General features: G+C 68.0%; 42 protein-coding genes and 3 tRNA genes (1 of these 45 only partly in view). 21 read left to right on the top strand and 24 right to left on the bottom strand.

What is annotated here, in order from left to right; translation table 11 throughout:
* Positions 1-64: 64 nt before the first annotated feature.
* Positions 65-1498 (bottom strand): DUF2252 domain-containing protein, encoded by a 1434-nt coding sequence (locus CG723_RS33540; RefSeq protein ID WP_100597262.1) that lies wholly within the window; start codon positions 1496-1498, stop codon positions 65-67.
* Positions 1499-1665: 167 nt separating this feature from the next.
* The gene (locus tag CG723_RS33535; protein ID WP_100597261.1) at positions 1666-2043 is read right to left on the bottom strand and encodes a winged helix-turn-helix transcriptional regulator; all 378 of its coding nucleotides are present in this window, start codon (positions 2041-2043) and stop codon (positions 1666-1668) included.
* 133 nt (positions 2044-2176) lie between these two features.
* Here CG723_RS33535 and CG723_RS33530 point away from each other — a divergent pair, with 133 nt between their 5' ends.
* Entirely contained in the window at positions 2177-2836 is a 660-nt protein-coding gene (locus tag CG723_RS33530; protein WP_100597260.1) for an FMN-dependent NADH-azoreductase, read from the top strand.
* 607 nt (positions 2837-3443) lie between these two features.
* Here the strand turns inward: CG723_RS33530 and CG723_RS33520 are convergent.
* Positions 3444-3908, bottom strand: coding sequence for a hypothetical protein (locus tag CG723_RS33520; RefSeq protein WP_100597258.1), 465 nt, complete (start codon positions 3906-3908; stop codon positions 3444-3446).
* 1229 nt (positions 3909-5137) lie between these two features.
* Positions 5138-5221 (bottom strand) — tRNA-Leu (locus tag CG723_RS33510).
* A gap of 488 nt (positions 5222-5709) precedes the next feature.
* Between CG723_RS33510 and CG723_RS33505 the strand changes: the two genes are divergently transcribed.
* From CG723_RS33505 to pknB, 6 genes are all read left to right on the top strand, one after another.
* A complete protein-coding gene (locus CG723_RS33505) occupies positions 5710-6606 on the top strand; it encodes an FhaA domain-containing protein (protein ID WP_100597257.1) in 897 nt (298 codons plus the stop codon).
* Between the two features lie 10 nt (positions 6607-6616).
* On the top strand, positions 6617-7147 hold the full coding sequence (locus tag CG723_RS33500) for an FHA domain-containing protein FhaB/FipA (protein WP_100597256.1): 531 nt from the start codon (positions 6617-6619) through the stop codon (positions 7145-7147).
* A 117-nt stretch (positions 7148-7264) separates the two neighbouring features.
* Positions 7265-8827 (top strand): Stp1/IreP family PP2C-type Ser/Thr phosphatase, encoded by a 1563-nt coding sequence (locus tag CG723_RS33495; RefSeq protein WP_234374652.1) that lies wholly within the window; start codon positions 7265-7267, stop codon positions 8825-8827.
* Positions 8828-8853: 26 nt separating this feature from the next.
* Positions 8854-10293 (top strand): FtsW/RodA/SpoVE family cell cycle protein, encoded by a 1440-nt coding sequence (locus CG723_RS33490; RefSeq protein WP_100597254.1) that lies wholly within the window; start codon positions 8854-8856, stop codon positions 10291-10293.
* Positions 10290-11753, top strand: a complete 1464-nt coding sequence (locus CG723_RS33485) for a peptidoglycan D,D-transpeptidase FtsI family protein (RefSeq protein ID WP_100597253.1) — start codon at positions 10290-10292, stop codon at positions 11751-11753. The genes CG723_RS33490 and CG723_RS33485 overlap by 4 nt, the downstream gene beginning before the upstream one ends.
* Positions 11754-11924: 171 nt before the next feature.
* Complete coding sequence (pknB, locus tag CG723_RS33475; protein ID WP_100597252.1) at positions 11925-13919, top strand: Stk1 family PASTA domain-containing Ser/Thr kinase; 1995 nt, start codon at positions 11925-11927, stop codon at positions 13917-13919.
* A gap of 114 nt (positions 13920-14033) precedes the next feature.
* On the opposite strand, the gene CG723_RS33470 is transcribed toward pknB, so the two are convergent.
* Genes CG723_RS33470 through CG723_RS33445 form a run of 6 tightly spaced genes read right to left on the bottom strand, consistent with a single transcriptional unit; the run spans position 14034 to position 18535 of the window.
* The gene (locus CG723_RS33470) at positions 14034-14762 is read right to left on the bottom strand and encodes a class E sortase (protein WP_100597251.1); all 729 of its coding nucleotides are present in this window, start codon (positions 14760-14762) and stop codon (positions 14034-14036) included.
* A 50-nt stretch (positions 14763-14812) separates the two neighbouring features.
* Positions 14813-16171, bottom strand: a complete 1359-nt coding sequence (locus CG723_RS33465; protein WP_100597250.1) for a class E sortase — start codon at positions 16169-16171, stop codon at positions 14813-14815.
* A complete protein-coding gene (locus tag CG723_RS33460; protein WP_100597249.1) occupies positions 16168-16812 on the bottom strand; it encodes an aminodeoxychorismate/anthranilate synthase component II in 645 nt (214 codons plus the stop codon). Before CG723_RS33460 ends, CG723_RS33465 begins: the two co-directional genes overlap by 4 nt.
* Positions 16812-16970, bottom strand: a complete 159-nt coding sequence (locus CG723_RS33455; RefSeq protein WP_389487602.1) for a hypothetical protein — start codon at positions 16968-16970, stop codon at positions 16812-16814. Before CG723_RS33455 ends, CG723_RS33460 begins: the two co-directional genes overlap by 1 nt.
* A 31-nt stretch (positions 16971-17001) precedes the next feature.
* Entirely contained in the window at positions 17002-17736 is a 735-nt protein-coding gene (locus tag CG723_RS33450; protein WP_100597247.1) for a class E sortase, read from the bottom strand.
* Positions 17737-17752: 16 nt separating this feature from the next.
* On the bottom strand, positions 17753-18535 hold the full coding sequence (locus CG723_RS33445; RefSeq protein ID WP_100597246.1) for a DUF881 domain-containing protein: 783 nt from the start codon (positions 18533-18535) through the stop codon (positions 17753-17755).
* Between the two features lie 141 nt (positions 18536-18676).
* On the opposite strand from CG723_RS33445, the gene crgA reads away from it, so the two are divergent.
* Positions 18677-18934 carry a cell division protein CrgA gene (gene crgA / locus CG723_RS33440; protein WP_100597245.1) on the top strand — a complete coding sequence of 86 codons (258 nt, stop codon included), beginning with the start codon at positions 18677-18679 and terminating at the stop codon, positions 18932-18934.
* A 243-nt stretch (positions 18935-19177) separates the two neighbouring features.
* Here the strand turns inward: crgA and CG723_RS33435 are convergent, their stop codons facing one another.
* Positions 19178-20071 (bottom strand): rhomboid family intramembrane serine protease, encoded by an 894-nt coding sequence (locus CG723_RS33435; protein ID WP_100597274.1) that lies wholly within the window; start codon positions 20069-20071, stop codon positions 19178-19180.
* 97 nt (positions 20072-20168) lie between these two features.
* Entirely contained in the window at positions 20169-20696 is a 528-nt protein-coding gene (locus tag CG723_RS33430) for a peptidylprolyl isomerase (RefSeq protein ID WP_100597244.1), read from the bottom strand.
* A 313-nt stretch (positions 20697-21009) separates the two neighbouring features.
* Here CG723_RS33430 and CG723_RS33425 point away from each other — a divergent pair, with 313 nt between their 5' ends.
* Positions 21010-21714, top strand: coding sequence for a DUF5324 family protein (locus tag CG723_RS33425; protein WP_100597243.1), 705 nt, complete (start codon positions 21010-21012; stop codon positions 21712-21714).
* 82 nt (positions 21715-21796) lie between these two features.
* Here the strand turns inward: CG723_RS33425 and CG723_RS33420 are convergent.
* Positions 21797-21869, bottom strand: a tRNA-Ala gene (locus tag CG723_RS33420).
* Positions 21870-22051: 182 nt separating this feature from the next.
* On the opposite strand from CG723_RS33420, the gene CG723_RS33415 reads away from it, so the two are divergent.
* Together CG723_RS33415 and CG723_RS33410 are read left to right on the top strand one after the other, a co-directional pair.
* Complete coding sequence (locus CG723_RS33415; RefSeq protein WP_100597242.1) at positions 22052-22600, top strand: helix-turn-helix domain-containing protein; 549 nt, start codon at positions 22052-22054, stop codon at positions 22598-22600.
* A gap of 118 nt (positions 22601-22718) precedes the next feature.
* A complete protein-coding gene (locus CG723_RS33410) occupies positions 22719-24521 on the top strand; it encodes a serine/threonine-protein kinase (RefSeq protein ID WP_100597241.1) in 1803 nt (600 codons plus the stop codon).
* A 20-nt stretch (positions 24522-24541) separates the two neighbouring features.
* Here CG723_RS33410 and CG723_RS48755 read toward each other — a convergent pair whose 3' ends face one another.
* Entirely contained in the window at positions 24542-25798 is a 1257-nt protein-coding gene (locus CG723_RS48755) for a hypothetical protein (protein WP_267893751.1), read from the bottom strand.
* 405 nt (positions 25799-26203) lie between these two features.
* A complete protein-coding gene (locus CG723_RS48100) occupies positions 26204-26332 on the bottom strand; it encodes a DLW-39 family protein (RefSeq protein ID WP_003999697.1) in 129 nt (42 codons plus the stop codon).
* Positions 26333-26647: 315 nt separating this feature from the next.
* On the opposite strand from CG723_RS48100, the gene CG723_RS33395 reads away from it, so the two are divergent.
* Both CG723_RS33395 and CG723_RS33390 read left to right on the top strand, forming a co-directional pair.
* On the top strand, positions 26648-26986 hold the full coding sequence (locus CG723_RS33395) for a DUF6344 domain-containing protein (protein ID WP_100597240.1): 339 nt from the start codon (positions 26648-26650) through the stop codon (positions 26984-26986).
* 671 nt (positions 26987-27657) lie between these two features.
* A complete protein-coding gene (locus tag CG723_RS33390; protein ID WP_159032610.1) occupies positions 27658-27849 on the top strand; it encodes a hypothetical protein in 192 nt (63 codons plus the stop codon).
* 87 nt (positions 27850-27936) lie between these two features.
* Here CG723_RS33390 and CG723_RS33385 read toward each other — a convergent pair.
* The 9 genes from CG723_RS33385 to dnaA form a co-directional block, all read right to left on the bottom strand.
* Positions 27937-28010, bottom strand: a tRNA-Ile gene (locus CG723_RS33385).
* A 190-nt stretch (positions 28011-28200) separates the two neighbouring features.
* Positions 28201-28863, bottom strand: coding sequence for a DUF3566 domain-containing protein (locus tag CG723_RS33380; protein ID WP_100597238.1), 663 nt, complete (start codon positions 28861-28863; stop codon positions 28201-28203).
* Positions 28864-28881: 18 nt separating this feature from the next.
* On the bottom strand, positions 28882-31512 hold the full coding sequence (gyrA, locus tag CG723_RS33375; RefSeq protein ID WP_100597237.1) for a DNA gyrase subunit A: 2631 nt from the start codon (positions 31510-31512) through the stop codon (positions 28882-28884).
* A 42-nt stretch (positions 31513-31554) separates the two neighbouring features.
* Positions 31555-33651: a DNA topoisomerase (ATP-hydrolyzing) subunit B gene (gyrB, locus tag CG723_RS33370; RefSeq protein WP_100597236.1), complete on the bottom strand. Its 2097-nt coding sequence runs from the start codon at positions 33649-33651 to the stop codon at positions 31555-31557.
* A 274-nt stretch (positions 33652-33925) separates the two neighbouring features.
* Complete coding sequence (locus tag CG723_RS33365) at positions 33926-34468, bottom strand: DUF721 domain-containing protein (RefSeq protein ID WP_100597235.1); 543 nt, start codon at positions 34466-34468, stop codon at positions 33926-33928.
* Positions 34465-35589, bottom strand: coding sequence for a DNA replication/repair protein RecF (gene recF / locus CG723_RS33360; RefSeq protein ID WP_100597234.1), 1125 nt, complete (start codon positions 35587-35589; stop codon positions 34465-34467). Before recF ends, CG723_RS33365 begins: the two co-directional genes overlap by 4 nt.
* Before the next feature lie 91 nt (positions 35590-35680).
* Positions 35681-36556 (bottom strand): phosphogluconate dehydrogenase (NAD(+)-dependent, decarboxylating), encoded by an 876-nt coding sequence (gene gnd, locus CG723_RS33355; RefSeq protein ID WP_100597233.1) that lies wholly within the window; start codon positions 36554-36556, stop codon positions 35681-35683.
* 178 nt (positions 36557-36734) lie between these two features.
* On the bottom strand, positions 36735-37865 hold the full coding sequence (dnaN, locus tag CG723_RS33350) for a DNA polymerase III subunit beta (RefSeq protein WP_100597232.1): 1131 nt from the start codon (positions 37863-37865) through the stop codon (positions 36735-36737).
* 891 nt (positions 37866-38756) lie between these two features.
* Positions 38757-40793, bottom strand: a complete 2037-nt coding sequence (dnaA, locus tag CG723_RS33340; protein WP_100597230.1) for a chromosomal replication initiator protein DnaA — start codon at positions 40791-40793, stop codon at positions 38757-38759.
* Between the two features lie 375 nt (positions 40794-41168).
* On the opposite strand from dnaA, the gene rpmH reads away from it, so the two are divergent.
* From rpmH to CG723_RS33300, 8 genes are all read left to right on the top strand, one after another.
* A complete protein-coding gene (gene rpmH, locus CG723_RS33335) occupies positions 41169-41306 on the top strand; it encodes a 50S ribosomal protein L34 (protein WP_100597229.1) in 138 nt (45 codons plus the stop codon).
* Between the two features lie 18 nt (positions 41307-41324).
* On the top strand, positions 41325-41696 hold the full coding sequence (gene rnpA, locus CG723_RS33330) for a ribonuclease P protein component (RefSeq protein WP_100597228.1): 372 nt from the start codon (positions 41325-41327) through the stop codon (positions 41694-41696).
* Positions 41693-42052 (top strand): membrane protein insertion efficiency factor YidD, encoded by a 360-nt coding sequence (gene yidD / locus CG723_RS33325; RefSeq protein ID WP_100597227.1) that lies wholly within the window; start codon positions 41693-41695, stop codon positions 42050-42052. Before rnpA ends, yidD begins: the two co-directional genes overlap by 4 nt.
* Before the next feature lie 3 nt (positions 42053-42055).
* A complete protein-coding gene (gene yidC / locus CG723_RS33320; RefSeq protein ID WP_100597226.1) occupies positions 42056-43345 on the top strand; it encodes a membrane protein insertase YidC in 1290 nt (429 codons plus the stop codon).
* A gap of 15 nt (positions 43346-43360) precedes the next feature.
* The gene (locus tag CG723_RS33315; protein WP_100597225.1) at positions 43361-43876 is read left to right on the top strand and encodes a Jag family protein; all 516 of its coding nucleotides are present in this window, start codon (positions 43361-43363) and stop codon (positions 43874-43876) included.
* A gap of 106 nt (positions 43877-43982) precedes the next feature.
* Positions 43983-44699, top strand: a complete 717-nt coding sequence (gene rsmG / locus CG723_RS33310) for a 16S rRNA (guanine(527)-N(7))-methyltransferase RsmG (RefSeq protein WP_100597224.1) — start codon at positions 43983-43985, stop codon at positions 44697-44699.
* 517 nt (positions 44700-45216) lie between these two features.
* Positions 45217-46293: an AAA family ATPase gene (locus CG723_RS33305; protein WP_100597223.1), complete on the top strand. Its 1077-nt coding sequence runs from the start codon at positions 45217-45219 to the stop codon at positions 46291-46293.
* On the top strand, positions 46290-46973 hold the 5' portion of the coding sequence (locus CG723_RS33300; RefSeq protein WP_100597222.1) for a ParB/RepB/Spo0J family partition protein. 420 nt of this gene lie beyond the right edge of the window; the window shows 684 of its 1104 coding nt (coding positions 1-684); its start codon is at positions 46290-46292; the stop codon falls past the right edge of the window. Before CG723_RS33305 ends, CG723_RS33300 begins: the two co-directional genes overlap by 4 nt.

Below are 46973 nucleotides of genomic sequence, written 5' to 3'. Positions count from 1 at the left end.
CCCACACGTCCAACCCCAGCCCCAGCCCCAGCCCCCCGAAGGCCAGCCCCCTCACCGCCCCACCTCAAACCCCCACCTCAGCCCCCACCCTCCCCTCCCGCACAGCCCTGACCAGGGCTGCGTGGTCCTGTTCTGTGCGGTCCGCGTAGGTGACCGCGAACTGGGCGATGGCCTCGTCCAGTTCCTCGTTCTTGCCGCAGTAGCCGGCGATCAGTCGAGGGTCGGCGCTGTGTGCGTGTGCGCGGGCGAGGAGCGCGCCCGTCATGCGGCCGTAGTCGTCCATCTGGTCGGCGGCGAGAGCCGCGGGGTCGACACTTCCCTTGCGGTTTCTGAACTGCCTTACCTGGAAGGGCCGTCCGGCCACGGTCGTCCAGCCGAGCAGGATGTCGCTGACGACCTGCATCCGCTTCTGTCCGAGGACCACGCGCCGCCCCTCATGGGCGGCCGCCGGCGTATCGAATCCGACTGCGGGCAGGTGCGGCAGCAGCGCGGAGGGGCGGGCTTCCTTCACCTGGAGCACGAGCGCCTCTCCCCGGTGGTCGAGGAGCAGCACCACGTACGATCTCGTGCCCACACTTCCGGTGCCGACGACGCGGAAGGCGACGTCCTGGATCGCATAGCGGCCGAGCAGGGGCAGGCGGTCTTCGGAGAGTGTCTGCAGGTAGTCACCTAGGGAGGCAGCGACCTCGGACGCCTCCTCGTCGGGTACGCGGCGCAGTACGGGTGGTGCGTCGACGAAGCGGCGGGTGCCGTCGTCGGCGAGTTCGGTGGACTTGGCGGCGAATCTTCCGCTGGTGTTGTTCCGCGCTTTCTCGGAGACGCGTTCCAGCGTGCCGACGAGGTCGTGGGCGTCGGTGTGGGAGACGAGTTCCTCGTCGGCGATGGCGTTCCACGCGTCGAGGGCGGGCAGTCGGGCCAGCAGGCGCATGGTGCGGCGGTATGCGCCCACCGCGTAGTGCGCGGCTTCCCGGCACGTGTCCTCGTCGGCTCCGGCTACGCGGCCCGCGAGGACGAGCGAGGTGGCGAGCCGCTTCACGTCCCATTCCCAGGGGCCGTGCACCGTTTCGTCGAAGTCGTTGAGGTCGATGACGAGGCCGCCGCGGGCGTCGGCGTAGAGGCCGAAGTTCGCCGCGTGGGCGTCTCCGCAGATCTGGGCGCCGACGCCGGTGACGGGCGTCTGTGCGAGGTCGTGGGCCATGAGGCCGGCAGATCCGCGCAGGAATGCGAACGGGGTCGCCGCCATCCTGCCGACGCGTATGGGCGTGAGCTCTTCGATCCGGCCGAGGTTGGACTCCTCGACCGCCCTGACGGCGTCGGGGCGAGCGGGGTGCAGGGTGAGGGCCGCGTGCGCGGAGCGCGGTACGCGGTCGCGCAGGGCCTTGCCCTCTTGCTTGGGTGATCCGGAGGAGGGGAGCGCCGCGAACCCCTCGACGGCCGGCAGCCGTCGGGCCGCCGGTTCCTCACGCTGTGCCGGCACCGCAGTGTCGAGCTCGGTCACGCGGACCGCCTCCCCCGTCTCTGAACATCAACTGGCGACGACCGTACCGCCGTCGGCCGAAACCCGTCAGAGCCTGTGGACAACCCCGTGATTGTGGAAAACGAGCGCGGAACAGGAGCGGGGAACCGAGCGCGGAACCGGCACCCAGTCCTCCCTCGCCAGCCGCTCTACCCCTCAGGCAGATACGCCTCGGCCCACAGCCCGAGTTCCTTCAGCGCCGGTTCGAGGGCGGCGCCCGCTTCGGTCAGGCGGTACGCGACGCGGAGCGGGGGTCCTTCGTCGACCTCGCGTACGACGAGGCCGGCGGCGCCGAGTTCGGTGAGGCGGTCCGAGAGCATGCGCTCGCTGATGCCGGGGATGGCTCGGCGCAGGTCGGCGAAGTGAACGGGGTGCTGGAGGAGGACGGAGACCACGAGTCCCGTCCATCGCTTGCCGAGCAGGCCGAAGACGCGGGTGATGCCGCCGTCGACCCGCTTGCACGCGTCGGGGTTGTGGATCCCCGCCTCGCGTACGGAGCCGCTCTCGTGTTCCCCGTTGCCCGCCATGCCTTCAGAGTACTGCCCTCCCGTAGGGGACTAAATAAAAGTAAGTTACTGTTCATACGGTAGCTCCGAACGGAACTACACCTACTCAGCCACCCGCCTGCTTCCCGACCCCCCGCACCTTTGGAGACCTCCAATGCCCACCCTTCTTCACATCGACTCGTCCGTCTGGCCCGGCTCGGCCTCCGCTTCCCGCACCGTCGCCGACGCCTTCCGCAAGACCTGGGAGGAGCAGCACCCCGACGGCACCGTGATCTACCGCGACCTGGCCGTGAACCCGGTCCCGCACCTGGACACGGTCGGCGCCTCCGCCGGTTTCGCCGATCCCGCCACCCACAGCCCGGAGCAGGCCGCGGCCTTCGCCGGACGCCGGGAGCTCATCGAGGAGCTGGAGCAGGCGGACGCGGTGCTGATCGGCGCGCCTATGTACAACTTCTCGATCCCGTCGACCCTGAAGGCATGGCTGGACCAGGTGATCCTCATGGGGCGCACCGCCGGCGAGACGCCGTCCGCGAAGGGGACGCCGGTCACGGTCGTCGCCAGCCGTGGCGGCTCGTACGCGCCGGGCACCCCGCGCGAGCCCTTCGAGTACGTGCAGAACTACCTGCGTGACCTTCTCGGCACGATGCTCGGCCTGGACGTGGCCTTCATCGTTCCCGAGCTGACCCTGGCGCACACGACTCCGGCGATGAGCGAGCTCATCCCGCTCGCCGAGGCGTCCCGCGCCAAGGCCCTGGAGGAGGCTGACGCCCGGGCCAAGGAGCTCGCCGCGCGCTTCTCGGCCGACGCCGCCTGACGCTCCGCACCGTCACCAAGGCACCGAGGGTCCCCTGTCCCGTACGGCTCCCGTTCGGCCGTCCCGTACGACGCCGGGGACCCTTCAACAATCAGTGTGATTGCCCTCACCACAGGACCGCTCACATCCGGAAAACGCAGAAGCCCCGCAGATCTGAGATCTGCGGGGCTTCTGTCTTGTGGGGCACCGACGAAACGTAATGATCAGGCCTCATGAGCCAGGCGCATAGATCGATTCCCGGCCTGTTCGCACAGATTTCCCACGGTGCAGGCCAGGGGTGTCAAGGGCTTGAGCGTCCAGCACCCACAGTCCGCGCCCCGCACTCGATAACCGCAGAAGTCCCTCTGCCAGCCCTCGTCGCTATGCCCGAGCTCACCTGCTGTCTCTGCTCCTCTTTCCCACCCACGTCAGGCAGACCCATCGGGTAAGTGCTCCTACCAGAACGGCAACAACGATCGCCCCCCAATCGATGACGTGCGGAAGCCCAGGGAAGAAGGCGAAGAAGGCGAGTGTCACGACGAGACCCGCCACGAACGCGGCGATCCCAGCGGGCCGCCGCGCCTCCCAACTCTGGTCCCGCCCCTGCTGTCGATCAATCATGAACGGCTCACTTCGTGATGCGGTGACACTGGCTCACTCGGCGCACCCCGTTGACGTAGAGATGCGCACACGCCTTTCCATAACGAGGCAGCGTCTGGGGAGAGTTGTTCCGCATCGGATCGATCTTGCACTCGGGGTGCGTTCGCCCCCGGGAGGTCCTGTACGTCCTGTTGTTGGTGTTCGCGTACGTGAAGTCGATGCGCCAGTTGCAGAAGCCGGTGCCGAGCGCGGCGACAAAAGCACAGTCGACGCCGGCGTTCTGACAGGTGATCTTCTTCCCGCCGCCTCGGATGATGTGTGTGAACGCGCATCCGGTCGGAACTTTCATCGTCATGCCACCAACGCTGTACTCGAAGGTTCGGACAGGAGTCGATCCGACAGCGCCGGCCTGCGCTGCCGAAGAACTCGTCAGCACGACGGCGCATGCGGCGGAAAGGGCCACCAAAAGCCTGGATCGATAAAGCGCGACCATGAACTATCCCCTTTCGGCGGAGAATCTCTCCCGCCGAAAGAACTCCGACGCCGCGATCATGTTTCTGGCCGATGGGATGGTTCACCGACTTGAGTGATCAAGAGCTAGTGTGCTGACCAGCTGATTCCATTCTTCGATCCAGTCCATCGAACTGCCTGGCCCTCCTCCCATGGGCAGAGCCTCAACCGACAGCGACAGTCCCTACTGAGTGAGCCCATCAATGGCTACCGTGCAGATCCGCTCTCCGTCCGCGATGAGACTCACGACGCAATCGCGTCGCCGGGGCATCTGATACGCCCCCTGACGCAAGCCACTCAGCAACCTTGTACGCCGGGCTCAGGCGCGGCTCCACGGCCGAGGCACAACACTTCCCAGGCGAATCGGCGCAGCCGCGCCTGCTCGGCATGCGCTGCGGTGTTGCCGTACTTGATGGTGAGGTGGCATCCAAGGCCCAGAATGGGGCCGCATCGACCGCGAGATCTGGATCCGGCTCATCGAGGCCCGCAGAGCTCACCGCCTGGTGCCCGGTGATGTGTCCCGCAGAGGCGGGCAAGGTCCAGTGCCCGATCAAGAGCCGGTCCGTGAGGAGAGCCATCCAGCTGCCGCTCATTGACCCGGAGCCGAGCCCCGCGGGGCCGCTCAAGGTCTGCCGCCAGCGCAGCATCACACTGGCTCCCGCCGAAGGATCCAAGCACTGGCAGGCCCTCGAGTACGGGGGCGAGCAATGGCAGAAGGTCTACTTCCGGCTGCGCAACAGCGTCGAGGGGTACAACGGTTACGCAAAAAGTCCTCTCGCCGAAGCCATCGAGGCCGCCGGGGGCGACGGATCCGCGGCATCGCCGCTCAGACCGTGCTGCTCGTCTTCCAACTGGCTCACGCCAACCAACGGAAGATCAAAAACTGGGTCGAGATCCTGGCGCTGAGCGGAGAACGCCCGCGCAGGCGCACCCACCACCGCCGGACGACCAAGCCTCTCGGAGCCTGGACCCCGACCGGCCACCCATCACCGACAACGTAGGCATCCGGCGCTCATCCGAAGGACCCGACGGACAACATCAGAGCCCTCGCCCCGACCGACCGGTCACAGGCGAGGGCTCTGATGTGTTCAATGCCACTCTTGCAAGTTGGTACTGGCTACCGAGCCGTAGCCAGCGGCCCGATCAACGAGAAACGGGCCCCCACCAGGACTTTCGTCACTGGCGAAGACCCGTTTCGTCGGTTCTTCCTTGTGCGCGAGGGGGGAGTTGAACCCCCACGCCCTTTCGGGCACTGGAACCTGAATCCAGCGCGTCTGCCTATTCCGCCACCCGCGCATTGGGTGTGCCTTCCGGTCCCTCGCCCTTTTGGGGCGAGCGCCTTCCGACATGCAGAAGATTAGCACGCTGCCGAGGGTGGATTCACATCCGTTTTCGCGGGCACCTGCTGGGCAGGGCCACCCCCGCTGACCTCGCATCCGATGCAGTCGGCCGGCAGTCCGACAGCACTCCACCAGCAGTCCGAAGCCCCCGGAGAGATCCACTCCGCCCCAGGGCCACTCCCCGAAGCCCCGCCGCCGACGCAGCGAAAGGCACACATCCACACTCCCGCAGCCCCGGACCCGAGCGCCCCCTCCGTCTCACCTTCCCCGTCCCCTCCCGGCTCCACCGCCGCGTGCGGGACACTGTCCAGGGACCCCCTCTACGATCCAGCTGTGAGGGTCGACACTCATCGACCGGGCTGACAGGGGGAACCAGCCGATTTCCCGGCGCGTGGATACGATCAGTAAGCAGTACCAGGACGAAAACGAAGGAGGAGGTGCCCCATGGGAGTCCTGAAGAAGTTCGAGCAGCGTCTCGAGGGTCTGGTCAACGGCACCTTCGCCAAGGTGTTCAAGTCCGAGGTCCAGCCCGTCGAGATCGCCGGCGCCCTCCAGCGCGAGTGCGACAACAACGCGACGATCTGGAACCGCGAGCGGACCGTCGTCCCCAACGACTTCATCGTGGAGCTGAGCACGCCGGACTTCGAGCGCCTCAGTCCCTACTCGGGGCAGCTCGGCGACGAGCTGTCCGGCATGGTGCGCGACTACGCGAAGCAGCAGCGTTACACCTTCATGGGACCGATCAAGGTCCACCTGGAGAAGGCGGACGACCTGGACACGGGTCTGTACCGGGTACGCAGCCGCACGCTCGCGTCGAGCACCAACCAGCAGCAGTCCCAGCCCTCCCAGCAGCCGCCGCAGCCCGGCCGGGGTCCCGCTTCGGCGCCCCCGGCGGCGGGCGGAGGCTACGGCTATCCGCCGGCGGCGAACGCTGCCGGGGGGTACGGCCAGCCGCCGGCCAGCGCGCCGCCGATGCCCGCGGGGCCGCCTCCGGGCCGCCCTACGCAGGCCCCGGCGGGAGCCCGGCCGCGTAACCAGGCAGGACCGCTGCCCGGCGCACAGGTGCGTCACTGGATCGAGATCAATGGCACACGCCATCAGATCTCGCGCCCCACGCTGGTCCTCGGCCGCAGCACCGAAGCCGATGTGCGGATCGACGACCCCGGCGTCTCTCGCCGGCACTGTGAGATTCGGACCGGAACGCCCTCGACGATCCAGGATCTCGGGTCCACCAACGGCATCGTGGTGGACGGGCAGCACACCACCCGCGCTACGCTCCGCGACGGCTCGCGGATCGTCGTGGGCAGTACCACCATCATTTACCGGCAAGCCGAAGGGTGAAGCGGGGGCAATGTCAGAGCTGACCCTGACGGTCATGCGGTTGGGTTTCCTGGCCGTTCTGTGGCTGTTCGTGATCGTGGCCGTCCAGGTCATCCGCAGCGACCTGTTCGGCACGCGCGTCACCCAGCGCGGGTCGCGTCGTGACAGCGGGCGCCAGCAGCAGGCTGCGGCCCGCCAGGCCGCGCCGCCGCAGCAGCGCGCCCAGCAGCAGAACAGCGGTGGAGGCGGCGGGCGGCAGCGCCGCGGCGCCCCCACGAAACTCGTCGTCTCCGAGGGCACCCTCACGGGCACCACGGTGGCGCTGCAGGGCCAGACCATCACGCTGGGCCGTGCGCACGATTCGACGATCGTTCTCGACGACGACTACGCGTCGAGCAAGCATGCCAGGATCTACCCGGACCGGGACGGACAGTGGATCGTGGAGGACCTCGGGTCCACCAACGGCACCTATCTCGACCGGGCCCGGCTGACCACCCCGCAACCGATTCCGCTCGGCGCGCCGATCCGCATCGGCAAGACCGTCATCGAGCTGCGGAAGTAGTACGACAATGAGCGAGCGGAGCGAGCGAGCCGACGCGGTCACCCAAGACCTGAGCGCGCTCCCGACCGGAGGGTGGGCACCGTGCGGATGTACCCGGAGCCGACGGGCGAGGTGCGCATGAGTCTGTCACTGCGCTTCGCCGCCGGATCGCACAAAGGCATGATCCGCGAGGGGAACGAGGACTCGGGCTACGCCGGTCCGCGCCTTCTCGCGATCGCCGACGGCATGGGCGGTCAGGCCGCCGGTGAGGTCGCCTCGTCGGAGGTGATCTCGACGATCGTCGCGCTCGACGACGACGTTCCCGGCTCCGACATCCTCACGTCGCTCGGCACGGCCGTGCAGCGGGCCAACGACCAGCTGCGGATGATGGTCGAGGAGGACCCCCAGCTGGAAGGCATGGGGACGACCCTGACCGCACTGCTGTGGACGGGTCAGCGCCTCGGTCTCGTGCACGTCGGCGACTCGCGCGCGTATCTGCTGCGCGACGGTGTGCTGACGCAGATCACGCAGGACCACACCTGGGTGCAGCGCCTCGTCGACGAGGGCCGCATCACGGAAGAGGAAGCCACCACTCACCCGCAGAGGTCCCTCCTCATGCGCGCGCTGGGCAGTGGCGATCACGTCGAGCCCGACCTCTCCATCCGCGAGGTGCGGGCCGGCGACCGGTACTTGATCTGCTCCGACGGCCTGTCCGGCGTCGTCTCCCACCAGACGATGGAGGAGACCCTCGCCAGCTACCAGGGCCCGCAGGAGACCGTGCAGGACCTGATCCAGCTGGCGCTGCGCGGCGGTGGCCCGGACAACATCACGGTGATCGTGGCGGACGTCCTGGACATCGACAGCGGTGACACGCTCGCCGGTCAGCTGTCCGACGCGCCGGTCATCGTGGGCGCGGTCGCCGAGAACCAGCAGCACCAGCTGCACGACGGCGGGGCGATGCAGACCCCCGCGGGCCGTGCGTCGGAGCTCGGCCGCGGGTCGGGCAGGCCGGTGCCCGGGCAGGGCGGCGGCGGTGGCGAGTTCGGCCCGCCCGGCAGCGGCGACGCGGCCGGTTACGCCCCCGAGGGAAGTTTCGGCTCGTACGGGGACGACGACTTCGTCAAGCCGCGGCGCGGCCGTAAGTGGCTCAAGAGATCCTTCTTCATCGCCCTGGCGCTGGCCGTCGTGGGCGGTGGCCTGTACGGCGGCTACCGCTGGACGCAGACGCAGTACTACGTCGGTTCGAACGAGTCGCATGTCGCGCTGTACCGCGGCATCAGCCAGGACCTGGCGTGGGTGAGTCTGTCGGAGGTCGAGAAGGACCACCCCGAGATCGAACTCAAGTACCTGCCGCCCTACCAGCGCAAGCAGGTCGAGGCGACGATCACCGAGGGCAGCTTCGGTGACGCCAAGGACAAGATCGGCGAGCTGTCGCTGCAGGCTTCGGCCTGCAGGAAGGACGCCGAGCGCCGTCAGGCGGAGAACGAGCAGAACGCGAAGACCGGCGAGGGCGAGGCGGGTGGCACCACGGGCGCCACCAAGACGTCTTTCACCACGTCGCGCACCTCGGCGAAGACAGCGCCGAGTCCGACACCCACGCCGTCCGGAACGGCCAAGTCCAAGACCGCACCGACGCCCACACCTGGCCCCAGCCTCTCGGAGGATGAGCAGAAGCTGGTCCCGCTGTGCGGTAAGCAGTAAGCAGCCGTTGGGGGCCTTTGCACGCCATGAGCAGTAGCACTACACACACGTCGACCATCGGCGCGATCGGTGCGCCGAGCCGGCGCAACACCGAGCTCGCGCTCCTCGCGTTCGCCGTCGTCATCCCCGTTTTCGCGTACGCGAACGTGGGGCTGGCGATCGACGGCTCGCTGCCCGCCGGGCTCCTGGGCTACGGCCTCGGCCTCGGCCTGCTCGCGGGCGTCGCGCACATCGTCGTACGCCGGTTCGCGCCGTACGCCGATCCGCTGCTCCTGCCGATCGCGACCCTGCTCAACGGCATGGGCCTGGTCATCATCTGGCGCCTGGACCAGTCGGAGCGCCTGCAGCAGCTGGCCAAGTCGCAGTACGGGTCGTTCAGCCCGGACGCGCCGAACCAGCTGATGTACTCCGCGATCGGCATCGCCCTGTTCGTGGGCGTGCTCATGCTGCTCAAGGACCACCGCATCCTGCAGCGCTACACGTACATCTCCATGGTGGGCTCGCTGATCCTGCTGCTGCTGCCGCTCGTGCCGGGTCTCGGCATGAACGTGTTCGGCGCGAAGATCTGGATCAGCATCGGCGGGTTCTCCATCCAGCCCGGTGAGTTCGCGAAGATCGTCATCGCGGTGTTCTTCGCGGGCTATCTGATGGTGAAGCGGGACGCGCTCGCGCTGGCCAGCCGCCGCTTCATGGGCCTGTACCTGCCGCGTGGCCGTGACCTCGGACCGATCATCGTCGTCTGGGTGATGTCGATCCTCATCCTGGTCTTCGAGACGGACCTCGGTACGTCGCTGCTGTTCTTCGGCATGTTCGTCGTGATGCTGTACGTCGCCACGGAGCGCACCAGCTGGATCGTGTTCGGTCTGCTGATGTCGGCGGTCGGCGCGGTCGGTGTCGCCTCGTTCGAGCCGCACGTGCAGAGCCGTGTCCAGGCGTGGCTCGACCCGATGCACGAGTACATGCTCAGCAGGCAGGGCGTCGCCGGTCACTCCGAGCAGGCGATGCAGGCGCTGTGGGCGTTCGGCTCCGGTGGCGTGCTCGGCACGGGCCTCGGCCAGGGCCACTCCGACCTGATCAAGTTCGCCGCGAACTCCGACTTCGTCCTCGCCACGTTCGGCGAGGAGCTCGGCCTCGCGGGCATCATGGCGATCCTGCTGATGTACGGGCTGATCGCGGAGCGCGGTCTGCGTACGGCTCTCGCGGCCCGCGACCCGTTCGGCAAGCTGCTCGCGGCGGGTCTGTCCGGCGCGTTCGCGATCCAGGTGTTCGTCGTCGCCGGCGGTGTCATGGGTCTCATCCCGCTGACCGGTATGACCATGCCGTTCCTCGCGTACGGCGGTTCCTCCGTGATCGCGAACTGGGCACTGATCGGCATCCTGATCCGTATCAGCGATACCGCGCGCCGCCCGGCGCCGGCCCCCGCCCCCAGCCCCGACGCCGAGATGACCCAGGTGGTCCGACCGTGAACAAGCCCCTGCGCCGGATCGCGATCTTCTGCGGGCTCCTCGTCCTCGCCCTGCTGATCCGCGACAACTGGCTCCAGTACGCCCAGGCCGACAAGCTGCAGTCCGACAAGCAGAACCCGCGCGTCGCCATCGAGCGGTACGCACAGCCGCGCGGCGACATCATCGTCGACGGCAAGTCGATCACGGGTTCCGTGGCGACGGACGGCACCGACCTCAAGTACAAGCGGACCTGGAAGGACGGGCCCATGTGGTCGCCCGTCACCGGGTACGCCTCGCAGTTGGTCGGCGCGAGCCAGATCGAGTCCATCGAGGACGGCATCCTCACCGGCAACGACGACCGGCTGTTCTTCCGCCGCACCCTCGACATGATCACCGGCAAGAAGAAGGAGGGTGGCAACGTCGTCACCACCCTCAACGCCGCCGCGCAGAAGGCCGCGTACGACGGTCTGAAGAACCGTGGCAAGGGTGCCGCCGTCGCGATCGACCCGAAGACCGGTGCGATCCTCGCGATGGCGTCGACGCCTTCGTACGACCCGTCGTCGTTCGCCGGGATCCTGCAGAAGGACGGCGACACGTTCGGCAAGCTCGACAAGAACAAGGACAAGCCGCTCACGAACCGCGCGCTGCGCGAGACGTACCCGCCCGGCTCGACCTTCAAGATCGTGACGGCGGCGGCCGCGCTGGAGCACGGGCTCTACACCGACCCCGACCAGAAGACCGACACGCCGCTGCCGTGGATCATGCCCGGCACCACGACGCCGCTGAAGAACGAGGGCAACATCCCTTGTAAGGACGCGACGCTGCGCGTGGCGCTGCGCTACTCCTGCAACACCGTCTTCGGCAAGGTCGGCGCCGACCTCGGCAACGACAAGATGCTGGAGACCGCGGAGAAGTTCGGCTTCACCAAGGAGCAGTTCACCCCGGTCCGTTCGAACGCGTCCGTGTTCTCCAAGAACATGAACAAGTCGCAGACGGCGCTCTCGTCGATCGGTCAGTACAACACCGCGGCGACGCCGCTGCAGATGGCCATGGTGGCCTCCGCGGTCGCCAATGACGGCAAGCTCATGGAGCCGTACATGGTCAGCGAGCTCCAGGCGCCGAACCTCGACACGATCGAGCACCACACGCCGAAGGAGATGAGCCGGCCGCTGTCGGAGAAGAACGCCCAGATCCTTCAGTCGATGATGGAGACGGTCGTCAGCGAAGGCACCGGTACGAACGCGCAGATCCCCGGCTATACCGTCGGCGGAAAGACGGGTACCGCCCAGCACGGCCTCAACAACAGCGAGAAGCCGTACGCGTGGTTCCTGTCGTACGCGAAGGCCAAGGACGGCAGCTCGCCGGTCGCCGTGGCCGTGGTCGTCGAGGACGGCAGCGCGAACCGTGACGACATCTCCGGTGGCGGTCTGGCGGCGCCGATCGCCAAGAGCGTGATGGAAGCGGTGCTCGCCAAGAAGTGACTCCGATCACGACTCCTTCACAACGGTGCACGTTGCGATACCGGTCCTGTATCGGGTGACGGCTCCAGGCAGGTCAGGCACGACAGGCCGGGTACGGTATGCCCGGACAGCACACCGCCCGACCCCGCACGGGTGACGGTCGGGACCGACGGAGAGGGCTGGTAGGTAACCATGGAAGAGCCGCGTCGCCTCGGCGGCCGGTACGAGCTGGGCCAGGTGCTCGGCCGTGGTGGCATGGCGGAGGTCTATCTCGCCCATGACACCCGGCTCGGTCGCACCGTGGCGGTGAAGACGCTACGCGCGGATCTCGCGCGCGACCCGTCGTTCCAGGCCCGGTTCCGCCGGGAGGCCCAGTCGGCCGCCTCGCTCAACCATCCCGCGATCGTCGCCGTGTACGACACCGGTGAGGACTACATCGACGGGACCTCCATCCCGTACATCGTGATGGAGTACGTCGACGGGTCCACGCTGCGTGAGCTGCTGCACTCCGGGCGCAAGCTGCTGCCCGAGCGTGCCATGGAGATGACGATCGGCATCCTCCAGGCGCTCGAGTACTCGCACCGCGCGGGCATCGTCCACCGTGACATCAAGCCGGCCAACGTCATGCTGACGAGGACCGGCCAGGTCAAGGTGATGGACTTCGGCATCGCCCGCGCCATGGGCGACTCCGGCATGACGATGACGCAGACGTCGGCCGTGATCGGCACCGCCCAGTACCTCTCCCCGGAGCAGGCCAAGGGTGAGCAGGTCGACGCGCGCTCCGACCTCTATTCGACGGGCTGTCTCCTCTACGAGCTGCTGACCGTGCGGCCGCCCTTCGTGGGCGACTCCCCGGTCGCGGTCGCGTACCAGCACGTGCGCGAGGAGCCGCAGCCGCCGAGCGTCTTCGACTCCGAGATCACCCCCGAGATGGACGCGATCGTCCTCAAGGCCCTCACCAAGGACCCGGACTACCGCTACCAGTCGGCGGACGAGATGCGCGCCGACATAGAGGCGTGCCTCGACGGGCAGCCGGTCGCGGCGACCGCGGCGATGGGCGCGGTCGGCTACGGCGGCCACCCGGACGACCAGCAGACGGCGATGCTGCACCCGCAGAACGGCGGCGGCCAGACGTCGATGCTGCCGCCGGTCAGCCCGGACGACGGCGGCTACGGCTACGACGAGCGCCCCGACCGGCGCCGTCAGAACCAGGGCAAGAGCCGTACGTCGACGATCCTGCTCGTGCTCGCGGGCGTCCTCGTCCTCATCGGCGCGATCCTGATCGGCAAGTGGTTCAACAGCGGGAGCGGGAGCGACGCACCGTTCGCGGCGCCCAAGTTCGTCGGCAAGACGGTCCCCGACGCCAGGCTCGCCGCCGACAACACGCACCTCAAGCTGGACGCCTCGAAGAAGGAGCCCTGCGACAAGTTCCCCAAGGGCCAGATCTGCACGCAGAATCCGGCCGCGGGAGCCAACGTCAATAAGGGCGACACCATCACGGTGACGGTGTCGACCGGGGCGCCGAAGGTCGCTGTGCCGAACGTCATCGACGACAACGTCGACAAGGCGACGGCGAAGCTCGAGGCCGACGACTACCAGTTCGTGGTAAAGACCGAGCCGAAGGAGTCCAGCGCCGAACCGGGCACGGTCCTCGACCAGGACCCGATCTCCGGCAAGGAAGTGCAGAAGGGGAGCACCATCACCCTGACTGTCGCCAAGAAGAAGACGGTCTCCACCGTCCCGGACGTCTCCAACAAGACGTGCGACGAGGCGAAGGCACAGCTCGAGGCCAACAACCTCAAGGGCACCTGCACCGAGGAGGAGAACGCGACGGCCGAGGCCGGCAAGGTGTTCTCGCAGAGCCTCGTGGCGGGCTCCACGGCCGAGCCGGGCTCCACGGTCACCCTGAAGGTCGCCAAGGCGGCCCAGCAGATCACGGTGCCCGGTGACATCGCCGGCAAGAAGCTGAAGGACGTACAGAAGCAGCTGACGGACCTCGGTCTCGTCCCGGCTCTGTCGCCCGGCTCGTCCAACGACCCGAACGCCACGGTCGTGACGAGCCAGCCCGGCCCCAACTCGCCGGTGAACAAGGGCGACACGGTCACCCTGCTCACCACCCCGCCCGGCCAGAACGGCGGCGGGGACAACGGCGGCGGGATCTTCGGAGGCGTCACCGGCCGCCAGTAGGCGCCCTCCATGTCATGAAGGAACCCCGGCACCGCACAGGCGGCGCCGGGGTTCTTTCGTGCGGTGGTTCGGGGGCTTGCGTATGTGGGGTTCTTACGTGTGCCGACGGCGCCGTCAGCGCAGCTCCGCCGGGGGCGTCCGATCGCTGTCGACCTTGTCGATCCGCTCCAGCTCGCCCCACACCACGTAGCGGTACGTGGACGTGTAGACGGGCGTGCACGTCGTCAGCGTGATGTAGCGGCCGGGCTTCTTCACGCCCGATTCCTTGGGGACGGCGCCCAGGACCTTGACGTTGTACTTCGACGTCTCGGGGAGGATGTCGTACACCTTGTAGACGTACCACTTGTCCTTCGACTCGAAGACGATCGGGTCGCCCTTTTTGATCTTGTCGATGTTGTGGAACTTCGCGCCGTGCCCGTCCCGGTGCGCGGCGAGCGTGAAGTTGCCCTTCGCATCCGTCGGCAGCGCCGACTTGACCGGGTCGGTGTAGTAGCCGGCGACGCCGTCGTTGAGGATCTTCGACGAGGTGCCCTTCTCGACGAGCACCTCACCGTTCCTCATCGACGGCACGTGCAGGAAGCCGATGCCGTTCTTGGTGTCGAGCGCGCCGGGGCCGTGGTCGGCCCACTGGTCGCGCACCTTGTCTCCCTGCTTGTGCGCGGCGCGGTCCGCGACCACGTTCGTCCACCACAACGAGTAGACGACGAACAGGCCGAGGACCAGGCCCGCCGTGATGAGGAGCTCACCGAAAAGACTGACGGCGCCGGCGATGCGGCCACGGCCGCGTCGTGGCGCGGGCGGCGCCTCGCCGGCCCGCTCGTCGTGGTCGGTCGTCGCTGCCACTGCTTGTGCCCCGTCCCTGAACCTGCGCCTGTTACTTGCCACTTGCCCCGCTACTGCACCAGCGCGTCCGGCTTCCCCTTGCTGCGCGGCCGTTCCTCGACCATCTTGCCCCAGACGATCATTCGATACGTACTGGTGAATTCCGGCGTGCACGTGGTCAGCGTGATGTACCGGCCCGGAGCCGTGAACCCGGAGCCCTGCGGGATCGGATTGATGACTGTCGTGTTGCTCGGCGGGGTCTGCGGAAGGATGCTCGTCATCTTGTACACGTAGTACGTGTCCTGCGTCTCGACGACGATCGGATCACCCGGCTGGAGCCGGTTGATGTAGCGGAACGGTTCGCCGTGCGTATTGCGGTGCCCGGCGACCGCGAAGTTGCCGGTCTTGGCGCTCGGCATCGCCGTCTCGATGCTGTCCTTGCCGTAGTGGCCCACCATGCCGCGGTCCAGGACCTTCGTCTTGCTGATGCCCTCGGCGATCGGCACGACGACGTCCAGCTTCGGGATGTGCATGATCGCGAAGCCCTGGCCGGGCGCGAACTTGTCCGGCTCGCGTTTGCCGTTCGCCCAGTCGTCCTGGAGGTGGTGCGCCGCGCTGCCCGCCTGCTGGTGGGCCCGGATGTTCGACCACCACAGCTGGTACGTGACGAAGAGCAGCATCAGCACGCCGATGGTGATGAACGTTTCGCCGATCGCCCGGCTGGCGACCTCGCCCGTACTCGGTTTGCTCGCCCTCGCGGCCCTGCGCGCCTCCAGACGGCTGCGGGGCGGGGAGGCGGGCTCCGGGGTCTGTGCCGGCGCCGCCGAGTGCCTGCCGCCGTGCTTGGCGGCCTTCCTGCGCGCGGCCCGGCCACCGGTCACCACGGGCGCGGCGGCGCGCTCAGGGGCGCCGGAGTCGGACTCGGTGTCGGTCTCTGCGCCCGTGGAGGCGTCTACGTCTGTGTATGCGTCCGTATCGGGCTCGGCCCCTCCCCGGGTGTCCGCGGTGCGCAGGGCCACGGTCTCGTCGTCCGACACTGGCCGCGGCGGTCTCGCCTCGTACTCGCGGGCGGGCGGCACGTACGCGGGCTGCTGCGCCCGCTGTACCTGCGGCGGATGTGGTGCCTGCGGAGCCTGCTGCTCGCCGCCGTACCAGTCCTGTACGTAGCCCTGAGGGTCGTACCACTCCTGCTCCGGCTGAGGCGACGGCTGGGCCTGGAGCGGCTGTTGAGCGTCCGGCTGCGGCTGCGGGTACGGCTGGGGCTCCTGAGGCTCGTCCGCGGCGCGGAACCAGGGCGAGGGGTGCTGCCCGGGCAGTGGATCGTTCAGCGGGTCGTGGAGCCGCTGAACGGCCGCCTCGAACGCACCGGCAGCCTCGTACGGTTCCTGCTCGTACGAGGCTCCCTCGCGCTCGGGGCGCAGGGCGGTCACGCCGAGGCCCTGCCCACGACCGGGGCGAGCCCGGCCGATCGTGCCACCGCGGTCTTGTCGCCGCAGACGGTCAGCCAGTTGGCCAGCATCAGGTGACCGTGTTCCGTGAGGACGGACTCGGGGTGGAACTGCACGCCCTCGACGGGCAGTTCGCGGTGGCGCAGGCCCATGATGATGCCGTCGTCGGTGCGCGCGGTGACCTCGAGCTCGTCGGGGACGGTGTCCGGTTCGGCGGCGAGCGAGTGGTAGCGGGTCGCCGTGAACGGGTTCGGCAGTCCCGCGAAGACGCCCCTGCCCTCGTGCCGCACCAGGGACGTCTTGCCGTGCAGCAGTTCGGGCGCCCGGTCCACGACACCGCCGTACGCGACCTGCATGGACTGCATGCCGAGGCAGACCCCGAAGACGGGCACGCCGGTCTCCGCGCAGTGGCGCACCATCTCGACACAGACACCGGCCTGTTCGGGGGCGCCGGGGCCCGGGGACAGCAGTACGCCGTCGAAGCCGTCCTGCGCGTGCCGGGTCCCGACCTCGTCGTTGCGCAGCACTTCGCACTCGGCGCCCAGCTGGTACAGGTACTGGACGAGGTTGAAGACGAAGCTGTCGTAGTTGTCGACCACGAGAATGCGGCTGCTCGCGCCCACTAGTTGTTCACCGTCACATCGTTGAAGGGCAGCAGGGGCTCGGCCCACGGGAAGACGTACTGGAACAGTACGTAGACCACCGCGAGGGCGAGCAGGAGCGAGATCAGTGCCCTGATCCACGTGTTTCCCGGCAGATGCCGCCAGATCCAGCCGTACATGCCGTCCCTTCCGTCGCCGTACGGCAACAGACTAACGGCGCAGGGCCTCCGGTTTCCCGGCCTCCGCGGGCTGGGTGGCATCAAGGTGCGCCCAGACGATCAGCCGGTGGCTGTGACCCCACTCCGGCTCGCACGTCGTCAGCGTCAGATAGCGGCCCGGCTCCGTGTATCCGGACTTGCGGGGCACCGGGTCGATGACGGCGACATCGCTGGGCAGCGTCTTGTAGGGCTTGGTGTCGATGCGGTACGTGAACCAGGTCGTACCGTCGGTGAGGACGACGGCGTCGCCGGGGCGCAGCTTGGGGAAGTCCTTGAACGGGTCGCCGTAGGTGCGGCGGTGGCCGGCGACGGAGAAGTTCCCCTTCTGCCCGAGCTGCGCCGTGCCCGCGTAGTGGCCGAGGCCCTTCTTGAGGATGTCCACGCCCGTCCCCTGGAGCACCGGTTTGTTCCACGTGAAACCGAGCCGCGGGATGTACATGACGGCGAACGGCTTGCCGTCCTTGTAAGCGGACGGGGACGGCGAGGGCGTCTGGGGTCGGCTCTGGTCCTGGGCGGGACTCTGGCTCGGGGACGGGCCCGGGCGGGGCTGTTCGACCGCCACCGAGCCCTTGGACCACTGGTCCTGGAGGGTGTCGATCTGGTGGTCCATGGCACTGTCGGCCTTCACGCCGGTCCAGAACAGCACGTAGGCGACGAACAGCACGATCAGGGCGCCGACCGTGATGCACAGTTCGCTGAACGTCCTGACGACCACTCGGACCGACACAGGCTCCCCCAGGCGGCTACTCCACGGGCTTCGCGTAGTGGAGATCCACTGTGCCCGAGTAACCGGGAAGAGTCACCGCCCCGTCGTCCTCGACTTTCCAGCCGAGGCCGTAGGCGTTGACGTAGAGCATGTAGTTCTGGATCTGGGGCGAGACGGCGAGCGCCTGCTTCAGCCTCTCCGGGTCCCCGACCGCGGTGATCTTGTACGGGGGTGAGTAGACGCGGCCCTGGAGGATCAGGGTGTTGCCGACACAGCGCACAGCGCTGGTGGCGATGAGCCGCTGGTCCATGACCTTGATGCCCTGCGCGCCGCCGTTCCACAGGGCGTTGACGACGGCCTGGAGGTCCTGCTGGTGGATGACCAGGTCGTTCGGCTGGGGTTCGGGGTAGCCGGGGAGCTTGGCGGTGGCATTCGGCGGGGCGTCCGCGAGCGTGACCGAGACGGCCTGTCCGCGCAGTTTCTTCGTACCGGACGCCTTCTCCAGGGCGGACAGCTTGGCGTCCTCGGCCTTGGTGCCGGCGCCGCCGCGCTCGGTGAGGGCGTCGACGTCGTCGCGGATCGCGCTGTTGGACTCCTCGAGCTGGCCGTTCTTGTGGCTGCGCTCCTGGATGAGGTCGGAGAGCTTCAGCAGCGAGGCGTCCGTGCGGATGTTGGTGCCCTTGGCGGTGTTGAAGCTGGTGAAGAAGATCAGCCCGGCCAGGGCGAACACGGCCACGGTCAGCAGCCGCACGGGACGGAGGCGCACACGGGGTCGGCCCCCGCCGGGGGGCTCTTCCCAGGAGTCGGCAGAATTGCTCAACGTACCCTTATCTCCTTCAGCGCCGCGGAAGCACTACGCTAACGGACGCCCGGGGGAGCGCAGAGATTCCCCTTGTACGCTGCCCGGAGCCAGCCCACGTTCCCTGCGCGGCCACGCAGCGCATCGACAGGAGAGACCCTCGTGCCGAAGTCACGTATCCGCAAGAAGGCCGACTACACGCCGCCTCCGGCGTCGAAGCAGACGGCGAATATCAAGCTGACCAATCGCGGCTGGGTAGCCCCGGTGATGCTCGCGATGTTCCTGATCGGGCTCGCCTGGATCGTCGTCTTCTACGTCACCGACGGCACCCTGCCGCTGGACGCGCTCGGCAACTGGAACATCGTCGTGGGCTTCGGCTTCATCGCGGCCGGGTTCGGCGTTTCCACGCAGTGGAAGTAGCTCTGCCCCTAGCTATCCACTGAGTTATCCACAGCTGTTTCCACAGTGGGGAAAAGGTCGGAAGATCTGTGGATAACTCACCGGGCGTTGACGCCGGTGTGACTGACGCACCGCAGCTCGCCCACATGTTCGCCCCTTGTCCTGGCTGGGGAAACCCAGGTCAGCGACAAGGGGCACACCTGTTCCCCACCGAGTGCACAGGATCCGGCACCGTCTGTGGACAACGTGGGCCAGAGACCGAGCTCAAGTGAGCTGGGACGTCCTCACAAGCACAGTGACGACCACCACGGCGAGGACGAGCGCACAGGTCCCGTACTGCACCAGCGAGCGGCGCTCCCTGGGGGCGTGGACCATCGCGTACCCGACGACCACACCGGCGACGAGCCCGCCGACGTGGGCCTGCCAGGCGATGTTGCCCCATGTGAACGTGAAGAGCAGGTTCAGCGCGAGAAGGCCGATGACGGGGCGCATGTCGTAGTTGAGGCGCCGCACCAGCACCGCGGTCGCGCCCATGAGTCCGAAGACGGCCCCGGACGCACCGAGGGACTGCTCGCTCGGCCCCGCGATCGCGTAGGTCAGCGCGCTTCCGGCCAGCCCCGAGACCATGTACAGCGCGATGTAGCGGGCCCGGCCGAGCGCCGCCTCCAGCGGGCCGCCGAGCCACCACAGGCCCAGCATGTTGAACGCGATGTGCCACACCTCCTGGTGCGTGAACATCGCCGTCACCAGGCGGTACCACTCGCCGCCTGCCACGCCCTGGTCCGGGACGAAGGGCGCGGGAGGCCAGGCTCCGATCAGAACGAAGTCGGAGAGCAGCCGGTCCCACACGTGGACCGCGATGAACACCGCCACGTTGATCCCGATAAGGATCTTCGTGACCAGGCGCGGATCAGCCGCGATCGTGCCGCCCGTGATCGTCCTCGGCCTGCTGGCTGCCGGGCCGTGCCCCGTATCGGAACCGCCCCGCACACAGTCCGGGCACTGGAAGCCCACCGAGGCGCTGACCATGCAGTCCGGGCAGATGGGCTTGTCACAACGGGCGCAGCGGATCCCGGTCTCGCGGTCAGGGTGCCGGTAGCAGCGGGGCGTGCCCTGCGCGTCCTGAGGACTCTGCGGACTGCCTGGCACCTGATCCATCGGAATCCCCTCGTACGAAACGTGCGCGGTCAACACATGGCCCCGCCCATCCTTACGGATGAGCGGGGCGTATTGGTTCCCGTCGGCCCGGTTCGCGTCAGCGGGTCTCGACGACGACCGACTCGATGACCACGTCGTTGACCGGCCGGTCCGTACGCGGGTTGGTCTGCGCGGTCGCGATGCCGTCCACGACCTTCTGGCTGGCCTCGTCGACGACCTCGCCGAAAATCGTGTGCTTACGGGTCAGCCAGGCCGTCGGCGACACCGTGATGAAGAACTGGGAGCCGTTGGTGCCCGGGCCGGCGTTCGCCATGGCCAGCAGGTACGGCCTGTCGAAGGCGAGGTCGGGGTGGAACTCGTCCTCGAACTGGTAGCCGGGACCGCCCGTGCCATTGCCCAGCGGGTCACCGCCCTGGATCATGAAACCGCTGATCACCCGGTGGAAGACAGTGCCGTCGTAGAGCTTGTCAGCGGACTTCTCGCCCGTCTCCGGGTTGGTCCACTCCCGCTCCCCCCGAGCGAGCTCGACGAAGTTCTTGACCGTCTTGGGCGCGTGGTTCGGCAGAAGCCGGACTTCGATGTCGCCTTGGTTGGTCTTCAGGGTGGCGTAGAGCTGCTCAGCCACGATCTGCCTTCCGTTGCCTTCTGTGACGATCCGATCCTCGCACGCCCCCGTTGACCCGTCGCCCGGCGGCAGCCGCAGAATTTCCGGCCGAGTCGCCACCGAGGAGGCGCGCCGCAGGGCGATCCGTGGCATTGTCGTCCGCAAGCCCCCATTGCACCGTATTGATCAGCTATTGCCTGGAGTACCTCGGTACATCCAAAGGCGGCTTATGCCCCGAATGCCCGCCCTCGCATGCCGCACTGCCGCCGGGCAGGCATGATCCGAAAAAGGGTGGAAAGGTGAAAACCTATATGCCACCGAGGAGGAGGATCCCGTGACCCGCATCGACAGCGTGCGCGCCGCGACCAGCTCGGCGAAGGACAGCGTGCTGCACGCCGCGGAAGTGGTGGCGCCCTACGCCGAGACGGCCAAGGACCGGACCGCACTGTATGCGCAGGAAGCGCGCGTACGGCTCGCGCCCGTGATGTCGCAGGCTGCGCAGCAGACCCGCGACCAATACGACACGTACCTCGCACCGCATCTTGAACAGGCCCGCAGCCATGTGCCGCCGAAGATCGACCAGGCCGCGCAGGACGCAGCCGTCCGCACCCGGAAGGCAGCCCGCCAGGCCGCCGACTACGCCAGGCCGCGGATCGAGCAGGCCGTGGCCGCCACCCAGCCCGTCCGCGAGGAGGCGACTGCCCGCAGCGTCGCGGCGATCGCCGCCCTGCGTGGGCAGGTGTCGCCGAAGGAGATCCAGAAGCTGGTCCGCAAGCACGAACGGCGGGCGCGGGCAGGACGCGTCGCCAAGGGCTTCCTCGTCGTCGGCATCCTCGCCGGGGGCGCCTTCGCCGCCTGGAAGTGGTGGGACAAGCAGGCCAACCCGGACTGGCTGGTCGAGCCGCCGGCCGCGACCGAGGTGGCGGACAGCACGCCGCTGTCGTCGGTCGACGGCAACCAGGGCGCCCTCGACCCCGAGGTCCAGGCCAAGCAGGCCGAAGCGGAGGCGGACGCCGCCGACCGCAACGACCGCGGCTGAGCCTCGAACGAGCAGTAACGCCGTAGGGCGGGAGACCAGTGGTCTCCCGCCCTACGGCGTTCACGTGTTCACGCGGAAACTGTGGAGCCTAGGAGATTCGAACTCCTGACATCTGCCTTGCAAAGGCAGCGCTCTACCAACTGAGCTAAGGCCCCGAAAACGATGCGTCGAACCGGAAGAAGTGCGATCCGGTGCGCATCGCAGACCAGACTACCGGGTCACCCCCCGGATCTCGCAAAAGGATTGGGGCTCCCGGTCCACGACCACTCTCCGTAAGATGCCCCACGTGGTTCGCGGCAGCGAACCGCCGTATTTGGGGAAGCGATGGGGAGACGCAATGGACGCCGCACAGCAGGAAGCTACCGCAAGAGCCCGGGAGCTCCAGCGAAACTGGTACGGAGAGCCACTGGGGGCGCTCTTCCGTCGCCTCATCGATGATCTGGGCCTCAACCAGGCCAGGCTCGCGGGGGTTCTCGGTCTGTCCGCGCCCATGCTCTCCCAGCTGATGAGCGGTCAGCGCGCGAAGATAGGTAATCCGGCCGTCGTCCAGCGTGTCCAGCTGCTCCAGGACCTGGCGGGTCAGGTCGCCGACGGAAGCGTCAGCGCCGCCGAGGCCACCGAGCGCATGGACGAGATCAAGAAGTCACAGGGGGGCTCGGTGCTCACCAACACCGCGCAGACAACAACCAGTTCGGGCGCACCCACGGTCAAGCGCGTGGTCCGCGAGATCCAGTCGCTGCTGCGCTCCGTCTCCGCGGCCGGGGACATCATCGATGCGGCGGACACCCTCGCCCCGAGCCACCCGGAACTGGCAGAGTTCCTCCGGGTCTACGGCGCCGGGCGCACCTCCGACGCCGTAACCCACTATCAGGCGCACCAGAGCTGATCCCGGCCGAACGGTAGCGATATCGGGCCGGCCGCGAGTCCCGCGGCCGGTCCTGGGCCGCGGGACCATCCGAGAGGCCGACGCGTCGTGACGGCCGAGGGGGGAGCGACGCACCACGATGGGTGAGGTCTTCGCCGGACGCTACGAACTGGCCGACCCGATCGGTCGCGGGGGAGCAGGCGCCGTATGGCGCGCCTGGGACCACCGGCGCCGCCGATATGTGGCCGCCAAGGTCCTGCTGCAGAGCGATGCCCACACCCTGCTGCGCTTCGTGCGCGAACAGGCACTGCGGATCGACCACCCCCACGTCCTCGCCCCGGCCAGCTGGGCCGCGGACGACGACAAGGTCCTGTTCACCATGGACCTCGTCGCCGGCGGCTCGCTGGCGCATCTGATCGGCGACTACGGGCCTCTGCCACCGTCCTTCGTGTGTCTCCTCCTGGATCAGCTCCTCGCCGGCCTCACCGCGGTGCACGCGGAGGGGGTCGTGCACCGCGACATCAAGCCCGCCAACATCCTCCTGGAGGCGACCGGAACCGCCCGGCCTCATCTGCGCCTCTCGGACTTCGGCATCGCGATGCGCAAGGGCGAGCCCCGGCTCACCGAGACCGACTATGTGGTGGGAACGCCCGGCTACTTCGCCCCCGAACAAGCGATGGGCGGTGAGCCGGACTTCCCCGCAGACCTGTTCGCCGTCGGTCTCGTCGCCCTGTATCTGCTCCAGGGCGCCCGGCCGGACTCCAGGGCACTGATCGAGCGCTTCACCGATCACGGCACCCCTGGCGCGCCCCAGGGAATTCCCGGCCCTCTGTGGACCGTTGTGGCCGGTCTGCTGCAGCCTGATCCGGAAGCGCGCTTCCGTACCGCGACAGGCGCACGCAAGGCCCTCCTGGCGGCCTCCGAGCTGCTTCCCGAGCCCGGACCCGACGACGAACTGGTCGAGGTCTTCGACCAACTCGGCGCGCTCCCAACAGGGTTCGCCCCGACCGGCCCGACCACGACCTCCCGCGCGGTCGCCCCCGGCCTCGTACACGACCGGACCCAGAACCATGGCTCGATCGGCCGTACGACAGGCAGTTCCACGACACGGAAGCCCGCTCCGGGAGAGTCCCTGCCGGCGCTCCCACCGGAGCCCCCGACACCGGCACCACCGCCACCGCTGTACGCCCCCGCAGTACCGGACACCCCACTGGCGGACTCGTCCGTCCAAGACCCCGCCACCGCCGCGCCCCAGGGGCCGGAGCCCTTCGCACCACAGACCGGCGTACGCGGGCCCAGCGTCACGCCCGGGCCCACCCCGTCCGGACCCGTCCCACCCGGGACCATCCCGTCGGCAACCGGCAGGCCTGAGTCCCGCACGTCGGGAACAGTCACGCCCGGCACCAGCATGTCCGAGACCGGCAGCTTCCACCTGCCGCCGCCTCCCCCTGCGCAGCCGCCCACACAGCCACGCGTGCAGCCCTCCGCACAGCCATTCGCGCAGACCTCTCCCGAGCGGCAGCCGATCACCCCCAACACGGCGCCTCACCACGCTCCCGAGTACACCGCCCAGCCGCACCCCCACCCCACGGCACCGCACACCGCACGACAACCGGCACCACAACCAACCCCGCCAACCCGCCCGCACCCCCACGAGCCCTCCCCCCACACTCCGGCCACGACCCCGGCCACGCAGCGCTCCTACGTCGCAGCTCCCGCACCAACACCCCCTCAGTCGGCCTCTATCTCTACGTACACCGCCCAGAGCGTTCAGGTTCCACTCCTCGGCCACCCGAGTCCCGGCGGCGCTTCCCAGGGCCCGACCCCTCATCGGCGGGTGCGGAAACGGCGGCCGGGACCGCCCGCGAAGGTGGCGATCCCGGTGCTGTTCGTTGCCTTGGTCAGTTTCGCGGTGGGCATCTGGGCGCTGACCCAGGCCTGAGAACTCCCGACTCACCCCACCTACCAGCCAGCAGACGCCCGCCGGCGAGCGACGTACGTCCATACGCCGAGCCCCAGCACCAGCACGGACCCCGTGCCGATCCCGGCGATCCCGACAACCGTCATGCGGTTCGCCCGACCTGACCCGCCCTGCGCCGCCTGCCCGCCGCCCTGCCCACCCGCCGAGGGCAACGATGAGCCCCCGCCCTGCGCGGAGCCGCTCTCAGCGGCGGCCCGGTCCGCGTCAGTGACCTGGAACGCCCCCGGATCCCGCACATACGCGGGCGCCGAAGCCGCGTCCCCCTGGACCGTCAGACGGAGCGTCAGCCCGGACTCCTCGTTCCCGAAGGTCCCCTTCATCTCCGGCGTGAGGGAGACCTTCAGGTAGTACCAGCCGGCGAACCGCACGCCCGCTTCGTCCGCGCGCGACAGATAGCGGTTCTCGTAGGCGACCGGAGGCAGGGAGTCCAGGGCCGCCACGGAGGGCTCCCCTCCGTAGGAGGCGTCCTTCGAAGTGATCTGCGTCCGCGCCGGGTTGTACAGCGCCACGCTGAGGGCGCTCGGCACAAAGCCCGTACGGTGCGCGTCCCCCGCCGAGGTGCCCAGCTCGGCCTCGGTGAAGAGCTGCTGTCCCCAGTCCAGCGGCACCCGGTAGAAGAGCGTCTGCCCCGGGCGGATCCGGTCCTTCCACACGCCTTGCCGCAAGCTCTGCGCGTCGTTGAAGCCCGTGCCGCCCCGGCGTTCGGAAGGGATTCCGGCGGGCGGCCGCGGCGAAGCCGACGGCCAGGCCCCGGGCCCGGTGGTGGCGGGCGGCGACTTGAGCGCGGGCTCCGAAGAGACACTCAGCTCCAGGTCCCAGCGCTCCCGCGTGGAGTCAGGCGCGGTCTTGCGCGCGACGACCACGTAATACGTGCCCGCATCCTGGCAGCGCCCGCCGCCCTCCCGGACGACCCGCTCCGCGGTGGCGGCTATCGGCCTCGGGTACTCGGCGGAGCGGAACGCCGCGACCTCGGAGTCACAGCGATTGCCCTGTCGATCCTGCAGGGTCACGGAAATGCTGTCGTTGAACGCCACCTTCACGTCCGCCCCGACCTTCGGCACCGCCACCGCCGAGACATACGTATCGGAGGATCCATCCAGGTCGACGCGGTAGTAACGCGTGTCGGCCGCCCCCTTCGCCCCCGACCCACTCCCGAGCCCGGTGCCCTTCACCCCCGCCTCGATGGAGCTCCGATAGATCTCCCCGGCCTTGAGCTCCGCCGCATCCGTACCGGTCACCGCACCCTGGACGGTCCTTGCGCCTTGTGCGAAGACATACGGAGCCGAGTCCCCAGCCGCCGCGGTCCCGGGCAGCGCAACCACCGCGACCGGAACGGCCACCGCGCATATCCCTGCCGTGAACGCCGACACAGGCCGTCCCCGCCCGCGCAGCACCACGCGCCGCCCTCCGCGCCGACTCATCACGCGCCCCTTCGTCGCCCCAGCCATCGCCATCGCTTCATCGCCGGACGGCCATCCTGCCGCCAGGGCCCCATACGCCCCACAGGAATTCGCCAAAGCAAGCAAATAATTTACGTAAGCAAATAAGAAGCCGGAGGCAACCTCACACCCAACCTCACCCCGGACAGCACAAAGCCCCGACCGCGCATGCGATCGGGGCCCTGAAGAGACTGTCGTCGATACTCACGAACCCGTGGGTACGGAGTCAGTCGCCTCCGTCCACAGATCCTGCTCGGCGCGATCCGCCTGGATCTGGCGGTACACGAGGAGCCCGCCGATGGCGGCCAGTGCGACCAGGAGAAGCTTCTTCACCGCGCGACCTCGTCTTTCTTTGACGTAAGGGACCTCTGGCGCTCGACTATACACACCGGCCGATACCGATCAGTGACCTGCACCCGGGCCCAACTCCCGCACCCCGTCGACCAGTCGAACCGGATCACGGAGCTCCGATCACCCTTCGCAGAACGTGACATTCCATGTGATTGACGTCCTTACGGTGCGATTGCGCCCATCCGAGTGGTGTTCATCTGAACATCGACGCGCCACGGGCGTCGGTCCCCCACTGGGGAGCCCACATACACATCATGAGGAAAGTACGCAAATCGCCCGACCCGAAAGTGAGGGATCATGGCCAGCAACAAGGTCATCAAGCTGTGGACCGTCCTCATCACCGCCTTCCTCGCGGTACTGACCGCGATGGGTCTCACCTCCCCGGCCGCCGCGGCCACGCCTGTACAGCAGACGGAGGGCACCCGCAACGCGGCGGTGAGCACCCCCGCCGCTACCGCCGTCCGAGCCCCCTGGGCCTTCAAACGGTCCCTGCCTCCCACAATGAAGCAGCGCATCCGCGCCGAAGCCCACGGTTCCTCCCCCAGCTGCCGCCACCGCCCGCCGGTCGACACGGAGTCCGGGAACGAGTTCGAAGAGACCGCGGCAGGAATCAGCACTCTCCACTCGCAGCCGTAGCAAAAGCGGTACGTGAAGACGAAGCTCCACCAGCAGTAACAGCAGCAGTAACAGCAGCGGCAGCGAAAGCGGCAACGGCAAGAGAGCCGGCCCTGGAGAACCGCACCAGACCCTTCGCAGCAGACCCATCGCAGCAAAAGCTCCACCGCAAGAACAGCCGGTGAGGAAGACCGACAGGTACCACCGGCAGGCACCACCGCAGAGAACGTCCGGCAGCACGGTCATCGGCCCAAGCCGACAGCGCCGCTCAGCAGCCAGTACGAGCTCGAGCACCACAGACCAACGCACTACCCGCACCACGGCCACAGCAGCGCGGCACCGCAGAACCTCGGCAGCGGCACCAGGCAGCGCTTCAGCAGCGCAGCCACGCCCCGAACCTGCCCGCCGCAATCCAGATCCAGATCCAGACGGCACCAAACGGCAGGCAAGCGCCCACCGCGACACAGCGCCATCGGATGCACCGCGCTCCCGCGCCCTCGACCTTTCACGACCCCGGCCACCACAGGCTGAGGGTCTTCTCGGCGTGTGCCCCCGGACTACGGCCCGCCCCGCCGCCTTGAGACGCCGGGTCCGGGCCATTGAGGACGTGCCCGTGTGCTGCCCCGAGCACGAGGCCGCCGCCCTCGATGACACCCTCGGTGTCCAGTCTGGGCACCCTCACACTGCGCGGCGTGCGCACCACGGGTCAGGATCACCTGACAGCCGTCGAGATCAACGGACAGCTGGACACCCTCACTGTCACGGGCGGCATCCATGCCCGGGGACGGGCATCCGACGCGGTCCGCACCGGCAGTGGCGGCCCAGAGCTGTCAGGCATCGACATCACCGCCGACGGCCAGTCCGTCACCCGCCGCGCCGAGTAGTGTCCGTCAGCAAGTCAACAAGCACGCCAAAACGAAGAGAGGGCCCCTCCCACCAGGGAGAGACCCTCTCTTCATGTACTGCTTCTGTGGGGCTAACAGGATTTGAACCTGTGGCCTCATCCTTATCAGGGATGCGCTCTAACCAACTGAGCTATAGCCCCGCCGCGCTTTGCGGTGTGTGTCCCGCGCGCTGACCTCTGAAGATTAGCGCACGACCCGGCCAGTCCCAAAATCGATAGCTGGGACCCCGCCCCACCGGCCAAAAGGCCTGTGGAGCGCACCCCGTCAGGGAATGCGCTCCACATGTGTCACGGCGGCCGAAGCGGCTGCCGCTCGGCTGCTGTTCGGCTACTACTCGTCCTCGGCGAGGGTCAGCTCGACTCCGCCCACGAGGCCCGCGGAGAGGTTGTAGATGAACGCGCCGAGCGTGGCCAGCGCCGTCGCGAGGACGACGTCGATGACCGCGATGATCGACGTGAAGATCAGGACGCGCGGCAGCGACAGGAACGACTGAAGGTCGAAGCCATTGGACTCGTTCGAGCCCGTGGCCTCGGAGATCGTGCCGCCGACGGTCGAGAAGACGCCCATGGCGTCCATGACCATCCACAGCACCGCGGCCGCGACGATGGTGCAGATACCGAGCGCGATGGAGAGCAGGAAGCTGACCTTCATCACCGACCACGGATCGGCCTTGGCAACCCTCAGGCGCGCCTTGCGCGTACGAGGCGTCGTGCGGGCCCCCGTGCGCGGCCTGCGGACCGCTCCGGCCGGCGGAGCCGCCTGGTAGGCCTGCGGCGGGTGGTACGGCTGCGAGGACTGCGGGGGCTGCTGGCGCTCCCCGGGCAGCGCCCCGTCCGTGCCGGCCGCGTACTGCTGCGCCTGCGGACCTCGGGTGTCCGTCACAGTTCCCCCCTGGGATCCATGAGACTCGTTCGAGTCGTTCGAGTCAGTGGCGGGGCCACGGCCACCGTCCGTTTCCGTACCGGTCGGTCCGGCGCCCGTGGCTCCGCTCACGATGACTCACTCCTCGCGCTACTCGGCCGTGGACTCCGTGCCCTCGTCCGTTTCGACAGCCGTCTCGACCTCGACGGGCTCATCGACGATGACGTCACCGTCGACCTCCTCCGCCTCGCGACCGGCCTCGGCGTTGCGAGCGATACCGACCACGGCATCGCGCTTGCCCAGGTTGATCAGTTGGACGCCCATGGTGTCACGGCCCGTCTCCCTGACCTCGTTGACTCGCGTACGAATCACACCGCCGGACAGCGTGATGGCGAGGATCTCGTCGGTCTCCTCGGTCACCAGCGCGCCGACGAGCGATCCGCGGTCCTCCACGATCTTGGCGGCCTTGATACCGAGGCCGCCGCGACCCTGGACGCGGTACTCGTCGACGGCGGTCCGCTTCGCGTACCCGCCGTCGGTGGCAGTGAACACGAACGTACCCGGCCGGACGACATTCATCGAGAGCAGCTGGTCGCCCTCGCGGAAACTCATCCCCTTCACACCGGATGTGGCACGGCCCATCGGGCGCAGCGCGTCGTCCGTTGCAGTGAAGCGGATGGACTGCGCCTTCTTGCTGATGAGCAGCAGGTCGTCCTCGGCGGAGACCAGCTCGGCACCGATCAGCTCGTCGTCGGAGCCGTCCTCCGTCTCGCGGAGGTTGATGGCGATGACGCCGCCCGAGCGGGGCGAGTCGTAGTCCTTGAGGGGGGTCTTCTTTACGAGGCCGCCCTTTGTGGCGAGGACCAGGTAGGGGGCCGCCTCGTAGTCGCGGATCGCGAGGATCTCGGCGATCGCCTCGTCCGGCTGGAAGGCCAGCAGGTTGGCCACGTGCTGGCCACGCGCTTCACGGCCGGCGTCCGGGAGCTCGTACGCCTTCGCGCGGTAGACGCGGCCCTTGTTCGTGAAGAACAGCAGCCAGTGGTGCGTCGTCGACACGAAGAAGTGGTCGACGATGTCGTCTTCCTTGAGCTTCGTGCCGCGTACGCCCTTGCCGCCACGCTTCTGCGAGCGGTAGTCGACCGTCTTGGTGCGCTTGACGTAGCCGCCGCGCGTGATGGTGACGACGATGTCCTCTTCGGCAATCAGGTCCTCAATGGACATGTCGCCGTCGAAGGGCACCAGCTTGGAGCGTCGGTCGTCGCCGAACTTCTCGACGATCGCCGCGAGTTCCTGGCTGATGATCTGGCGCTGGCGCTCCGGCGAGGCCAGGATCGCGTTGTACTCGTTGATCTTGATCTGCAGTTCGTCGTGCTCGGCGACGATCTTCTGGCGCTCCAGGGCGGCCAGTCGGCGCAGCTGCATCTCGAGGATCGCGTTGGCCTGGATCTCGTCGATCTCCAGGAGGCCCATCAGGCCCTCGCGGGCGATCTCGACGGTGTCACTGCGCCGGATGAGCGCGATGACCTCGTCGATGGCGTCCAGGGCCTTCAGGAGGCCGCGCAGGATGTGGGCGCGCTCTTCGGCCTTGCGCAGGCGGAACTTCGTACGGCGGACGATGACCTCGACCTGGTGGCTCACCCAGTGACGGATGAAGGCGTCCAGGGAGAGGGTGCGCGGCACGCCGTCGACGAGCGCCAGCATGTTGGCGCCGAAGTTCGTCTGGAGGTCGGTGTGCTTGTAGAGGTTGTTCAGGACGACCTTGGCGACGGCGTCGCGCTTCAGGACGATGACGAGGCGCTGGCCGGTCCGCGACGAGGTCTCGTCGCGGACGTCGGCGATGCCGCCGACGCGGCCGTCCTTCACCAGGTCGGCGATCTTCTGCGCGAGGTTGTCCGGGTTGACCTGGTACGGGAGCTCGGTGACCACCAGGCACTGGCGGTTCTGGATCTCCTCGACCTCGACGACCGCGCGCATCGTGATGGAGCCACGGCCCGTGCGGTACGCCTCCTCGATGCCCTTGCGGCCCACGACCAGGGCGCCGGTCGGGAAGTCCGGGCCCTTGATGCGCTCGATGAGCGCGTCCAGGAGCTCCTCGTGCGTGGCCTCCGGGTTCTCCAGGTACCACTGGGCGCCGGAGGCGACCTCGCGCAGGTTGTGCGGCGGGATGTTGGTGGCCATGCCGACCGCGATGCCCGCGGAGCCGTTGATCAGCAGGTTCGGGAAGCGGGCCGGCAGGACGGTCGGCTCCTGGGAGCGGCCGTCGTAGTTGTCCGTGAAGTCGACGGTCTCCTCGTCGATGTCACGGACCATCTCCATGGACAGCGGCGCCATCTTGCACTCGGTGTAGCGCATGGCGGCGGCGGGGTCGTTGCCCGGGGAGCCGAAGTTTCCGTTCGAGTCCACCAGCGGCATACGCATCGACCACGGCTGGGCCAGGCGGACCAGGGCGTCGTAGATCGAGGAGTCGCCGTGCGGGTGGTAGTTGCCCATGACGTCGCCGACGACGCGGGCGCACTTGTAGAAGCCCTTCTCGGGCCGGTAGCCGCCGTCGTACATCGCGTACAGGACGCGGCGGTGGACGGGCTTGAGGCCGTCCCGTACGTCGGGCAGGGCGCGCGACACGATGACGGACATCGCGTAGTCGAGGTACGAGCGCTGCATCTCGGTCTCGAGCCCGACGGGCTCGATGCGCTGGACGACGCCCTCCTCGGGCACCGTTTCGACGCTGACGCTGATCTCGACGCCTTCTTCAGGCGTGGGGGGAGTGTTCTCGTCGGTCATTGCTGGTGAAGATCCTTTCTGATGCGGTCAGCTGAGACCGACTCAGATGTCGAGGAAGCGGACGTCCTTGGCGTTGCGCTGGATGAACGAGCGGCGTGCCTCGACGTCCTCGCCCATCAGGACGGAGAACAGGTCGTCCGCCTGGGCTGCGTCGTCGAGGGTGACCTGGCCGAGCACGCGGTGCTCGATGTCCATCGTGGTGATGCGCAGCTCCTCGGCGTTCATCTCGCCGAGACCCTTGAAGCGCTGGATCGAGTCCTCACGGATCCGCTTGCCCTGCTGGCGGCCGAGCTCCGTCAGGGCATCGCGCTCACGGTCCGAGTACGCGTACTCGAAGTCCTCACGACCCCACTTGATCTTGTAGAGCGGCGGGCGCGAGAGGAACACGTAGCCGGCCTCGACGAGGGGCCGCATGAAGCGGAACAGGAAGGTCAGCAGCAGGGTGTTGATGTGCTGGCCGTCGACGTCGGCGTCCGCCATCAGAATGATCTTGTGATAGCGGAGCTTCTCGATGTCGAAGTCCTCGTGGACTCCGGTGCCGAAGGCGGAGATCAGCGCCTGGATCTCCTGGTTCTGCAGGATCTTGTCGATCCGCGCCTTCTCGACGTTCAGGATCTTGCCTCGGATGGGCAGGATGGCCTGGTACTGCGGGTTACGGCCGGACTTGGCCGAACCGCCGGCGGAGTCACCCTCGACGATGAAGATCTCGCACTTGGTGGGATCGTTCGACTGGCAGTCGGAGAGCTTGCCCGGCAGGGACGCCGACTCCAGCAGGCCCTTGCGGCGGGTGAGGTCGCGGGCCTTGCGGGCCGCCACGCGCGCGGTGGCTGCCTGGATGCCCTTGCGGATGATGTCCGCGGCCTCGACGGGGTTACGGTCCAGCCAGTCGTTCAGGTGCTCGTAGACCACCTTCTGGACGAAGGTCTTCACCTCGGTGTTGCCCAGCTTGGTCTTGGTCTGGCCCTCGAACTGCGGCTCGCTCAGCTTCACCGAGATGATCGCCGTCAGACCCTCGCGGATGTCGTCACCCGTGAGGTTGTCGTCCTTCTCGCGAAGCAGCTTCTTGTCGCGCGCGTACTTGTTGATCAGCGAGGTCAGCGCGGCGCGGAAGCCCTCTTCGTGGGTACCACCCTCGTGCGTGTGGATGATGTTGGCGAAGGAGTACACGCCCTCGGTGTAGCTGCTGTTCCACTGCATCGCGACCTCGAGGGACAGGAGCTTGTCCTTGTCCTCGGCCTCCAGGTCGATGACGGAGGGGTGCACCACGTCTCCCTTGCGGGAGTTGAGGTACTTCACGAAGTCGACGATGCCGCCCTCGTAGTGGTACTCGACGGCCTTGACCTCGGGCTTCTCGTCGGCGCCCGCCTCGTCCGCCCCGGCGACGGCCTTCGCCGACTCACGCTCATCGGTGAGTTTGATCCTCAAACCCTTGTTGAGGAACGCCATCTCCTGGAAGCGCCGCGACAGCGTCTCGAAGGAGTACTCGGTGGTCTCGAAGATGTCCGGGTCGGCCCAGAAGGTGACCGACGTGCCGTGCTCGTCCGTGGCCTCGTGCTGCACGAGCGGGGCCGTGGGGACGCCCAGCTTGTAGTCCTGGGTCCAGCGGTGGCCGTCGGTCTTGACCTCGACGGCAACCTTCATGGACAGCGCGTTGACGACGGAGACGCCCACGCCGTGCAAACCGCCGGAGACCGCGTAGCCGCCGCCGCCGAACTTGCCGCCCGCGTGCAGCACGGTCAGCACGACCTCGAGGGCGGGCTTGCCCTCGGACGGGACGATGCCCACCGGGATGCCGCGGCCGTTGTCCACGACGCGCACACCGCCGTCGTGCAGGATCGTCACGTCGATCGTGTCCGCGTGGCCGGCCAGCGCCTCGTCGACGGAGTTGTCGACGACCTCCTGCACCAGGTGGTGCAGGCCGCGCTCACCGGTCGAGCCGATGTACATGCCGGGCCGCTTGCGGACCGCGTCCAGACCCTCGAGGACTGTGATGGCGCTGGCGTCGTAGGCCGAGGTCACCTCGCCGGAGGACTGACTGGCCTCCGCCGGGGCCTGGCCGACGGCGTCGGCGGCAGTGGACGGGATGTTCTCGTTGGGGTTGCCGGAATCGGCCACGAAGCGCCCTTTCTGGCACAGCACAAGCCAAGCTCCCGGCGGTGGCCGGAGCGGCTGCGTCGTTCAGCGATAGTCAGCGTTGCTCGGTTGTCCCACAAGTGGGGCGGGATTAGCTCTCAGTCTACCGGTAGCGCCGACAGTGATGGGGGTTTGCCGGTACCTGAGTCCGCATGTGCCGCCCTGAACCGGCCTCTGCCGACTCCCCATATGCGTCCCGGGGCTCCAAGAGGCTCACAGCGGCACTCAGCGCTTCCGGGCGTCAACCGGGCGTCAACCCCCGGTCGGCAGCTCGCCCGACTCACCCGTAGGTGTCGCCGGGACCCTTGCTTCCTGGGGCGCGCAGGGGGCCGAAGCGGCGTGCGGGAGCGTTGGGCCCAAGGATCTTCAGAAGCCGTACGGTGCCGTGCCCGAGGTCCTCGTTGAGCCGCGCCACCAGCGTCGGAGCCAGGTAACGCAGCTGCATCGCCCAGGCCGTCGAGTCGCACTGGACGGTCAGGACACGCTCGTCCTCGTCGTACTTCAGGGGCTCGGAGTGCTTGGCGAGGTCCTCGCCCACGATCTCCGGCCAGCGGCCCATGACACCGCCGACAGCGGCCGGCGCCTCCCAGCCGCGCTCGGTGATCAGCCGGTTGATGGCCGCGCCGAAAGCGACCGGGTCGCGGCCGTCGGCGCGCGCCCCGGACCTCAATCCGCCGCCTCGCCGGGCCTGCTTCTTCTGCTGGTCGGCCACTCCTCGCGCGCGTGCCTGCTCCTTCGCGGCGCGCAGGGCCACGCGCGCGAGGTCGACGCCGGACGGCTCGGGGGCCTTCTGGGGGGCGTCGCCGGATGTGTTCTCGGTCATACCCGCTCCACCGTTCCTTCGGACACCGCGTACCGCGTGCCCGCCAGGACGCCCGGCACATCGTCGTCCACCGCGGCCGTCACCAGAACCTGTTCGCCGGGGGCAACCAGTTCGGCGAGACGCTCCCTGCGCCGCGCGTCGAGCTCCGCGAAGACGTCGTCGAGCACGAGCACCGGCTCGTTCCCCTCGGCCCGCAGCAGGTCGTACGAGGCCAGGCGCAGAGCCAGCGCGTACGACCAGGACTCGCCGTGGCTGGCGTACCCCTTCGCCGGCAGCTGGCCGAGCTTGAGTATCAGGTCGTCGCGGTGCGGCCCGACGAGGGTGACGCCCCGCTCGATCTCCTGTTTGCGGGCCGCTTCGAGGGCGGCCATCAGCTGCTCGTAGAGCTCTTCGCGCGCGTGGCCGTCGATCTCGGGCGAGGACGGCTTGTAGTCGAGGGCGAGCGGGCCGCCGCCGGGCGCCAACTGCTCGTACGCCTTGTCGGCGAGCGGCTGGAGCGTGGCGATCAGGTCGAACCGCTGCGCGAGCAGCTCGGCGGCCACGCGCGCGAGGTGCTGGTCCCACACCTCGAGTGTCGACAGGTCCATTGACCGGCCGCCGTGCCTGCGGGCGAGCGCGGCCGACTTGAGGAGCGTGTTGCGCTGCTTGAGTACGCGGTCGTAGTCGGACCGCACGCCGGCCATGCGCGGGGAGCGGGCGGTGATCAGTTCGTCGAGGAAGCGGCGGCGCTCGCCGGGGTCGCCCTTGACGAGCGCGAGGTCCTCCGGCGCGAACAGGACCGTGCGCACGATGCCGAGCACGTCACGAGGTCTGACCTGCGAGGATCGGTTGATCCTGGCGCGGTTCGCCTTGCCCGGGTTGAGCTCGAGCTCGATGAGCTGCTGGCGCTCGCCCTGCCGGACCGCGGCCCGGATGACGGCGCGCTCGGCGCCCATGCGGACCAGCGGCGCGTCCGAGGAGACCCGGTGGCTGCCGAGGGTGGCGAGATAGCCGACGGCCTCGACGAGGTTGGTCTTGCCCTGCCCGTTCGGACCCACGAACGCGGTGACGCCCGGATCGAGAGGGACTTCGACCCGGGCGTACGAGCGGAAGTCGGCCAGCGACAGATGCGTCACGTGCATGGTCGTTCGCCGACCTCCCCCAAGGTGTGGAGCGGGTGTGGATGACTTCTTCGTGGAGCTTCGTGGACGCGCTGTGGGTTCGCTTTGTGGATTAACTCTTCTCGACGGCGTGGCCGCCGAACTGGTTACGCAGGGCCGCGATCATCTTCATCTGCGGCGAGTCGTCCTGGCGCGAGGCGAAGCGCGCGAACAGGGACGCGGTGATCGCGGGCAGCGGCACCGCGTTGTCGATGGCCGCCTCGACCGTCCAGCGGCCCTCACCGGAGTCGGCGGCGAAGCCGCGCAGCTTGTCCAGGTGCTCGTCGTCGTCCAGCGCGTTGACCGCCAGGTCGAGCAGCCAGGAACGGATGACCGTGCCCTCCTGCCAGGAGCGGAAGACCTCACGCACGTCGGTGACGGAGTCGACCTTCTCCAGGAGCTCCCAGCCCTCGGCGTAGGCCTGCATCATGGCGTACTCGATGCCGTTGTGGACCATCTTCGCGAAGTGGCCCGCGCCGACCTTGCCCGCGTGGACAGCGCCGAATTCGCCCTCCGGCTTGAGGGCGTCGAAGATCGGCTGGACCTTGGCGACGTTCTCCTTGCTGCCGCCGTACATCAGCGCGTAGCCGTTCTCCAGGCCCCAGACGCCGCCGGAGACGCCGCAGTCGACGAAGCCGATGTCCTTGATGCCCAGCTCGACGGCGTGCTTCTCGTCGTCGGTCCAGCGCGAGTTACCGCCGTCCACCACGACGTCGCCGGGCGAGAGGAGGTCGGCGAGCTCGTCGACGGTGGCCTGGGTCGGGCCGCCGGCCGGCACCATCACCCACACCACACGCGGGGCCTTGAGCTTGCCCACAAGCTCCCCGAGGCTGTGGACATCCGCGAGGTCGGGATTGCGGTCGTATCCGATGACGGTGTGGCCTGCGCGGCGGATGCGCTCGCGCATGTTGCCGCCCATCTTGCCGAGACCGACGAGACCGAGCTCCATCAGGTGGTTCCTTAAGTTGCGACCGGGCGTGAGGCGGTGCGTGAGGCACTCCCGCACCTGTGTTCCGAGCCTAAGCCTGGGGGTACCACCCACGCCTTTCGGGCAGAGGGGGGAGCTCACGCACACCTGTGGGCACAGCCGCTCAGGCGAACGCCCGGCGGCCATGCCCTGTGGAGCGTCAGCCCGACAGCCGCACCGGCATGATCAGGTACTTGTACGCGTCGTCCGCCTCGGCGTCCACGGCCGGCCTGCCGCTGAGCAGTGCCGGCTTCGTGGAGGTCGTGAAGGAGAGCTGGGCGACCGGGGAGTCGATCGCGCTCAGACCGTCCAGCAGGAACGTCGGGTTGAAGGCGATCGAGATGTCGTCGCCCTCGAGCTGGGCGTCGACCCTTTCCACAGCCTGTGCGTCGTCGCTGGAGCCGGCCTCCAGGATCAGCACGCCCTGCTCGAAGCTGAGCCGCACCGGGGTGTTGCGCTCGGCGACGAGGGCCACACGCTTGACGGCCTCCACGAAGGGGGCGGTCTCGATGACGGCCACGGAGTTGAACTCCGTCGGGAACAGGGTGCGGTACTTCGGCAGGTCGCCCTCGAGCAGACGCGTCGTCGTACGGCGGCCGGCGCCCTCGAAGCCGATGAGACCCTCACCGGCGCCGGAGCCCGACAGGGCCAAGGTGACCGTGTCACCGCTGGTGAGCGCCTTGGCGGTGTCCAGGAGCGTCTTGGCGGGCACCAGGGCGACCGCGGACGCCTCGGGGTCCTCCGGCTTCCACAGGAACTCGCGGACCGCGAAGCGGTAGCGGTCGGTGGACGCCAGAGTGACCGTGTCGCCCTCGATCTCGATGCGCACACCCGTGAGCACCGGCAGGGTGTCGTCACGGCCCGCGGCGATGGCCACCTGGGCCGCGGCCGAGGCGAAGACCTCACCGGGGACGGTGCCCGTCGCGGTCGGCATCTGCGGCAGCGCCGGGTACTCCTCCACAGGCAGGGTGTGGAGTGTGAATCGCGAGGAGCCACAGACCACGGTCGCTCGTACACCGTCTGTGGAAATCTCCACCGGACGGTTCGGCAGGGCACGGCAGATGTCCGCCAGGAGCCGGCCGGAGACGAGGACGGTGCCCTCTTCGTCGATCTCCGCATCGACCGAGACCCGCGCCGAGACCTCGTAGTCGAAGCTCGACAGGCTCAGTGCGCCCTCCTCGGCCTTCAGGAGAAGGCCCGCGAGGACAGGCGCAGGCGGTCGGGCCGGGAGGCTGCGCGCCGCCCAGGCCACTGCCTCCGCGAGTACATCGCGTTCCACCCGGATCTTCACCGTAAGCCGCCTCCTGCTGTTGCTGGCTGCTCTCGCCCTGCGTTGGTCTTCGGTCTTCGTCGTGTGACTCGGTGTCGCTCAGCCGCCACATGGGAAGGACACCGGGGAACAGTCTGACGTACGGCGCTGACAGTCGTTGCCGCTCGGGGTCAAGTCGTGCCGACCCGCTGTCGGGCACCGGACCCCGAGTTGTGCACAGCCCCCACTTCAATCCTGATTCCCAGCTCTCTCTAGTTGGGAGTAGTAGTAGGGGCTGTGGAAACCGTGGATAACTGCCTTTTCGCAGGTCAGAGTCGGTTTTTTGTCCACCGGGCCTGTGGGCGCGAGCGGTGGACAACCGGGGTTCTCTGTGGACGGGGAAAAGTTCTGCACACCCGATGCACAGGCCGGGGCCACTTCTCCCCAGGGCTGTCCCCAGCTTTTCCCCGGTTCCCCACAGCCCAATCACACGCCCTGATGTGACGCCTTTCACTCGGCACGGTGATTCCACGCGTTCTGTTGCCGAACAGTGGACAGCTGTGTGGAGAAGCGGCCCGCAGCTGTGCACAAGGGCCTCTGACCTGTGGGTCGACGGTGGACAACGAAACCCACACCCTGTGGAGGAAAATCTTGTCCACAGCCTGTGGAGATCTTTTGTCCACGAATCCACAGCCGTCTGACCTGGTCTGATGGTCATTCAGCACGAGGCCCTGTGGACACAGTCTGGACAACTTGGCAGTCCCCAGGGTGTGGACGCAAGAAAGTCCGCACATCTGTGGAGAACACCCGTAACCAGGGACCGGAATCGAACACCGCGTCCGGCCGCGCCGTCCCGCCGCAACGAAGAAGGGCGCCCCAGGAGTTGTCCTGGGGCGCCCTTCGACGTCGTACAGAGGGGTCTGAAGGCTGCTGTCAGCCGTTCTTGATGCGGTTGGTGAGCTCGGTGACCTGGTTGTAGATGGACCGCCGCTCGGCCATCAGCGCACGGATCTTGCGGTCCGCGTGCATGACCGTCGTGTGGTCGCGGCCGCCGAACTGCGCCCCGATCTTCGGCAGGGACAGGTCGGTGAGCTCACGGCACAGGTACATCGCGATCTGGCGTGCCGTCACCAGGACCCGGCTGCGCGACGATCCGCACAGGTCCTCCACCGTCAGGCCGAAGTAGTCGGCCGTCGCCGCCATGATCGCCGTCGCCGTGATCTCGGGGGCCGAGTCCTCGCCGCCGGGGATCAGGTCCTTGAGGACGATCTCCGTCAGACCGAGGTCCACCGGCTGCCGGTTCAGCGACGCGAAGGCCGTGACCCGGATCAGCGCCCCCTCCAGCTCGCGGATGTTGCGCGAGATGCGGGACGCGATGAACTCGAGGACCTCCGGCGGAGCGTTCAGCTGCTCCTGCACCGCCTTCTTACGAAGGATGGCGATACGGGTCTCCAGCTCGGGCGGCTGGACGTCGGTGATCAGACCCCACTCGAAGCGGTTGCGCAGCCGGTCCTCCAGGGTCACTAGCTGCTTGGGCGGCCGGTCACTGGAGAGCACGATCTGCTTGTTCGCGTTGTGGAGCGTGTTGAAGGTGTGGAAGAACTCCTCCTGCGTCGACTCCTTGTCCGCGAGGAACTGGATGTCGTCGACAAGAAGGATGTCCATCTCGCGGTACCGCTTGCGGAAGCTGTCGCCCTTGCCGTCGCGGATCGAGTTGATGAACTCGTTCGTGAACTCCTCCGAGCTCACGTAGCGCACGCGCGTACCCGGGTACAGACTGCGCGCGTAGTGCCCGATCGCGTGCAGCAGGTGGGTCTTGCCGAGCCCCGACTCCCCATAGATGAAGAGGGGGTTGTACGCCTTCGCCGGCGCCTCGGCGACGGCGACCGCGGCCGCGTGGGCGAAACGGTTCGAGGCACCGATGACGAAGGTGTCGAACAGGTACTTCGGGTTCAGTCGCGCGGTCGGCTCGCCGGGACCCGTCGCGGGCGCGGGCTGCGCGGCGAGCGGTCCGGGGGCACCACTGGGGACACCGCGTCCCGTGCGCCCGTCCTGCCCGGGGCGGCCCCCCATGGGACCGTCGTTGAGATCACGGCGCTCGTGCCGGCCGTGCCGCCCCTGGCGGTCGGACATCTGCTGCTCGTACGACGACCGCTCGGACTGCTGCTCGTATCCGGAGCGCTCGACCTGCTGGTCGTAACCATTGCGGTCCGCCTGCTGGTCGTATCCCGTCCGGTCCGGTTGCTGGTCGTAGGGCGACCGCTCCTGCTGCTCATAGGGAGAGCGTTCCTGCTGCTGTTCGTAAGGGGAGCGCTCGTTCTGCTGCTCGTAGGGGGAGCGTTCCTGCTGCCGGTAGTCGTGCTGCGGCTGCTGGGGCGGGTTCGCGTACGGGTCGCGCTCGGGGAAGCCGAGCCGCGGCTGCTGCCAGCTGTACTCGTCCTGCGACCGCGGCCAGGCGCCCGGTTCCGGGCGCTGATAGTCCGGGTACGCGGGGCGGGCGGTCGGGAGCTGGTCGGCGCGGGCGCCCTGGGACTGATCACCGCGGGGGCCCTGAGCATGGTCGTCAGAGCGGCGGCCGTACGGGTCGTACGGCTCGTGGGCCTGGTTCTGGGCCTGGTTCTGGGCCGGCGGCAGCTCGGGCTCTTCGTAGCGGTGCTGCGGTACGGGGGGTGCGGACGGGACGGGCTGTTCACCGACGGAGTCGTCGACCGTGATCGCGATCCGGATCGGGCGGCCGCACTCGCGGCTCAGCGTCTCGGCCACGACCGGCGCGAGCCGTCCCTCGAGTACGCCCTTCGCGAACTCGTTCGGAACGGCGAGCAGCGCGGTGTCGGCGACCAGCGCGAGAGGCTGGCAGCGCCGGATCCAGTGTTCGTCCTTCGTCTCGACCCCCTGCCCACGGCCCTCCCCGAGGAGCTGCTCCAGAACTCGTGGCCACACTGCGGCAAGATCGGCAGGTACGTCAGCCACAAGGCACGCTCTCTCGCAGGTCCCACGAAGGTGTGGTTCTGGGACGGGTCGGAAGAAAATCGGGGTGGGGCGGTGAGAAGGGAACGAATCGGAGTTCAGCCACGGTAGTCAGGGCAACCGGTGCGGTTCAAGTTGTTGTCCACAGGCTGTGCACAGTGTCCCTCACTCGATGCCGGTTTGACCGGATGGACTAGCCGCGCGTACCGTGACCAGGTCGAGTTGTCGATGGCTGCTGCCGCCTGCCTCCGATGGGCAAAGATCACGATCTGTGATTGTGAAGCGGTGCACTCGGTGCGTATACGCGAGCTTCTCGTGGGCGCACGGTGACAGCCAGGCGATGTCCCGCCACTACACGATCATTTCTGGAGCCCCCGAGTGAGCAAGCGCACCTTCCAGCCGAACAACCGTCGTCGCGCCAAGACCCACGGCTTCCGCCTGCGGATGCGTACCCGTGCCGGCCGCGCGATTCTCGCGAACCGCCGTGGCAAGGGTCGCGCCGAGCTGTCCGCCTGATCGCGCACAGGTCATGACGTGCTGCCTTCCGAGAATCGGCTGAGGCGGCGCGAAGACTTCGCGACCGCGGTACGCCGAGGACGTCGGGCCGGCCGCCCGCTCCTTGTCGTCCATCTACGTAGCGGTGCAACGGACCCGCACGCGCCTGGGGAGAGCGTTCCCCCGACGCGTGCGGGTTTCGTCGTCAGCAAGGCAGTCGGTGGAGCTGTCGTACGTACCGCGGTGAAGCGCAGGCTTCGCCACCTCATGCGCGACCGACTCGCACTTTTGTCCCCCGGTAGCCTGGTAGTCGTACGTGCGTTGCCCGGCTCGGGTGACGCCGACCATGCAGAGCTGGCCCGAGACCTGGACGCCGCCCTTCAGCGGCTGCTGGGAGGGGGCGCGCGATGAAATACCCGTTGCTTGCTTTGATCAAGCTCTACCAGTGGACCATCAGTCCTCTGCTAGGGCCTGTGTGCAAGTACTACCCGTCGTGTTCCCACTACGGCTTCACAGCGATCGACCGCCATGGTGCGATCAAGGGAACAGCTCTCACCGCCTGGCGCATCCTCCGGTGCAACCCGTGGTCGCTCGGCGGTGTCGACCACGTTCCGCCGCGCAAGCGTCCGCGGTGGCACGAAATGCTGCGTAACGCCTGGCGCGAACGCAAGGGCGGGCCTTCCGCCGCCGGCGCGCCTTCAGAGTGTGGCCACACCAGCCCCTCGAGCCCCGCCGCCGAGACCCCGTCCCATGCTCAAGGAGCTTGATTAGTGGACACGATTGCCGGTTTTTTCAGTTTCATCACGACACCAGTTTCGTGGGTCATCGTCCAGTTCCACTCGTTGTACGGGGCGATCTTCGGCCCGGACACGGGCTGGGCCTGGGGCCTGTCCATCGTGTCCCTGGTGATCCTGATCCGTATCTGCCTGATCCCGCTCTTCGTGAAGCAGATCAAGGCCACTCGGGCGATGCAGACACTGCAGCCCGAGATGAAGAAGATCCAGGAGCGCTACAAGAACGACAAGCAGCGCCAGTCCGAAGAGATGATGAAGCTGTACAAGGAGACGGGTACTAATCCGCTCTCCTCGTGCCTTCCCATCCTGGCGCAGTCCCCGTTCTTCTTTGCCCTGTACCACGTGCTCAACGGCATCGCGACGGGCACCACGATCGGTGTCATCGACGACAACCTGCTGGCGAGCGCGCGTAAGGCGCACATCTTCGGCGCCCCGCTCGCGGCCAAGTTCACCGACTCCGCGGACAAGGTCGCCTCGCTCGGCGCCACGCTGACCGACGTCCGCGTCGTCACCGCGATCATGATCGTCCTGATGTCGGCGTCGCAGTTCTATACGCAGCGCCAGCTGATGACGAAGAACGTCGACATGACGGTCAAGACGCCGTTCATGCAGCAGCAGAAGATGCTGATGTACGTCTTCCCGGTCATGTTCGCCGTCTTCGGCATCAACTTCCCGGTCGGTGTTCTCGTCTACTGGCTGACCACCAACGTGTGGACCATGGGCCAGCAGATGTACGTCATCCGCCAGAACCCGACCCCGGGCAGCAAGGCCCAGGCCGCCCACCTGGAGCGCCTGCTCAAGCACGTCACGCACGCCGAGAAGACCCGCAACCGTCGGGAGCGCGGCATCGTGAAGGCGATCGTCGCCAAGGGCCGCGACCGCAACGAGTTCGAGCGCAAGTTCATCAACGGCCTGACCAAGGTGAACCTCGCCGCCCAGGCAGACGGAACGCTCGTCAAGAGCACGGCCGGCACCCTGACCGAGGATGAGGACGGGACCCAGACGACGGGCGGTACGCCGAAGCGGCAGCAGCCCAAGCGCCAGTCCAAGTCGCAGCGCCAGCACGGCACGGCCCAGGGCGCAGCCAAGGACGAGTCCGAAGCGCCCGAGCCCATGTCCCTCGAGAAGAAGGACGAGGCGGAAGACGCCAAGCCGGAGGCCAAGCAGACCGGTGGCAAGCCCGCTTCCGGCACCCCTGCCCGCAGCAAAGCCAAGTCCGGACAGCGCAAGGGCCCGCAGCGGCCCAAGTCCCCGTCCAAGAAGTAAGAAGGAGTCCATCCCGTGACGGAAGGCACCACCACCTCCGCCGCTCCTGAGGGCAGCGACACCCTGACTCGCCTCGAGCAGGAAGGCGAGATCGCGGCGGACTACCTCGAGGGTCTGCTGGACATCGCCGACCTCGACGGCGACATCGACATGGACGTCGAGGCCGACCGCGCCGCCGTCTCGATCGTCAGTGACTCGTCCGGCCGCGATCTGCAGAAGCTGGTCGGCCGCGACGGTGAGGTCCTCGAGGCCCTCCAGGAGCTGACCCGCCTGGCGGTCCACCGGGAGACCGGAGACCGCAGCCGCCTCATGCTGGACATCGCCGGATACCGCGCGAAGAAGCGTGCGGAGCTCTCCGAGCTGGGCGCCAAGGCCGCGGCCGAGGTGAAGAGCAACGGCGAGCCGGTCAAGCTCGACCCGATGACGCCCTTCGAGCGCAAGGTCGTCCACGACGCGGTCAAGGCCGCCGGCCTGCGCAGCGAGTCCGAGGGCGAGGAGCCGCAGCGCTTCGTCGTCGTGCTCCCTGCCTGAGCGGTACGTCGCTCTACGGCCCCGTCTGTTCGCAGGCGGGGCCGATCTTTGTCAGCCTGATAGTCAGCCACCCAACGCGGTAGCGCGGTACGGAAGGACGGTCCACGTGACGGAGGCAGCAGAGCTTCCCCCGGCTCCTGAACAGGCCCGAGCGGTATTCGGCGAGCGCTACGCGGACGCGGTCCGGTACGCGGAGCTGCTGGCCGACGCGGGGGTGCAGCGTGGTCTCATCGGTCCCCGGGAAGTGCCCCGGCTGTGGGAGCGGCACATCCTGAACTGCGCCGTGCTGTCCGAGGTCGTGCCGGAGGGCGTGACCGTGTGCGACGTGGGCTCCGGCGCCGGACTGCCCGGTATCCCGCTGGCCCTGGTCAGGCCCGACCTGAAGATCACGCTCCTGGAGCCGCTGCTGCGGCGCACGACCTTCCTCACCGAGGTCGTCGAGCTCCTCGGACTCGATCATGTGACCGTGGTCCGCGGCCGCGCCGAGGAGGTTCTCGGCAAGCTGACTCCCGTCCATGTGGTGACGGCGCGCGCTGTCGCCCCGCTGGACCGCCTCGCGGCGTGGGGCGTTCCGCTGCTGCGGCCGTACGGCGAGATGCTTGCCCTCAAGGGGGACACCGCCGAGGAAGAGGTCAAGAGTGCGGGGACCGCCCTGAGCAAGCTCGGTGCGGTGGCCACCTCGGTGCTGCATGTCGGTGAGGGCGTGGTGGATCCCCTCTCGACCGTGGTGCGCGTCGAGGTCGGAGAGAGTCCCGGCGGTGTGCGGTTCGCGGCGAAGCGCGCCAAGGCGGCTCGCGTCGGGCGGGTCCGGCGTCGACGCTGACGTCGCTCCTCGTCTTCGAGGCGTCTGCTGTGTTCTAGGCGACAGTTCGCTTCTTGCGGTGATGGCCGCTCGGGTCCATGGGACCTGAGCGGCCTCTGCTTTTTGGGTGATGCTTGTCTCGTGGTTCTCCTGCGTCTGGCGCCGAGGGCGTGTGTCTCCTGCTGCCGGCTCGTGCGCCGGTCGGCTCTGAGTGGCGAGGTTTGACTGGCTCCGAGGGGCGTCAGTGGACTGGCACCGATCTGTCTGCGCTGATCCGTCCTGACGGCGACTCGCACTCCGCGAAACCTGCCAAACGTATGTATGTCGGGGTGTCGCACGGGTGCCGACCGGGCTGCGGTGCATCGTGTTTCACGTGAAACGTCGCTCACTGCTGCACGGCATCATCAGTCGCGGTCGCGCCGCGGCTGCACCCCGCGACCGCAGGCCTCTCGGATCCCTCGAATTGGGCACGGAGTTGTCCACAGAGGCGGTTTCCTCCACAGAAGACAGGGCCTCGCTGGTTCACGACCCCGAAAGCATGGGAGGCTCTGTTCATTGCGAGCCTGAAGTCGAGGAGAGTGAATCCTTGCGGTCCGACGCCAACATCGCGGGACCGATGACCGATCCGGTCCCCGGTCCCCGTACCGAGTCGGTGGGGGAGGATGTTTCACGTGAAACACCGCCTCCGATGGACGACACCCCTATCGGTCGTGCTGCCCAGCTGGCGGTAGAAGCTCTTGGTCGCGCAGGCGAGGGCCTGCCGCGACCTGAGCAGACCCGCGTCATGGTGGTTGCCAACCAGAAGGGCGGGGTCGGCAAGACCACCACAACGGTCAACCTTGCCGCTTCGCTGGCACTGCACGGTGCCCGCGTCCTGGTGATCGACCTGGATCCACAGGGCAACGCCTCCACGGCTCTGGGAATCGACCATCACGCCGAAGTCCCTTCGATCTACGACGTGTTGGTCGAGAGCAAGCCACTCTCCGAAGTCGTACAGCCCGTGGTCGATGTGGAGGGCCTCTTCTGCGCCCCCGCCACCATCGACCTCGCCGGTGCGGAGATCGAGCTGGTCTCGCTGGTGGCCCGCGAGAGCAGACTGCAGCGCGCGATCCAGGCGTATGAGCAGCCCTTGGACTACATCCTCATCGACTGCCCTCCATCGCTCGGCCTGCTGACGGTCAACGCTCTGGTCGCCGGCGCCGAGGTGCTGATCCCGATCCAGTGCGAGTACTACGCGCTGGAGGGCCTGGGGCAGCTCCTGCGCAACGTGGATCTCGTGCGCGGGCATCTGAACCCGGATCTGCATGTGTCGACGATCCTGCTCACGATGTACGACGGCCGCACCCGGCTGGCGTCGCAGGTCGCCGACGAGGTCCGGAGCCACTTCGGCGAAGAGGTCCTACGGACGAGCATCCCGCGCTCCGTGCGGATCTCCGAGGCCCCGAGCTATGGGCAGACCGTGCTCACCTACGATCCGGGATCGAGCGGTGCGCTCTCGTACCTCGAGGCGGCGCGGGAGATGGCGCTGCGCGGGGTCGGTATCCGCTACGACGCTCAGCACGCCCATACGGGCACTCAACTTGACCAGCACAGCACGGTGGAGGGTATCCAGTGAGTGAGCGACGGAGGGGACTGGGCCGTGGCCTCGGCGCACTGATTCCAGCAGCCCCCACCCCCGACAAGACGGCACCGGCCAGCGCGATGGGAGGTGCCTCCGGCTCGCCTTCCGCCGGGCCCGTCCTGACGGCGGAGCGCGGAGTGGCGGCGGCGAAGGTTGCCTCCCTTCCGCAGCCCCAGGTTTCACATGAAACAGGGGACTCGTTCGGCGGCTCTGTGGAAGCTCCGGAGACGTCGGCGGGAGCGTACTTCGCCGAGCTTCCGATTGACGCCATCACGCCCAACCCGCGGCAGCCGCGCGAGGTTTTCGACGAGGACGCCCTCGCCGAGCTCGTCACCTCGATCAAGGAAGTCGGGCTTCTCCAGCCCGTCGTCGTACGGCAGCTGAGCTCGTCGCGCTTCGAGCTCATCATGGGCGAGCGTCGCTGGCGTGCCTGCCGCGAGGCCGGTCTGGAGCGCATTCCGGCGATCGTCCGGGCGACGGACGACGAGAAGCTTCTCCTCGACGCGCTCCTGGAGAACCTGCACCGCGCTCAGCTGAACCCGCTGGAAGAGGCAGCCGCCTATGACCAGTTGCTGAAGGACTTCAACTGCACGCACGACCAGCTGGCCGACCGGATCGGCCGTTCGCGGCCGCAGGTCTCCAACACGCTGCGGCTCCTGAAGCTCTCTCCAGCC

Source organism: Streptomyces sp. CB01635 (assembly GCF_002803065.1).
In the GTDB taxonomy this organism is placed as follows: domain Bacteria; phylum Actinomycetota; class Actinomycetes; order Streptomycetales; family Streptomycetaceae; genus Streptomyces.
Note: the sequence above shows the minus strand (reverse complement) of the source record. Positions and strands in the feature narration are given on the sequence as shown.

Coding starts and splice junctions, on each gene's coding strand:
- CG723_RS33490 (WP_100597254.1), top strand. CDS start 8,854: ATGAGCAGTAGCACTACACACACGTCGACCATCGGCGCGATCGGTGCG.
- gyrA (WP_100597237.1), bottom strand. CDS start 31,512: ATGACCGACGAGAACACTCCCCCCACGCCTGAAGAAGGCGTCGAGATC.
- CG723_RS33305 (WP_100597223.1), top strand. CDS start 45,217: ATGGGAGGCTCTGTTCATTGCGAGCCTGAAGTCGAGGAGAGTGAATCC.
- CG723_RS33435 (WP_100597274.1), bottom strand. CDS start 20,071: ATGGATCAGGTGCCAGGCAGTCCGCAGAGTCCTCAGGACGCGCAGGGC.
- CG723_RS33505 (WP_100597257.1), top strand. CDS start 5,710: ATGGGAGTCCTGAAGAAGTTCGAGCAGCGTCTCGAGGGTCTGGTCAAC.
- gnd (WP_100597233.1), bottom strand. CDS start 36,556: ATGGAGCTCGGTCTCGTCGGTCTCGGCAAGATGGGCGGCAACATGCGC.
- CG723_RS33410 (WP_100597241.1), top strand. CDS start 22,719: ATGGGTGAGGTCTTCGCCGGACGCTACGAACTGGCCGACCCGATCGGT.
- CG723_RS33520 (WP_100597258.1), bottom strand. CDS start 3,908: ATGGTCGCGCTTTATCGATCCAGGCTTTTGGTGGCCCTTTCCGCCGCA.
- pknB (WP_100597252.1), top strand. CDS start 11,925: ATGGAAGAGCCGCGTCGCCTCGGCGGCCGGTACGAGCTGGGCCAGGTG.
- CG723_RS33415 (WP_100597242.1), top strand. CDS start 22,052: ATGGACGCCGCACAGCAGGAAGCTACCGCAAGAGCCCGGGAGCTCCAG.
- CG723_RS33530 (WP_100597260.1), top strand. CDS start 2,177: ATGCCCACCCTTCTTCACATCGACTCGTCCGTCTGGCCCGGCTCGGCC.
- CG723_RS33395 (WP_100597240.1), top strand. CDS start 26,648: ATGGCCAGCAACAAGGTCATCAAGCTGTGGACCGTCCTCATCACCGCC.
- CG723_RS33500 (WP_100597256.1), top strand. CDS start 6,617: ATGTCAGAGCTGACCCTGACGGTCATGCGGTTGGGTTTCCTGGCCGTT.
- CG723_RS33535 (WP_100597261.1), bottom strand. CDS start 2,043: ATGGCGGGCAACGGGGAACACGAGAGCGGCTCCGTACGCGAGGCGGGG.
- CG723_RS33365 (WP_100597235.1), bottom strand. CDS start 34,468: ATGACCGAGAACACATCCGGCGACGCCCCCCAGAAGGCCCCCGAGCCG.
- CG723_RS33495 (WP_234374652.1), top strand. CDS start 7,265: ATGAGTCTGTCACTGCGCTTCGCCGCCGGATCGCACAAAGGCATGATC.
- CG723_RS33455 (WP_389487602.1), bottom strand. CDS start 16,970: ATGTACGGCTGGATCTGGCGGCATCTGCCGGGAAACACGTGGATCAGG.
- yidD (WP_100597227.1), top strand. CDS start 41,693: ATGAAATACCCGTTGCTTGCTTTGATCAAGCTCTACCAGTGGACCATC.
- recF (WP_100597234.1), bottom strand. CDS start 35,589: ATGCACGTGACGCATCTGTCGCTGGCCGACTTCCGCTCGTACGCCCGG.